48 protein-coding genes, 2 tRNA genes and 3 pseudogenes are annotated in these 57,671 nt (G+C 67.4%); 39 read left to right on the top strand and 14 right to left on the bottom strand.

Annotated elements, in window-relative coordinates; all coding sequences use genetic code 11:
* Positions 1–12 precede the first annotated feature (12 nt).
* From ACFFN1_RS02440 to pth, 5 genes are all read left to right on the top strand, one after another.
* Positions 13–84 (top strand) — tRNA-Gln (locus tag ACFFN1_RS02440).
* A gap of 34 nt (positions 85–118) precedes the next feature.
* A complete protein-coding gene (gene glmU / locus ACFFN1_RS02435; RefSeq protein ID WP_376838261.1) occupies positions 119–1,579 on the top strand; it encodes a bifunctional UDP-N-acetylglucosamine diphosphorylase/glucosamine-1-phosphate N-acetyltransferase GlmU in 1,461 nt (486 codons plus the stop codon).
* Positions 1,576–2,556 carry a ribose-phosphate diphosphokinase gene (locus tag ACFFN1_RS02430; protein WP_376838259.1) on the top strand — a complete coding sequence of 327 codons (981 nt, stop codon included), beginning with the start codon at positions 1,576–1,578 and terminating at the stop codon, positions 2,554–2,556. Before glmU ends, ACFFN1_RS02430 begins: the two co-directional genes overlap by 4 nt.
* Positions 2,557–2,862: 306 nt before the next feature.
* Positions 2,863–3,531, top strand: coding sequence for a 50S ribosomal protein L25/general stress protein Ctc (locus ACFFN1_RS02425; RefSeq protein WP_376838257.1), 669 nt, complete (start codon positions 2,863–2,865; stop codon positions 3,529–3,531).
* A gap of 234 nt (positions 3,532–3,765) precedes the next feature.
* Complete coding sequence (pth, locus tag ACFFN1_RS02420) at positions 3,766–4,359, top strand: aminoacyl-tRNA hydrolase (RefSeq protein ID WP_376838254.1); 594 nt, start codon at positions 3,766–3,768, stop codon at positions 4,357–4,359.
* Positions 4,360–4,428: 69 nt separating this feature from the next.
* On the opposite strand, the gene ACFFN1_RS02415 is transcribed toward pth, so the two are convergent.
* A complete protein-coding gene (locus ACFFN1_RS02415; protein ID WP_376838253.1) occupies positions 4,429–5,151 on the bottom strand; it encodes a rhomboid family intramembrane serine protease in 723 nt (240 codons plus the stop codon).
* Positions 5,152–5,228: 77 nt separating this feature from the next.
* On the opposite strand from ACFFN1_RS02415, the gene mfd reads away from it, so the two are divergent.
* The 11 genes from mfd (at position 5,229) to ACFFN1_RS02360 (ending at position 18,986) form a co-directional block, all read left to right on the top strand.
* Positions 5,229–8,840: a transcription-repair coupling factor gene (mfd, locus tag ACFFN1_RS02410; RefSeq protein ID WP_376838250.1), complete on the top strand. Its 3,612-nt coding sequence runs from the start codon at positions 5,229–5,231 to the stop codon at positions 8,838–8,840.
* Positions 8,837–9,745 carry a MazG nucleotide pyrophosphohydrolase domain-containing protein gene (locus ACFFN1_RS02405; protein WP_376838248.1) on the top strand — a complete coding sequence of 303 codons (909 nt, stop codon included), beginning with the start codon at positions 8,837–8,839 and terminating at the stop codon, positions 9,743–9,745. The genes mfd and ACFFN1_RS02405 overlap by 4 nt, the downstream gene beginning before the upstream one ends.
* On the top strand, positions 9,720–10,496 hold the full coding sequence (locus ACFFN1_RS02400) for a tyrosine-protein phosphatase (RefSeq protein WP_376838246.1): 777 nt from the start codon (positions 9,720–9,722) through the stop codon (positions 10,494–10,496). Before ACFFN1_RS02405 ends, ACFFN1_RS02400 begins: the two co-directional genes overlap by 26 nt.
* 71 nt (positions 10,497–10,567) lie before the next feature.
* Positions 10,568–11,848: a phosphopyruvate hydratase gene (eno, locus tag ACFFN1_RS02395; protein ID WP_376838244.1), complete on the top strand. Its 1,281-nt coding sequence runs from the start codon at positions 10,568–10,570 to the stop codon at positions 11,846–11,848.
* Positions 11,849–12,140: 292 nt separating this feature from the next.
* Positions 12,141–12,713: an FtsB family cell division protein gene (locus ACFFN1_RS02390; protein ID WP_376838242.1), complete on the top strand. Its 573-nt coding sequence runs from the start codon at positions 12,141–12,143 to the stop codon at positions 12,711–12,713.
* A complete protein-coding gene (locus ACFFN1_RS02385; RefSeq protein ID WP_376838240.1) occupies positions 12,710–13,213 on the top strand; it encodes a DUF501 domain-containing protein in 504 nt (167 codons plus the stop codon). Before ACFFN1_RS02390 ends, ACFFN1_RS02385 begins: the two co-directional genes overlap by 4 nt.
* 101 nt (positions 13,214–13,314) lie before the next feature.
* Positions 13,315–14,340 carry a Ppx/GppA phosphatase family protein gene (locus ACFFN1_RS02380; protein WP_376838238.1) on the top strand — a complete coding sequence of 342 codons (1,026 nt, stop codon included), beginning with the start codon at positions 13,315–13,317 and terminating at the stop codon, positions 14,338–14,340.
* A gap of 8 nt (positions 14,341–14,348) precedes the next feature.
* Positions 14,349–15,665: a S8 family serine peptidase gene (locus tag ACFFN1_RS02375; protein ID WP_376838235.1), complete on the top strand. Its 1,317-nt coding sequence runs from the start codon at positions 14,349–14,351 to the stop codon at positions 15,663–15,665.
* Positions 15,666–15,711: 46 nt separating this feature from the next.
* A complete protein-coding gene (locus tag ACFFN1_RS02370; RefSeq protein WP_376838233.1) occupies positions 15,712–17,085 on the top strand; it encodes an NAD(P)/FAD-dependent oxidoreductase in 1,374 nt (457 codons plus the stop codon).
* 168 nt (positions 17,086–17,253) lie between these two features.
* The gene (locus ACFFN1_RS02365) at positions 17,254–18,141 is read left to right on the top strand and encodes a hypothetical protein (protein ID WP_376838231.1); all 888 of its coding nucleotides are present in this window, start codon (positions 17,254–17,256) and stop codon (positions 18,139–18,141) included.
* A 14-nt stretch (positions 18,142–18,155) separates the two neighbouring features.
* Positions 18,156–18,986 carry a hypothetical protein gene (locus ACFFN1_RS02360; protein ID WP_376838230.1) on the top strand — a complete coding sequence of 277 codons (831 nt, stop codon included), beginning with the start codon at positions 18,156–18,158 and terminating at the stop codon, positions 18,984–18,986.
* 30 nt (positions 18,987–19,016) lie between these two features.
* On the opposite strand, the gene ACFFN1_RS02355 is transcribed toward ACFFN1_RS02360, so the two are convergent.
* Together ACFFN1_RS02355 and ACFFN1_RS02350 are read right to left on the bottom strand one after the other, a co-directional pair.
* A complete protein-coding gene (locus ACFFN1_RS02355; RefSeq protein WP_376838228.1) occupies positions 19,017–19,358 on the bottom strand; it encodes a hypothetical protein in 342 nt (113 codons plus the stop codon).
* Positions 19,328–20,209: a hypothetical protein gene (locus tag ACFFN1_RS02350; protein WP_376838226.1), complete on the bottom strand. Its 882-nt coding sequence runs from the start codon at positions 20,207–20,209 to the stop codon at positions 19,328–19,330. The genes ACFFN1_RS02355 and ACFFN1_RS02350 overlap by 31 nt, the downstream gene beginning before the upstream one ends.
* A gap of 114 nt (positions 20,210–20,323) precedes the next feature.
* Between ACFFN1_RS02350 and ACFFN1_RS02345 the strand changes: the two genes are divergently transcribed.
* From ACFFN1_RS02345 to ACFFN1_RS02320, 6 genes are all read left to right on the top strand, one after another.
* Positions 20,324–20,397, top strand: a tRNA-Leu gene (locus ACFFN1_RS02345).
* 55 nt (positions 20,398–20,452) lie between these two features.
* Complete coding sequence (locus tag ACFFN1_RS02340; RefSeq protein WP_217007642.1) at positions 20,453–21,001, top strand: AAA family ATPase; 549 nt, start codon at positions 20,453–20,455, stop codon at positions 20,999–21,001.
* Between the two features lie 44 nt (positions 21,002–21,045).
* Complete coding sequence (locus ACFFN1_RS02335) at positions 21,046–21,423, top strand: ArsR/SmtB family transcription factor (RefSeq protein WP_376838224.1); 378 nt, start codon at positions 21,046–21,048, stop codon at positions 21,421–21,423.
* A 35-nt stretch (positions 21,424–21,458) separates the two neighbouring features.
* The gene (locus ACFFN1_RS02330; protein ID WP_376838222.1) at positions 21,459–22,406 is read left to right on the top strand and encodes a cation diffusion facilitator family transporter; all 948 of its coding nucleotides are present in this window, start codon (positions 21,459–21,461) and stop codon (positions 22,404–22,406) included.
* Between the two features lie 224 nt (positions 22,407–22,630).
* Positions 22,631–23,002: a hypothetical protein gene (locus tag ACFFN1_RS02325; protein WP_376838220.1), complete on the top strand. Its 372-nt coding sequence runs from the start codon at positions 22,631–22,633 to the stop codon at positions 23,000–23,002.
* 69 nt (positions 23,003–23,071) lie between these two features.
* Positions 23,072–23,872 (top strand): potassium channel family protein, encoded by an 801-nt coding sequence (locus ACFFN1_RS02320; RefSeq protein WP_376838217.1) that lies wholly within the window; start codon positions 23,072–23,074, stop codon positions 23,870–23,872.
* A 67-nt stretch (positions 23,873–23,939) separates the two neighbouring features.
* On the opposite strand, the gene ACFFN1_RS02315 is transcribed toward ACFFN1_RS02320, so the two are convergent.
* From ACFFN1_RS02315 to ACFFN1_RS02300, 4 genes and pseudogenes are all read right to left on the bottom strand, one after another.
* Complete coding sequence (locus ACFFN1_RS02315) at positions 23,940–25,388, bottom strand: TIGR01906 family membrane protein (RefSeq protein ID WP_376838215.1); 1,449 nt, start codon at positions 25,386–25,388, stop codon at positions 23,940–23,942.
* Positions 25,389–25,481: 93 nt separating this feature from the next.
* On the bottom strand, positions 25,482–26,408 hold the full coding sequence (locus ACFFN1_RS02310; RefSeq protein ID WP_376838213.1) for an AEC family transporter: 927 nt from the start codon (positions 26,406–26,408) through the stop codon (positions 25,482–25,484).
* A gap of 251 nt (positions 26,409–26,659) precedes the next feature.
* Entirely contained in the window at positions 26,660–27,130 is a 471-nt protein-coding gene (locus tag ACFFN1_RS02305) for a hypothetical protein (RefSeq protein ID WP_376838211.1), read from the bottom strand.
* 86 nt (positions 27,131–27,216) lie between these two features.
* Positions 27,217–27,869: pseudogene (locus tag ACFFN1_RS02300) on the bottom strand (excinuclease ABC subunit A); the annotation flags it as partial.
* A 43-nt stretch (positions 27,870–27,912) separates the two neighbouring features.
* Between ACFFN1_RS02300 and hrpA the strand changes: the two are divergent.
* A complete protein-coding gene (gene hrpA / locus ACFFN1_RS02295) occupies positions 27,913–32,055 on the top strand; it encodes an ATP-dependent RNA helicase HrpA (RefSeq protein ID WP_376838209.1) in 4,143 nt (1,380 codons plus the stop codon).
* Between the two features lie 46 nt (positions 32,056–32,101).
* On the opposite strand, the gene ACFFN1_RS02290 is transcribed toward hrpA, so the two are convergent.
* Positions 32,102–32,488 carry a hypothetical protein gene (locus tag ACFFN1_RS02290; RefSeq protein ID WP_376838208.1) on the bottom strand — a complete coding sequence of 129 codons (387 nt, stop codon included), beginning with the start codon at positions 32,486–32,488 and terminating at the stop codon, positions 32,102–32,104.
* Positions 32,489–32,592: 104 nt separating this feature from the next.
* Here ACFFN1_RS02290 and ACFFN1_RS02285 point away from each other — a divergent pair, with 104 nt between their 5' ends.
* From ACFFN1_RS02285 to ACFFN1_RS02240, 10 genes and pseudogenes are all read left to right on the top strand, one after another.
* Entirely contained in the window at positions 32,593–34,188 is a 1,596-nt protein-coding gene (locus ACFFN1_RS02285; RefSeq protein ID WP_376838206.1) for a peptide chain release factor 3, read from the top strand.
* Positions 34,189–34,395: 207 nt separating this feature from the next.
* The gene (locus ACFFN1_RS02280; RefSeq protein WP_376838204.1) at positions 34,396–35,481 is read left to right on the top strand and encodes an inositol-3-phosphate synthase; all 1,086 of its coding nucleotides are present in this window, start codon (positions 34,396–34,398) and stop codon (positions 35,479–35,481) included.
* A gap of 195 nt (positions 35,482–35,676) precedes the next feature.
* Positions 35,677–37,314, top strand: coding sequence for an AbgT family transporter (locus ACFFN1_RS02275; protein ID WP_376838202.1), 1,638 nt, complete (start codon positions 35,677–35,679; stop codon positions 37,312–37,314).
* 146 nt (positions 37,315–37,460) lie between these two features.
* Positions 37,461–38,267 (top strand): Bax inhibitor-1/YccA family protein, encoded by an 807-nt coding sequence (locus tag ACFFN1_RS02270; RefSeq protein ID WP_376838200.1) that lies wholly within the window; start codon positions 37,461–37,463, stop codon positions 38,265–38,267.
* A gap of 20 nt (positions 38,268–38,287) precedes the next feature.
* Positions 38,288–38,635 (top strand): hypothetical protein, encoded by a 348-nt coding sequence (locus tag ACFFN1_RS02265; protein WP_376838198.1) that lies wholly within the window; start codon positions 38,288–38,290, stop codon positions 38,633–38,635.
* A 60-nt stretch (positions 38,636–38,695) separates the two neighbouring features.
* Positions 38,696–40,015 carry an AAA family ATPase gene (locus ACFFN1_RS02260; RefSeq protein ID WP_376838196.1) on the top strand — a complete coding sequence of 440 codons (1,320 nt, stop codon included), beginning with the start codon at positions 38,696–38,698 and terminating at the stop codon, positions 40,013–40,015.
* A gap of 1 nt (position 40,016) precedes the next feature.
* Complete coding sequence (locus ACFFN1_RS02255) at positions 40,017–40,613, top strand: RloB family protein (RefSeq protein ID WP_376838194.1); 597 nt, start codon at positions 40,017–40,019, stop codon at positions 40,611–40,613.
* Positions 40,614–40,688: 75 nt separating this feature from the next.
* Positions 40,689–41,879, top strand: a complete 1,191-nt coding sequence (locus ACFFN1_RS02250) for an NAD(P)/FAD-dependent oxidoreductase (protein WP_376838192.1) — start codon at positions 40,689–40,691, stop codon at positions 41,877–41,879.
* 35 nt (positions 41,880–41,914) lie between these two features.
* Positions 41,915–42,316: pseudogene (locus ACFFN1_RS02245) on the top strand (dihydroxy-acid dehydratase domain-containing protein); the annotation flags it as partial.
* A 128-nt stretch (positions 42,317–42,444) separates the two neighbouring features.
* Positions 42,445–43,554, top strand: a complete 1,110-nt coding sequence (locus tag ACFFN1_RS02240) for a dihydroxy-acid dehydratase domain-containing protein (protein ID WP_376838189.1) — start codon at positions 42,445–42,447, stop codon at positions 43,552–43,554.
* Positions 43,555–43,663: 109 nt separating this feature from the next.
* Here ACFFN1_RS02240 and ACFFN1_RS02235 read toward each other — a convergent pair whose 3' ends face one another.
* The 5 genes from ACFFN1_RS02235 to ACFFN1_RS02215 all read right to left on the bottom strand — a co-directional run bounded on the left by ACFFN1_RS02235 (position 43,664) and on the right by ACFFN1_RS02215 (position 49,928).
* Positions 43,664–45,139, bottom strand: coding sequence for a sodium:solute symporter family protein (locus ACFFN1_RS02235; protein WP_376838187.1), 1,476 nt, complete (start codon positions 45,137–45,139; stop codon positions 43,664–43,666).
* Entirely contained in the window at positions 45,136–45,423 is a 288-nt protein-coding gene (locus ACFFN1_RS02230) for a hypothetical protein (RefSeq protein ID WP_376838185.1), read from the bottom strand. Before ACFFN1_RS02230 ends, ACFFN1_RS02235 begins: the two co-directional genes overlap by 4 nt.
* Positions 45,424–45,436: 13 nt before the next feature.
* Positions 45,437–46,396 (bottom strand): CobW family GTP-binding protein, encoded by a 960-nt coding sequence (locus tag ACFFN1_RS02225; RefSeq protein ID WP_376838183.1) that lies wholly within the window; start codon positions 46,394–46,396, stop codon positions 45,437–45,439.
* Positions 46,393–48,072 (bottom strand): amidohydrolase, encoded by a 1,680-nt coding sequence (locus ACFFN1_RS02220; protein WP_376838181.1) that lies wholly within the window; start codon positions 48,070–48,072, stop codon positions 46,393–46,395. Before ACFFN1_RS02220 ends, ACFFN1_RS02225 begins: the two co-directional genes overlap by 4 nt.
* A gap of 182 nt (positions 48,073–48,254) precedes the next feature.
* On the bottom strand, positions 48,255–49,928 hold the full coding sequence (locus ACFFN1_RS02215; protein ID WP_376838179.1) for a DUF885 domain-containing protein: 1,674 nt from the start codon (positions 49,926–49,928) through the stop codon (positions 48,255–48,257).
* A 136-nt stretch (positions 49,929–50,064) separates the two neighbouring features.
* Between ACFFN1_RS02215 and dctP the strand changes: the two genes are divergently transcribed.
* The 6 genes from dctP (at position 50,065) to ACFFN1_RS02185 (ending at position 57,146) form a co-directional block, all read left to right on the top strand.
* Complete coding sequence (dctP, locus tag ACFFN1_RS02210) at positions 50,065–51,144, top strand: TRAP transporter substrate-binding protein DctP (protein WP_376838177.1); 1,080 nt, start codon at positions 50,065–50,067, stop codon at positions 51,142–51,144.
* Positions 51,141–51,818: a TRAP transporter small permease subunit gene (locus ACFFN1_RS02205; RefSeq protein WP_376838175.1), complete on the top strand. Its 678-nt coding sequence runs from the start codon at positions 51,141–51,143 to the stop codon at positions 51,816–51,818. The genes dctP and ACFFN1_RS02205 overlap by 4 nt, the downstream gene beginning before the upstream one ends.
* Positions 51,815–53,173 carry a TRAP transporter large permease gene (locus ACFFN1_RS02200; protein WP_376838174.1) on the top strand — a complete coding sequence of 453 codons (1,359 nt, stop codon included), beginning with the start codon at positions 51,815–51,817 and terminating at the stop codon, positions 53,171–53,173. Before ACFFN1_RS02205 ends, ACFFN1_RS02200 begins: the two co-directional genes overlap by 4 nt.
* A 60-nt stretch (positions 53,174–53,233) precedes the next feature.
* Entirely contained in the window at positions 53,234–54,427 is a 1,194-nt protein-coding gene (locus ACFFN1_RS02195) for an MFS transporter (RefSeq protein WP_376838172.1), read from the top strand.
* A complete protein-coding gene (locus tag ACFFN1_RS02190; RefSeq protein WP_376838170.1) occupies positions 54,424–55,599 on the top strand; it encodes an MFS transporter in 1,176 nt (391 codons plus the stop codon). The genes ACFFN1_RS02195 and ACFFN1_RS02190 overlap by 4 nt, the downstream gene beginning before the upstream one ends.
* A gap of 302 nt (positions 55,600–55,901) precedes the next feature.
* The gene (locus ACFFN1_RS02185) at positions 55,902–57,146 is read left to right on the top strand and encodes a M20 family metallo-hydrolase (RefSeq protein ID WP_376838168.1); all 1,245 of its coding nucleotides are present in this window, start codon (positions 55,902–55,904) and stop codon (positions 57,144–57,146) included.
* Positions 57,147–57,523: 377 nt separating this feature from the next.
* Here the strand turns inward: ACFFN1_RS02185 and ACFFN1_RS02180 are convergent.
* Positions 57,524–57,671: pseudogene (locus tag ACFFN1_RS02180) on the bottom strand (IS1380 family transposase); the annotation flags it as partial.

Genomic DNA, 57,671 nt, shown 5'->3' with positions numbered 1-57,671 from the left:
GGGATTGCATGATCCGCCCTGGTGTAATGGCAGCACGCCGGCCTTTGGAGCCGTGCAGTATAGGTTCGAATCCTATGGGCGGAGCGCGTCGGACCGGCCGACCGGATGAAGGAGAGACATGACCGCCAACCGCCCCGCAGCCGTCATCGTGCTGGCAGCTGGTGCAGGTACGAGAATGAAATCCGCCACGCCCAAGGTCATGCACCCGATCGGCGGACGCTCGCTCCTCCATCACGCGATCAACGCCGCCGCCGGCGCGCAGCCGCAGCACCTCGTCGTCGTGCTGCGCCATGCCCGCGAGCAGGTCGCTGAGCATGTTGCGACCATCGCCGAGGCGATCGACCGGCAGGTGCTCGTCGCCGACCAGGACGATGTGCCCGGCACCGGGCGCGCTGCCGAATGTGCGCTCACCCAGCTGCCGGAGGACCTCACCGGCACCGTCGTCGTCACCTATGGCGATGTGCCGCTGCTGACGGCTGAGACGCTCACGGATCTCGTGGCCTTCCACGAGGAGCGCTCCGGTGCGGTCACGGTGCTCTCCGCCGAGGTGGCGCGTCCGCAGGGCTACGGCCGCATCGTCCGTGATGCCGCCGGCGACCTCGCGCGGATCGTCGAGGAGAAGGACGCCACCGAGGACGAGAAGCGCATCTGCGAGATCAATTCCGGCATCTACGCCTTCGACGCCGCGGTGCTGCGCGAATCCCTCGCCCAGGTCGGCACCGACAACGCCCAGGCCGAGAAGTACCTCACCGATGTCATCGGCATCGCCCGCGCCGCCGGCGGCACTGTCACCGCGCGGGCGATCGACGACTTCTGGCAGGTCGAGGGCGCCAATGACCGCATCCAGCTCGCACAGCTGGGCAAGGAGCTCAACCGCCGCGTCATCGAACACTGGATGCGCTCCGGCGTCACCGTCGTCGACCCGGACACCACGTGGATCGACGCCGATGCCACCCTCGCCCCCGACGCCACGATCCTGCCGGGCGTGCAGCTCTACGGCGCCTGCGATATCGCCTCCGATGCCGTCATCGGCCCCGACACCACGCTCACCGACACCGAGGTGCGGGCCGGCGCGCAGGTGGTGCGCACCCACGGGCAGCTGGCCGTCATCGGCGAGAACGCCACCGTCGGCCCCTTCGCCTATCTGCGGCCGGGCACCGAACTGGGCACCGAAGGCAAGATCGGCACCTTCGTCGAGACGAAGAACGCCTCGATCGGCACCGGTTCGAAGGTCCCGCACCTCAGCTATGTCGGCGACGCCACGATCGGCGAGTACTCCAACATCGGTGCCTCCTCGGTGTTCGTCAACTACGACGGCGTCAACAAGCACCGCACCACCATCGGCTCCTACTGCCGCACCGGCTCGGACACGATGTTCGTCGCACCTGTGACCGTCGGCGACGGCGCCTATTCCGGGGCCGGCACCGTGATCCGCAAGGACGTACCGCCGGGGGCGCTGGCGATCACCGTGGCCCCACAGCGTAATGTTGAGGACTGGGTAGTGAAGAACCGTCCCGGCACTCCCGCTGCGGAGGCCGCCGACGCTGCTCAGCAGGCGCAGAAGGAGTCGGAACAGTGAAGAAGATCACGGCTGCTGGTGAGAAGGAGCTCGTCCTCGTCACCGGACGTTCGAACATGGAGCTGGCCGAGCAGGTCGCCGAGTGCCTCGGCACCGAGCTGCTGCCGGCCGATATCTACAACTTCGCCAATGGCGAGATCTACGTCCGCTACTCCGAGTCGGTGCGCGGCTCCGATGTCTTCGTCATGCAGTCCCACTGCGCGCCGATCAACGACTGGCTGATGGAGCAGCTGCTCATGGTCGATGCGCTCAAGCGCGCCTCGGCCAAGCGGATCACCGTCATCGCCCCGTTCTTCCCGTACGCCCGCCAGGACAAGAAGCACCGCGGCCGCGAGCCGATCTCCGCCCGCCTCGTCGCCGATATGTACCGTGCGGCAGGTGCCGACCGGATCATCGCCGTCGACCTGCACACCGCGCAGATCCAGGGCTTCTTCGACGGTCCGGTCGACCACCTCGTGGCCCTGCCGATCCTGGCCGACTACGTCAAGCAGAACCATCCCGGCGAACTCGCCGTCGTGTCCCCGGATGCCGGACGCATCAAGGTCGCAGAGAACTGGTCCTCGGCCCTCGGCGGTGTGCCGCTGGCCTTCATCCACAAGACCCGCGACATCAACCGGCCCAACCAGACGAAGGCCAACCGCGTCGTCGGCGATGTCGAAGGCCGCACCGCAGTGCTCGTCGACGACATGATCGACACCGGCGGCACCATCATCCAGGCCGCTGACGCCTGTATGGAGGCCGGCGCCAAGGGCGTCATCATCGTCTCGACCCATGCGGTGTTCTCCGGCCCGGCTGTCGAGCGGCTGAAGAACTCGTGTGCCTCGGAGGTCATCGTCACGAACACGCTGCCGTTGGCTGAGGAGCAGAAGTTCGACAAGCTCACCGTGCTCTCGATCGCCCCGCTGCTGGCCCGCGCTGTGCACGAGGTGTTCGAAGACGGTTCGGTCACCAGCCTCTTCGAACTCGAAGGCAACTGATCTGACTCCCGCCTGTTGCGCTGGCATCCGCTGCGGCGCCTCGGCCTGAGCCGGGGCGCCGCAGTCGTTCTGCTGGTTGCCGGGCTCGTTCTGCCGGGGCCGGCGGTCGTTTTGCCGCCGAGGCGCCGGCTGAGTACCATTGGTCTGTTACCTCGGCGAGGGAAACCCCATGTTTCCGTGATCGACGCGGTTCTCGTACAGCCCCTTCTCCGGCGCGGCAGCGCCGACGGCCCCGCAGCAGGGTGCCGGGCAGGGCGCACCACGAGGCTCGTCCGCCGTGGTGCTGACACCACGAAGGAGAAGAAAATGGCTGACTTCAAGCTCATCGCTGAACGCCGTGACGACTTCGGCAAGGGCGCTGCCCGCCGTCTGCGTCGCGAAGACAAGATCCCCGCAGTCCTCTACGGACACGGCGAAGACCCGGTGCACCTCACCCTCGACGGCCACGCCACCATGATGGCGATGAAGATGCCCAACGCCCTGCTCGAGATCGAGAGCCCGGACGGCGCCAAGAACCGCCTGGCCATCGCCCGTGACATCCAGCGTCACCCGGTGACCCACAACATCGAGCACCTCGACCTCATCATCGTCAAGCGCGGCGAGAAGATCGAGGTTGAGGTCCCGGTCGTCATCGAAGGCGAAGCCGCCCCCGGCACCGTCGTCTCCGTCGACAACCAGCTCATCCGTCTGCTGGCCGAGGCCACCAGCCTGCCGGAGTCCGTCGAGATCAGCATCGAGGGACGCGGCGTCGGCGAGCACATCTACGCCGGCGATGTCGCCGTTCCGGAGGGCTCGGAGCTCGTCGACGATCCGGAGCTGCTCATGGTCAACATCTCCGCCGAGCTGTCCGAAGAGCAGCTTGAGGCTGAGCTTGAGTCCGACGCCGTGGACGAAGAGGTCGCTGCTGCGACCGGCGCCCCGGCTGCTGACGAGGCTGAGGCCGGCGGCGAGGAGGCTGCAGGCGAAGAGGAGTGATCCTCTCCCTCAGCTGACCAGCTGCACGAAGGCGGCAGATCCTGCGCAGGATCTGCCGCCTTCGCACGTTTCGGCGCACGCCGCCTCGGGCGCGGCAGCAGCGCAGACAGGCGCGCCGGCAGGCGCACGCCGGGCCGGAAGTAAGCCTGATCTAAGCACCGTCGGCCCGACAGAATCGCTACGGTAGACAGCTGAAGGACGCCGCCGGTGCGGCTGGAGCGGAGGAAGGCAGCGATGGCCGATCAGACATGGCTTGTCATAGGGCTGGGCAATCCGGGTGCGCGCTATGCACCCACTCGGCACAACATCGGCCAGATGACGGTCGACGAGCTCGCCGACCGGATGAGCCTGACGCTGACGAAGACCAAGCACGGCGCGGTTGCGTCGATGGGCCGGCTGCTCGGCTCCGGTGGGTTGCCCGGGCCGCGGGTGGTGCTGGCGAAATCGCTCGGCTATATGAACGTCACCGGCGGTCCGACCCGCGGACTGCTCGACTTCTACTCGGTCCCGCCGGAGAACCTCATCGTCATCCACGACGATGTCGACCTCGACTTCGACGCCATCAAGCTCAAGCGCGGCGGGGGAGAGGGCGGCCACAACGGGCTGCGGTCGATCACCCAAGCGCTGGGCACCAAAGACTATCTGCGGGTGCGGGCCGGAGTCGGCCGGCCGCCGGGCCGGATGGACACTGCGGCATTCGTGCTGCGGCCCTTCACCACCGATGAGAAGAAGACCCTGCCGATGTTCATCAGCGATCTCGCCGATGCCGTCGAGATGCTCGTGACCGAGGGGCTGACGGAGACCCAGCAGAAGTACCACTCCCGGTAGCCGGCCTCGGCAGGAGCCGGGGGAGCGGTTGTGAAGCTGGCGTGTTCCGGCGGCGCGGCGCGAGCTGGTTCAGTACAGCCCGCCGGTGCGGCGCGGTGCGGTGGTTTCGCCGCTCAGCCGCTGCCAGCTGGGCTGACCGGCGATCCAGGCGGCCAGTCCGCCGCCGATCGCGCCGAAGAGGTGACCTTGCCAGGAGATGCCGGGGTACAGCGGCAGCACGCCGAGCAGCATCGAACCGCCGTAGAGGAAGATGACGAGCAGGCCGATGACGCCGAACATGAGCCGGCGCATGATCGAATCGGTGAACACCGCCCGCATGATGAGGTAGCCGAAGTAGCCGAACACGAGGCCGGAGGCCCCGACAGTGAGGGTGCCGGGCGTGTTGACGACCCAAGCGCCGAGCCCGCTCACGAGTGCTGCGGTGATGGTGACGAACCAGAAGCGGCGGATGCCCTCAGCGGAGACGAGCACACCGAGGACGAAGAACGGGATCGTGTTGGCGACCAGGTGCGGCCAGCCCGAATGCAGCAGCGGCGCGAACGCCACACCGAGCAGCCCGGTGAGGTTCCAGGAGCGCACGCCGAGGCCGTTGAAGGAGCCGGGCAGGATGAAGTCGGCGAAGGCGATGACCCACATGAGTGCGAGCAGCAGCGCCGGCTGCAGCACCCGGGAGCCGACGGTCGCGCTGAGGGCCGACAGCCCTGAACCCGCACCTGCTGGGCCGGTGCCGCGACGGCCTGTTGGGGAGGCAGAGGTGCGATCGCCGGGCAGACCGAAGTTGTCGTAGCTCATGACCCCATTCTCCCAGGCGAAGCTGACAGCCCGCCGCAGACACCCACGAACCGGCCATGCCGAGTAGACTTGGGCGCGTGTCTGTGACCGGAATCTCCCGCCTCCTGCAAAGCAACACCTCCTACAGCGCTGCCCAGACGGCACTGGCCGACACCGCTGCCGCCGGCGGCTCCATCAGCGCGATCGCCGGACTGTGGCCGTCGCTTATGGCCGATGCGTCCGCCTCCGGCCCGCTGCTGGCCGTCACCGCCACCGGCCGGGAAGCCGATCACCTCGAACGTGCGCTCGCCGACTACCTGCCGGCCGCCTCGGTCATGGTGTTCCCCAGCTGGGAGACCCTGCCGCATGAGAAGCTCTCCCCGCGTTCGGACACCGTCGGTCGCCGGCTGTCGGTGCTGCGCCGCCTCAGCCATCCCGGCGCTGATCCGCTGCGGGTCGTCATCGCCCCGGTCCGTGCGCTTCTGCAGCCGATTGTCACCGGGCTCGGCGAGCTCGAACCGGTGTCGCTCAGGGTCGGTGATGAGGTCGAGCTCGCGGACCTGGCCGAACAGCTCTCCGATCTCGCCTACTCGCGAGTCGATATGGTCTCCCGCCGCGGCGAGTATGCGGTGCGCGGCGGCATCCTCGACATCTTTCCGCCGACGGACGACCAGGCGCTGCGCATCGAGTTCTTCGGCGATGAGGTCGATGAGATCCGCCCCTTCTCTGTCGCCGACCAGCGCTCCCTGCCGACCGTCGAGGATGCCGTCTACACCCTGTGGGCCCCGCCCTGCCGCGAGGTGCTGCTGACCGCAGCCGTGCGCGAACGCGCCCAGAACCTCATCCCGCAGCTGCCGCAGGCTGCCGAGATGCTCGCCAAGATCGCCGACGGCATCGCCGTCGAAGGCATGGAGTCCCTCGCCCCGGTGCTCGCCGAGGGCATGGAGTCCTTCGTCGACACCCTCCCGGCCGGCAGCCGCATCCTCGTGACCGCCCCGGAGAAGGTCGCCGCCCGTGCCGAGGACCTCGTCGCCACGACCGAGGAGTTCCTCGCCGCCGCCTGGACCTCGGCTGCCGCCGGCGGCGAGGCGCCCATCGACCTGTCCCCGGCGAGCTTCCGCACCCTGGAGGAGACCCGCGAGGCGGCCGCCACCCGCAGTCTGCCGTGGTGGGAGATCGGCGGGTTCGCCCGCGACGCCGAACTGTCCGAAGCCACCGGTGACACCGTCCTCGAAGTCCCCGGCCGGCAGCCGCGCGGCTACGCCGGCGACGTCGAGGCGATCCTCACCGATGTGCGCGCCCTCATCCACGACAGCTGGGACGTGTGCGTGCTCACCGAAGGCCGCGGACCGGCTGAGCGGATGGTCGAGGTGTTCTCCGACGCCGATGTGCCGGCCCGGTTCGCCGAGGATCTCACCGAGCCCACCACCTCGGGTGCGGTGACCGTGACGACGGCCGCCGACTACGGCGGCTTCGTCATCGACGAGATGCGCTTCGCGGTGCTGACTGAGGCCGATGTGCTCGGCCGTGCCGCGGCCACCTCGACCCGGGATATGCGCCGGCTGCCCGCCCGCCGCAAGCGCCACCAGGTCGACCCGCTCGACCTCAAGCCCGGTGACTATGTCGTGCACGAACAGCACGGCGTGGGCCGCTTCGTCGAGATGGTCGCCCGCACGATGGGCCGCGGCCCGCAGTCCCACACCCGCGAATACCTCGTCATCGAATACGCGCCCAGCAAGCGCGGCCAGCCCGGCGACCGCCTCTATGTGCCCTCGGACTCCCTCGACCAGGTGACCCGCTACGTCGGCGGGGAGTCGCCGACGGTCAACAAGATGGGCGGCTCGGACTGGGCGAAGACGAAGTCGAAGGCCCGCAAGGCGGTCAAGGAGATCGCCCGCGAGCTCATCCACCTGTACTCGGCCCGCCGCGCGACCTCCGGGCACGCCTTCGCCCCCGACACCCCGTGGCAGCGTGAGCTCGAAGACGCCTTCCATTACATGGAGACCCCCGATCAGCTTACGACGATCGACGAGGTCAAGGCCGATATGGAGAAGCCGATCCCGATGGACCGGCTGATCTGCGGCGATGTGGGCTACGGCAAGACCGAGGTGGCGGTGCGTGCGGCCTTCAAAGCGATCCAGGACGGCAAGCAGGTCGCCGTGCTCGTGCCGACGACCCTGCTCGTCCAGCAGCACTTCGACACCTTTTCCGAACGCTACTCCGGCTTCCCGGTCACCGTCGGCAAGCTCTCCCGCTTCCAGACCGCAGCCGAGGCGGAGAAGACGAAGCAGGACCTCAAGGACGGCACCCTCGACCTCGTCATCGGCACCCACCGGCTGCTCTCGGGGGAAGTGCAGTTCAAGGACCTCGGGCTCGTCATCATCGATGAGGAGCAGCGCTTCGGGGTTGAGCACAAGGAGACCCTCACAGCGCTGCGCACGAACGTCGATGTGCTGGCGATGTCGGCGACCCCGATCCCGCGTACCCTGGAGATGGCGGTGACCGGGATCCGGGAGATGTCGACCCTGGCGACCCCGCCGGAGGACCGCCACCCGGTGCTCACCTATGTCGGCAAATACGAGGACCAGCAGGTGACCGCGGCGATCCGGCGTGAGCTGCTGCGCGAAGGTCAGGTCTTCTTCATCCACAACCGCACGCAGGACATCGAGAAGACCGCCGCCCACCTCGCCGAACTCGTCCCCGAAGCCAGGATCGCCGTCGCACACGGCAAGATGAGCGAGCAGCGCCTGGAGCAGGTCATCGTCGACTTCTGGGAGAAGCAGTACGACGTGCTCGTGTGCACGACGATCGTCGAGACCGGCATCGACATCGCCAATGCCAACACCCTCATCGTCGACCGCGCCGACCGGATGGGCCTGTCCCAGCTGCACCAGCTGCGCGGACGGGTGGGCCGCTCCCGGGAGCGTGCCTACGCCTACTTCCTCTACCCGGCCGATACGACGCTGACCGAGACTGCCCACGACCGCCTGCAGACCGTGGCCGCCCATACCGAGCTCGGCGCCGGCATGCAGGTGGCGATGAAGGACCTGGAGATCCGCGGGGCCGGGAACCTGCTCGGCGGTCAGCAGTCCGGGCACATCGAGGGCGTCGGTTTCGACCTCTACGTCCGGCTCGTCGGCGAGGCGGTCGCGAACTTCCGCGGCGAAGGCGAGGAGGAGGTCGCGGAGATGCGCATCGAACTGCCGATCGACGCGCACCTGCCCACCGACTATGTCGAACACGAGCGCCTGCGCCTGGAGGCCTACCGCAAGCTCGCTGCCGCCGCGGATGATGCGGAGATCGCCGAAGTGCTCGCGGAGCTCACCGACCGCTACGGCCCCTATCCCGAGGCGGTCGAGGTGCTGGCCGAGATCGCGCGTCTGCGCATCCGCGCACGCGCCTCGGGGGTGCAGGAGATCCTGTCGGTGGGCAATACGATCCGCTTCGCGCCGGTGGAGCTTGCCGATTCGCAGATCGTGCGCCTCAAGCGGCTGTACCCGAAGTCGCTCATCAAGCCGGCGCTGCGGGCCATCCAGGTGCCCAAACCGCAGGCCGGGGCCGGGTTCGACAAGAAGGACCTCGTCGACCGCGAGCTCATCGACTGGGTCCACCAGTTCCTCGATGCGATCCTGCCCGCTTCCGAGGCGCCGGTCGGGTCGGCAGACGCCGCCGGTGAGCAGGCCGGGCCCGAAGCGGGGGACGGGAAGTGACGGAACCCCGCTGGCAGCGCCCGGACACCTCGGCGATGAGCGCCGCCGAGGCGGTCGCCTATCTCATCGCGCGCTGCCCGTGGGGTGCCGCGCAGACCCATACGGGACTGCAGAAGCACCTCATCGAGGAGACCCATGAGCTCATCGGCGCCCTCGATGACTACGCTGCTGAGCCGAATGCGCAGACCGCCGCCGAGGTGGAGGGCGAGCTCGGCGATGTGCTCTACCAGGTGCTCTTCCACGCCGCGCTGCTCGACCGGCGGGCCGCCGGCGGGCAGCCGCTCGCCTCGATGGACGACCACGAGGAGCTGCCCGGCGAGCCGCTGGCGGCCGAGGCGATCAGCCGGATCGATGAGCGGCTGACCCAGAAGATCATCCGCCGGCACCCGCACGTCTTCGACTCGAGTGCACCGGTCGACATCGCCGAGGTCGAACGCCGCTACGAGGCGATCAAAGCCGCCGAACGCCGCGCCCGGCAGGAGGCTGCTGCTCAGGGCGGTGGCCCACAGGACCCTGCCGAGCAGGCGGCGGCTGCCGCTCGCGCGTCCTTCGACTCGCTGCCGGCCAGCGTGCCGGCGCTCACCCGCGCGCAGTCGGTGCTCGGCCGGATCGAACGCCTCGAACTCACGCCCCCGGCGGCAGAGCCGGCCGGCACCTCGGGAACGGCAACCACCACCTCGGGAACGGCAACCACCACCTCGGGAACGGCGGCTGGCGCTGCGGCGGGGGAGCAGGTGCTCGGCCGGGCGCTGTTCGCACTCGTCGCGCAGGCCCATGCGCAGGGCCTCGACGCAGAGGCCGCGCTGCGTCGGGTAACCTCCGAGGCGGAGGCCGCGGCTGTCGAACAGGCACGCAGCCGCGCACGGCAGGAGGGTGCAGATGGCACAGATGAGGCAGACAGCTGAGCGGATCCCGATCCCGGGCACCTTCAACTTCCGCGATGTCGGCGGCTGGCCGACTGCAGGCGGCACCGTGGCCCGCGGCGTGCTCTACCGCTCCGACGGCCTGCACAACCTCACCGATGAATCCCGCGCCCAGCTGCGCGAACTCCGGCTGCGCACCGTCATCGACCTGCGCGAGGAGCGCGAGGTCCACCGCGCCCCCGATGCCCTCGACGGCCTCGATGTCGAGCACATCGCGCTGCCGCTGTTCGGCAACCGCTACTATCCCCTTGACCGCGACCGGGCTGATCGCCTGCAGCTGCGCGACCACTCCCTGCCGACGATCTACCAGACGATGATCGACGAGTTCGGCCCCAGCCTGGCCGCCGGTGTCGAGACGATCGCCTCGCGGGTGCGCACCCCGGTGCTCATCCACTGCTCGGCCGGCAAAGACCGCACCGGCGTGCTCACCGCCTTCGTCCTCAGCCTCATCGACGTGCCGCGGCAGCACGTCATCGACGACTACACCGCCACCGAACGCTATCTGGGCGCAGAGTTCCTCGCCGCACTCGGCTCGAAGTTCGCCCAGGCCGGCATCGTCGCCAACCTCTCGGAGACCGCCACCCAGGCTCCGGCTGCGCTCATCACCGGAGTGCTGGAGCGCCTCGACACGGAGTACGGGGGAGTGGCCGGCTATCTGCGCACCCACGGCATGAACCCCGAGGCGGTCGAGGAGCTGCGCGCCGCCCTCGTGGCACCTGCCCGCGTCGGCTAAGCTGAATCGCGTAGACCGTGTACCCGCCGAACCCCCTGTAGCTGACGTCCCAAGGCTTGAAGGAGACCACTGTGGCCGAAATCATTGCTGCCAACGCCCGCGAGATCCTCGACTCCCGCGGCAATCCGACCGTCGAGGTCGAAGTGCTGCTCGAAGACGGAGCCGTCGGCCGCGCCGGCGTGCCCTCGGGTGCCTCGACCGGTGAGTTCGAAGCCGTCGAACTGCGCGACAGCGACCCCGACCGCTACCTGGGCAAGGGCGTCCAGCAGGCCGTTGACGCCGTGCTCGACGACCTCAACAACGCCATCGCCGGCTTCGAGGCCGAAGAGCAGCGGCTCGTCGACCAGGCGATGATCGACACCGACGGCACCGACAACAAGTCCCGCGTCGGCGCCAATGCGATCCTCGGCGTCTCCCTCGCCGTCGCCCGCGCCGCCGCACAGTCGGCGGACCTGCCGCTGTACCGCTACCTCGGCGGCCCCAACGCCCACCTCATGCCGGTGCCGATGATGAACATCCTCAACGGCGGTTCGCATGCCGACTCGAACGTCGACATCCAGGAATTCATGATCGCCCCGATCGGGGCTGCGAGCTTCCGCGAAGCCCTGCAGTGGGGCACCGAGGTCTACCACGCTCTCAAGGCCGTGCTCAAGGACCGCGGCCTGTCGACCGGCCTGGGCGATGAGGGCGGCTTCGCCCCGAACCTGGAGTCGAACTCCGAGGCCCTCGACCTCATCATCGAGGCCCTCGAGCAGGCCGGCCGCAAGCCCGGCAAGGACGTGGCGCTCGCTCTCGATGTGGCCTCCAGCGAGTTCTTCAAGGACGGCGCCTACCTCTTCGAGGGGCAGCAGAAGACCGCCTCGGAGATGACCGCCTACTACGCCGATCTCGTCGAGCGCTACCCGCTCGTCTCGATCGAGGATCCCCTCGATGAGAACGACTGGGACGGCTGGGTCGAGCTGACCTCCGAGCTCGGAGACAAGGTGCAGATCGTCGGCGACGACCTGTTCGTCACCAACCCGGAGCGGCTGCGCCGCGGCATCGAGTCCGGTGCTGCGAACTCCATGCTCGTCAAGGTCAACCAGATCGGTTCGCTCACCGAGACCTTCGACGCGGTCTCCCTGGCCCACACGAACCGCTACACCTGCATGATCTCGCACCGCTCCGGCGAGACCGAGGACACCACGATCGCCGACCTGGCGGTGGCCACCAACGCCGGCCAGATCAAGACCGGTGCCCCGGCCCGCTCGGAGCGCGTGGCGAAGTACAACCAGCTGCTGCGCATCGAAGAGCAGCTCGGCGACGCCGCCCGCTACGCCGGCCGTGCGGCCTTCCCGCGCTTCCGCGACTGAGGCTGGCTGCGACTGACTGAGCCTGGCTCGCTGAGCTGACCTGCTCGCTGAGCCCGGTCGCTGAGCTGACCTGCTCGCTGAGCCGTTCCCGAGGTGGGGTGCACGCGTGATCGTGCGCCCCACCTCGTGCGTGATGGCCGGCTGCAGGCGGTGCACAGGCCGCACACATGTTGCGTGCATGCCGCGGCGCTTATGCGAACACGCCGCGCCAAATGACGGTGGCCGGCAGCCGTTGAGGGCAGACTGAGAACCACACGCACCTTTCTTCCCCTGATCAGCTCATGAGGTGGCAATGGCTCCGACGTCCTCGGCAGCACAGCGGCGCGCCAAAGTCGCCAAGCGGAAAGCCGCTGCCTCGCGCAAACCCAAATCGGCCAAGAGCCAGACCTCCCCGGCAGCGCGTTCCAGGCGCGTTCAGCCGGTCGTCGACCTCTCCAGCACAGAGATCGACGCGACCGCAGCCGGCCGCAGGCTCCCCGCCCGCACCATCATCCTCGGTATCGTGGCCGTGATGCTGCTGTCGATGTTCCTGCCCTCGATCTCCACCGGCGTCTCCCAGTACCAGCAGATCGCCGCCCTGGAGCGCGATATCGAGGTCACCGAACAGGAGGTCGCCGACCTCAAGGAGCGCCAGGCGCAGTTCAAGGATCCCGACTACCTCGCCCAGCGGGCCCGCGAGGACTACCACTACGCCAAGGACGGTGAAGAGGTCTACATCGTCATCGACGACACCGCGGAGGAGACCGCCGCCGAAAGCGCAGCCGCCGGCGCTGCAGAGAAGCGCACCGTGCGCAACCAGCCGTGGTACATCGAGCTGGTAGATTCTCTCAAGGCCGTCGGTTTCGCAACAGAAGAGAGCCCATGATCACCGAATGCACCCCAGCAGACTTCGACACCATCCGCGCCCAGCTCGGCCGGATCCCGCGCGGAGTCGTCGGTGTCGCAGCCCGCTCGAAGGCCGGTGAGCCGCTCGTCGTCGCAACCGCACCCCGCCTGGAGGACGGCACGCCGTTCCCCACGACCTTCTATCTGACGCATCCGGCATATGTCACCGAATGCTCCCGCCTCGAAGCCGCTGGTGTCATGGCGCAGATGAGCGAACAGCTCGCCGCTGACGACGACCTCCAGACCGCCTACCGTCAGGCCCACCGCGCCTATCTTGAGGCCCGCAGGCAGATCGGCCTCGACGCCGGGCTCGGTGAGGTCGAGGAGATCGACGACTTCTCCGCCGGCGGCATGCCCACCCGCATCAAATGCCTCCATGCGCTCGTCGGCCATGCCCTGGCCGCCGGGCCGGGCGTCAACCCGATCGGCGATCTGGCGCTCACCATGATGGACGGGGTTCCGGCCGTCGCCGAGGCGTGAGTCACCTGCCGCGGGCCCGCGCCGCCTGACGTCGACGCGCTTCGCGCGTGGGCACCTTGAGCCATCCGCAGAAAAGGCAGCAGAGCCATTAGGCTGAGGCCATGACCCGTGCTGCTGCCATCGACTGCGGAACCAATTCGATCCGCCTCCTTATCGCCGACATCACCACTCCTGCCGACGGCGGGCCGGTGACGGTGACCGATGTGGTGCGCGAGATGCGCATTGTGCGCCTCGGCCAGGGCGTTGACGCCACCGGCCGCTTCGCCGAGGAGGCCCTCGAACGCACCTTCGCTGCCTGCGATGACTACGCCGCGCTCATTCGCGAGCACGCCCCGGATGCGGTGCGCTTCGTCGCCACCTCCGCCAGCCGGGATGCCGCCAACCGCGAGGAGTTCTTCGCCGGCATCCGCGCGCGCTTCGGCGTCGAGGCCGAGGTCATCAGCGGGCTGGAAGAAGCCGAGCTGTCCTTCCTCGGCGCGACCGTCGGCGTGCAGGCCGCAGCCGACCCCTCCCCGGCCGGTCCGTTCCTCGTCATGGACCTAGGCGGCGGTTCGACCGAGCTCGTCACCGGTGACGCGACAGCCGGTGCTGCGCTCAGCGGCGCGCACAGCATGAACATCGGGTGCGTGCGCCTGACCGAACGCCATCTGCACAGCGACCCGCCCACCGATGCCGAGGTGGCGGCCACCATCGCCGATATCGACGCCGCCTATGACGCTGCTCGCGCAGATGTCGACATCGCCGGTGTGCGCACCGTCATCGGTGTCGCCGGCACCATCACCACCGTGACCGCGGCGATGCTCGGACTGGATGACTATGTTCCCGCGGCGATCCACGCCGCCTGGCTGCCGGCCGAGGAGCTGGCCGCCACCTGCCGGGAGCTGCTGCACATGACCCGCGAGAAGCGCGCTGGTCTGCCGTTCATGCATCCGGGTCGCGTCGATGTCATCGGCTCCGGCGCGCTCATCTTCTCCCGCCTCATCGAACGTATCACCGCCGATGCCGGCACGAACCCGGAGATCTACGCCAGCGAGACCGACATCCTCGACGGCATCGCCATCGGCCTCGCCTCCCGCACGAACCGCAGTGCCGGCACTGCCGCCACCCGCACCGCCACCGACAGCTGAGAAGCCCGATGCCCACCTCCCGCCCTCCCCTCCAGCGCCGCCGTCTCAGGCGGCTGGCCGCCGGTGCCACGGCACTGCTGCTGGCCGCCGGCGGCAGCCTCGCCCAGGTGAGTCTCACCTCGGGCCCGGCCCACGCCGCACCGGAGGCCGGGCCGGGGCAGTGGTTCATCGAGGACTACGGCATCGACGAGATGTGGAAGACCACCACCGGCGCCGGGACCACCGTGGCCGTCATCGACTCCGGCATCGAGGCCGACCACGAGAACCTCACCGGCACCGTCACCGGTGCCAAGGACTTCTCCGAAACCGGCGCCGACGGCACCACCCCGCTCGGCGGTGAGGCGATCATCCACCACGGCACCGCCGTCGCCGGGGTCATCGCTGGCAACGGCACCGGGCCGGGGCCGATGGGCGTGGCCCCGGATGCGAAGCTGCTGTCCGCCTCGATGTGGCTCGGCAGCGACCGGCCCGAGGCGTCCCCACCGTCCCGGCAGCAGGCGGCGGCCGCACTCCGGTGGGCCGTCGACGAAGGCGCCGATGTCGTCAACATGTCACTGGGCTGGGACGACCCCACCTGGGAGCAGGACTGGGATGAGGCCTTCGCCTACGCCTTCGAACACGATGTCGTCGTCGTCGCCTGCGTGGGCAACCGCTCCCAGGGCGCGCGCAGAGCCTGGGCGCCGTCGACGGTGCCCGGGGTCGTCGGCATCGGCGGACTCGGCACCGACGGCACCGTGCGCGAGGAGTCGACCGCCCCGGGCATCGCCGTCGACCTCATGGGGCCGGCCGAGGACATCCCCGTCCCGCTGCCCGGCGGCGGCTACGGCACCGGCAACGGCTGCTCCTTCGCCGCGCCCGTCGTCGCCGGCGTCGCCGCCCTCATCCGCAGCGATGACGCGGAGCTGAGCGCCGATGAGGTCGTCGCCAAGCTCTACGCCAGCGCTGCCGCAGTCGACGGCCATGACGGCACGACGACACCCGAGCAGCCCGACCCGGTCGTCGGTCACGGCCGGATCGACCCGCCGGCAGCCCTGCGCGCCGATGTGCCGAAGACCGTGCCCTCAGCCAGAAACGAACTCGCCGACTGGATCACCATGCATCGCCGCGGCGCAGCACCGCAGCAGGAGGCCCAGCCGGGTGCTGAATCCGGCAAGGAGACTTCCGCTGAAGGCAAGGCGCAGATCAAACCGGCCACCGCCTCGGCGGCGGGACCGGCCGTGCTCATCATCGGCGCGCTGGCCGGCACCGCGCTCATCACCGCCGGGATCGCCCGAATGCGGCGTGTGCGGCCATCTGACGGGGGTTCCGCAGCACCCCCGGAGTGAAAGTGAAAGTTTTCACAAACCTCGGCGCGGTCGCTAGTATGGGGCTATGGCACTGATTCGAAACAGCAAACTGCGTCCTCGTATTCTCATCGTCGGAGGCGGCTACCTCGGCCTCGTCACCGCCCAGAATCTGCTGAAGAACCTGGGTCGCGGCGAAGCAACGGTCACTGTCGTCGACCCCAACCCCTACATGACCTATCAGCCGTTCCTGCCCGAGGTGGCAGCCGGCTCGATCGAGCCGCGTCACGCCGTCGTGCCGCTGCGCCGCAACCTCAAGGGCGCGGAGGTCGTCACCGGCTACGTCCGGTCGATCAACCACGCTGACAAGTTCGTCACCGTCGAACCAGAAGGCGATGAGCCCTTCGAGCTCGACTACGACCAGCTCATCCTCGCCGCCGGCTCCGTGGCCCGCACCCTGCCGATCCCGGGCCTGGCCGAAGAGGCCATCGGCCTCAAGCGGATCGAAGAGGCCGTCGCCCTGCGCGACCACGTCCTCAACAACATCTCCGAGGCCTCGCTGCTCGACGACGATGAGGAGCGCCGCCGGCTGCTCACCTTCGTCTTCGTCGGCGGTGGATTCGCCGGCATCGAGATCCTCACCGAGCTGGAGAACATGGCTCGCGCGGCTGTCGCCCAGTACGAGACCCTGACCGAAGCCGATCTGCGCTTCGTGCTCGTCGAGGCGATGGGCCGCGTCATGCCGGAGGTCGGCGAGGCACAGGCCCGCTGGGTCGTCGAGCACATGCGCGAGCGCGGCATCGACGTCTACCTCGAGACCTTCCTGCAGGACTGCACCGACAAGCACATCAAGCTGTCCAACGGTGAAGAGTTCGACTGCGACACCGTCGTCTGGAGCGCCGGCGTCAAGGCCAACCCGCTGCTCGTCGACTCCGACCTGCCGCTCGACGAGCGCGGCCGCGTCACCGTGCGCGCCGATCTGCGCGTCGAAGGCGAAGACGGTGTTGTCGAAGGTGCCTGGGCTGCCGGTGACAACGCTGCTGTTCCGGACCTCTCCGGCGGCGGCGTGGGCGGCTACTGCGTGCCCAACGCGCAGCACGCTGTGCGCCAGGCTCCGGTGCTGGCCGCCAATGTGCTCGCCGCGCTGCGCGGTGAGACCGAGTTCCGCCAGTACTTCCACAAGACCATCGGCTCGGTCGCTGGTCTGGGTCTGTACCAGGGTGTCTCGCAGATGGGTGACTTCGAAGCCCGCGGCCTGCTCGCCTGGCTCATGCACCGCGGCTACCACGGCTACGCGATCCCGACCGTCGACCGCAAGGTCCGCGTGTTCGGCAACTGGGCGCTCAACTTCGTCTTCGGTCGCGATGTCATGCCGCTCAAGGACCTCGATGTGCCGCGCAAGTCGTTCGTCGACGCCGCACACTCGAAGCCGGCCCCCAAGAAGGAACCGGCCAAGGCCTGACCGTGACGCTCACCTGAGCTGAAGGCAACACTCGTGGGGATCCCGTTGGGGTCCCCACGAGTGTTTTCGTCTGCAGCTGTCTGCACCTGCGCTCTTCCGCGCCCGAGGTGGTGGGGCTGCGGCTAGGATCGACCCGAGAGCACGGACTTGCGTGGGAAGGTGATGGCCGTGGGCAGGAGATGCACGCCGTGGGCGGCGACGGCGATCGCAGCGCTGACGCTGCTGGCCGGCTGCCAGGTCGGATCCGGTGACACGCAGCCCGGCGGTGAGGCCGCGCCGAGTGAGGCACAGCCGAGCGAGGAACGCCAGCCCGATGTCGTCTCGACCGAGAACGCCACCGCAGCAATGCCCGAACACGGAGACCCGGTCGGCTACTGCGGGGACATCGATTTCCACGAGCCCACCGCCGTCTACCTCGGGCACAGAGACATCACGTGCCCGCAGGCTCGAGAGCTCGCGGAGCAGGTCGCTGACGAAAAGGGCGTCGAGGATGAGAGCGGCGACGGCATGATCGTCGGCAAGTGGAGCTGCGGGTACGGCCCAGCCGATGACTCGCTGCCTGCCTACTCGATGATCTGCTGGCTCGACGAGGCCAAGCAGAAGTCCGTCCTCTTCCGGCCTGCGGGGCTCACGGTGCAGCCGGGTGTCCACCGCAATCCGCATGACTTCGAGCAGGGATACGGTAGGGCGTTCTTCACCACCCCTGCCAAGCGGTTCTACTGCTCGATCTCCGCAGAGTCGATGGGCTGCGATGCCCACCAGGAGTGGCCGCCGGGCGTGCCCGAGATCTACGACGAGATGATGGACGAGAAGGGCGTGCCGACCGCGATCGTGCTCGACGCACAGGGGCCGCCTGAGTTCGCGATCTTCGGCGATCCCGCGCACACAAACTTCAACGAGAACGGCGGCATCGATGACGTCAACCCGGTGCTCGGCTACGGCGAGGTGCTCTACTTCGCCGGCTTCTCCTGCACCGCCGACAAAGACCGCGGAGTCGTGTGTGCCAAGGGCAAGCACGGCTTCGAAATGTCCTCGAAGAAGTTCACGACCTACTGAGCAGGACACGGCACATGAGCCTCAAGCACCGAGCGATCCTGCCGCTGGCCCTAGCGGCCGTCCTGCTGGCCGGCTGCCAGAACCCAGACGCTGATGCAAACGGGGCGGCGACCGCAGACGGCACCACCGCCTCGGGAGCGGGGGAGCACGGTGACCCGCTTGGCTACTGCGGCCAGGCACAGTTCCAAGGCGAGGACATCGGCGTCTACCTCGCCAGCGACGCCGCCACCTGCTCTGATGCACTCGACCTGGCCGAACGGGCCAAGGACGGCCCGCAGGGCACCCACACCTCCGGGTACCCGCAGTTCGGCACCTGGCGGTGCCTCTTCACCACCGGTGATGAGTTCCGCACCGCTCTTGCCGCGGCGTGCTGGCAGGGCGAGACCGAGGAGGCCAGCGTGCTGCTGCGTCCGGCAGACATCGACACGATGCCCGGTTTCCAGCGCAGTCCCTTCGACTTCGGCACCGGCAGGAGCTGGGCGCGCTTCACGACTCCGAGCGGTGACTTCCAGTGCGCCATCCAGGACGGTCAGCTGGGCTGCGATGCGATGAACGGCATGCCGCCGGATGCCCCGCTGGTCGAAGACCGGTTGGCGAAGGAGGAGGTGGCCGCGACGACGATCGTGCTTCCGCGCTCTGAGCCTGCCGAGTTCGAACACCATGACAAGCACGTCTACGCGCACTGGGACGGCGAGAGCTACGGCGGTGACACCGCGGTGCTGAATCACGGCGAGGTGCTGCACTTCGACGGCTACTCCTGGACCGCCGATGAGGTCCGGGATGTCGTCTGCATCCGCGGTGAGCACGGGTTCGAGATCTCGACGAACGCCGTCAAGACCTCCTAGTCGGCTGAGTCGACGGGTGGTGCATGGCGGTCAGAGTTCGCTGAGCCGTTCGCGCAGCCGCGCGACAGTCTCCTCCTGCACGTCGAACTGCTCACTGGCGGTGAGTACGAGGAGATCGTCGATGAGTGTGCGCTCCACCTTGGGGTCTGCCCCGGAGGCGAGGAAGATCCCGTGGTCAGCTCCGGTTTCGAACACCCGCTTGCGCAGCTCTGGCGTGCCGAGACCTGTCCGCAGGTACGCGAGGGCGCCGCGAGGAGAGCGCAGCGGTTCGGGGCCCGGGTGGCTGGCGCAGAGGAGTGTTTGGACGGCTTCCTGGCGGGCGCCATCGGCGAAGCCGCTGTCTATGGCGACCTGCTCGGCTGCCTCCGCCACGGAGATGTTCTTTTCGGCTGCGAGCACTTCGATATACCCGCGCACCGCAGGCGGATTGGAAGCTCCGCCATGGCGCCTGTCCTGAGCCCTGGCGAGCTTGCGCAATCGTGCCAGAGCATCGGGAGGACGGCGCTCAGCCAGGACTGTGGCGGCGTCCCTGCGGAAGGACCAGGCACGCTGACGTTCAGCGGAGGCCAGGACTTCGGCAAAGCGGTCGTCACTTGACGTGAAGAGCGTGTCGAGAAGCTGGCGTACCGGGGCAGAATCGCCATAGGCCCGATAGGCGTCAGGCCAGGCGGCGATGACCGCTTCGAGAACAGCCGGAGTCGCTGCGAGGCCACGTCCAGCACGGCGGCTTGAGCTTTGGGTGATCCGCTGCCGAGGACCTCGACGATCCACTCGAGGGCATCGTCGTTCATCTCTCCGGCATCGCTCAGCTGTGTTGCCGCCGACCGGATCTCCCGGACAGGACTGTCGGGCTCCGGAAGTTCGATGACATCTTCGAAGCCGACTTCCGGGACCGTCACTTCGAAGGCGTGAGCCTCGCCGAAGTCGAGAGCCACCCACGGCTCCGGCAGATAGGCGAGACGGTCGAGGATAAGGTCGTAGCTGCCACCCCAGTGAAGCTGCACAGGCGCCCGCAGACTGCCGCCGGCATGAAAGGACCGTTCGATCGTCTGACGGTGGATGAAGATGTAGCTGAGCTCAGGCAGATCTGCTTCGGCGGCGAGCTCTGCAGCGATCTCGTGGCCATGCGCCTGATCGTCGATCTGCCCGGTGAGCACGACGAATTCGCTGTCCTCAAGGGTCTTGAGGTCGCGGAGCAGCTGCGCTCGGTCAATCGTTCCCACGCACTGATTCTATTGGTTGACGCCCCTCCCGAGGAGATTCATCGATGCGTGTGCGGTCGAAGGCGGAGCGGAGCGCGGGCAGCCGTGCACTGCTCCGTTAGACTGTCTTCCGTCGCCCCTATAGCCCAATTGGCAGAGGCAGTCGACTTAAAATCGATTCAGTGTGGGTTCGAGTCCCACTGGGGGCACCGTATTTTTCCAGGTGAAGCTGCCTGGCCGGGACTGCGGCGACACCGAGAAGAGATGAGAATGCAGAGAGTCGCCGTCGTCGGTTCCTCAGGATCCGGAAAGACCACCGTTGCCCGGCAGCTCGCGAAGATCCTCGGCGCGCCCTATGTGGAGCTCGACGCCGTGCACTGGAAGCCGAACTGGACGCCAGCAGATCCGGCCGAGATCAGACGCCGTGTCCAGCAGGAGGTCGCTCACGACACCTGGGTCATCGACGGCAACTACCAGAGCATCGTCGGTTCCCTCATCTGGGACCGCGCCGACACGGTCGTGTGGGTCAACCCATCCCGAGTGCGTTCGACATGGCGCGTCATCAGGCGCACGATCCGCCGGGCACGCAGCAGAGAAGAGCTGTGGAACGGCAATCGCGAAAGCTGGTCGGGCCTCTTCTTCTGGAGGGGAGAGGAATCGATCGTCTGGTGGGCCTGGCACGCTCACCCTGTCAGACAGAGCCGATACGAAGCGGCCATGAACAACCCGAAGAATGCGCACCTGACTTTCCACCGGCTGCGCACACCGGGACACGTCAGGCAGTTCCTCACCGCAGCCGAGCACCGCGCGTGAACGAGCGCAGCCGAGATATCGGCAGCTGGTGATATAATCGCCGTATGGCGATGAAAGCTGATGTGACACCCATCGACGAAGCGGCCACGACCGCGTACGCGCAACTGTTCCAGGCGCTGGCCGAGCCGACGCGCCTGGCGATCGTCCAGCATTTAGCGTCCGGCCCGCACCGGGTGCGCGACCTCGTGTCGCACATGGGCCTGGCGCAGTCGACGGTGAGCAAGCACATCGCGTTCCTGCACGAATGTCGGCTGCTGACCGCCCGGCCCGAAGGCCGGGCCACCTGGTACGCGCTGGCCGAACCAGAGCTGCTGCGCGGCCTCATCACCGCAGCCGAACAGGTGCTCACCGCCACCGGTGCCCATGCGGTGCTCTGTCAGCACCTGCACACAGCCGAACCGCACCAAGCAGCCGCCAGCTGAACCGACAGCCCGCAGCACCAGGGGAGGGGGAGACCATGGGAGCACACCACAACCACAGCCACGGACCCAGCGCCGCAGAAGCCGCCAGCTCACCGGGCATGCGCCGCCGCCTGCTCATCGCGTTCAGCCTCGTGGCCTCCATCGTCGTCGTCCAGCTCATCGGCGCCTGGCTGTCGGGCAGCCTCGCCCTGCTCGTCGACCTCGTCCACTCCTTCGTCGACTCCTCCGGCCTGCTTATCGCCGTCGTCGCCGTCACCCTCATCGCCCGCCCGCCGTCGAACGAACGCACCTGGGGCTACCGGCGCCTCGAAAGCCTCGCCGCACTCGCCCAGGGCCTGCTGCTGCTCGGTGTGAGCATCTATGCGATCATCGATGGCATCCGCCGCTGGGCCGCCCCGCCCGAGGTGGCCGCCGGCCCGTTGCTCATCGTCGCCGCCGTCAGCCTCGTCCTGAATCTCGCCGCAATGCTCGCCCTGGCAGCCGGGCGGAAGGCGAGCCTGAACATGCGGGCAGCCTTCCTCGAAGTCCTCGTCGACGCCCTCGGCACCCTGGCCGTCATGGTCTCGGCGATCCTCATCCTCACCACCGGCTACACCCGCGCCGACACCCTGGCCGCCTTCCTCATCGCCGCCCTCATCATCCCGCGGGCTGTCATCCTGCTGCGCGATGCGTTCCGGATCCTCATGGACTTCACCCCTGCAGGCCTCGACCTCGATGAGGTCCGGCGACACATGCTCGCCGTCGACCACGTCATCGACGTCCACGACCTGCACGCCTCGACCGTCGCCTCGGGACTGCCGACACTGAGCGCCCACGTCGTCCTCGACGACTCCTGCTTCACTGACGGGCACGCTGTCGAGATCCTCGACGGGCTGCGCCGCTGCATCGCCGAGGACTTCGCGATCTCGATCGAGCACACGACCTTCCAGCTTGAGACCGAGGACATCCGCCGACGTGAGAGCCACGACACAGTCCATCCGTAACATCCCAACCCAGCAGGATATCACAATTCGGTAACGCCGTGTCGTGAAAACAGTTGCGCACACCACACTCGATGCTCCTGCCAGCGGCGGAGCATCGGGACCATATCTCAATCCCGAAATATGCGGCACAGGACGATAACACCGGCTGATTCGCAGAGTTCACTCAGCTAGCCTTGTCACTAGGAGCGGCACCCGAACAGCCGCACCAGGCCGATAAGAATCCGATGCACAACCGAGAACCTGCCGAAGCCGAAAGAAGCACGATGCTCAAAGAGCTCATCATCCGGTTCCTCCTCGTGGCCGCCCCCGCCTGCGCCGTCATCTGGGTGTTCGCCTACATCTCCGGGGAGCTGCGCACGCCCACCGGACTCACTCACCACATGACGATGACCGCCACCCTCGTCGGCGTCATGGCAGCACTCTTCGGCAGCATCTTCCTCATCGCCACCCTCATGAGCCGCATCGCTCCGAACCCGGCACGCGTCGAAACCCAGCCCCTCGAGGCCCCGGCGACCCCCGCCTCGGCGCCGGCGCCGGCCGTCACTGAGACCCCGGCACTGGCCGAACCGCGGCTCATGTCCGGCGCCCAGCAGTAGCCGACACGACCGCCGGCAGACGGCACGCACCACCCCTCGCACCTGCGCATATGCGACACTGACATCAGCATGAGCGAGGCGAGACAGACCACACAGACACGAGACACCGCGGTACCGCAGAGTCGCTACCAGCGGTGGCAGCAGCTGACCGAATGGCCTATGGCCATCGCCGCCGTCATCTTCTTAGCCGCCTACGCCTACGTCGTCATCGGCAACCTGCGGCCCTCGGAGATCATGTGGCCCGAACGCGTCATGCTCGCCATGTGGGTCGTCTTCGCCATCGACTACATCGTCAGCTTCATCCTCGTCCGGCGCCGCTTCCTGTGGTTCTGGACGCACCTGCACGAACTCGCCCTCGTCATTTTCCCGTTCCTCAGGCCGCTGTACCTGCTGCGCCTCATCACCCTCATCGGGTTCATCCACCGCACCGCCGGCGCCCGCCTGCGCGGCAAAGTCACCCTCTTCATCTGCACCGCCTCAGTCGTGCTCGTCTTCGTCGCAGCACTGGCCGTCCTCGACGCCGAGCAGAACTCCCCGGGGGCGAACATCACAAGCTTCGTCGATGCGCTGTGGTGGGCGGTCGTGACGATCACGACGGTCGGCTACGGCGATCACTTCCCGATCACCGCACTCGGCCGGTTCATCGCCGTCGGGCTCATGATCTGCGGCATCGCCCTCATCGGCTCGGTGACCGCAACCCTGGCCTCGTGGATCGTCGACGTCGTCTCCGAAGACGAGGAGGCCGAGGCCCGGCACTTGAGCGAACAGACCGCCGAGCTGCACGAACGCCACCACGGCGCCCACGCAGGCGAGCTGGCCGATGAACCGGCCGGCGTGCTGCGCCCGCGTCGCGAACGCCTCGACTTATAAGAGTTCGACCCGAGTGGCAGGGGAAACAGCCACTCGGGTCGATGGGGGAAGGATCTGTGGGGACGCGTCAGCTGCGCGTCGTGCCGGCCGGGTCCTCCGGCTGCTGCGGGCGGACCGTGACCGGGCGGGTGGTCTCCTCCGGCGCCGAGGCGGTACCCGCCTCGCGTGGGCCGCTCGCCTGGGTGGCCGGGTCGGGCAGCTCGCCGCGGTCGCTGCGGCGCTCGGCCTTCTTCTCAGCCTTGTTCCTGCGGCGTTCGTGGGAGCGCTCCTTGCGCTCAGCACGCCGGCGGCCGATGAACGACAGTGCGAGGATGAGCGCGGAGATGAGCAGCACGATCGCTGCTGCGGCGATGCCGGCGTCAACCCAGAACTGGCCGGGGAAGAGGCGGATGAGGGCGTCGTCGACGTAGAACTCCCAGGTGCCGGCGTCGAAGAACATCGCGTGGAACTGGGTGAAGAACCGGTCCCAGCCCAGCATCGCCAGCGCCCCGAGGGCGAGGAAGGCGATGATCGTCAGCAGTGCGCCGAAGCGCAGCGCGTGGCGCAGGCCCGGCCCGTTGGCCCGTGACATGTACAGGCCGAAGAGCAGCATGCCGATCGCGCCGATGACGGCGATCAGGTAGAGCAGGGACACGAGGTCCTTGACGTCTTCCATGTGGGCGATCTCTTCGGGCTGGAAGAGCGGCACCCCGTTGGGCAGCACGACGTCGGAGAGGTACCGGCTGGAGTCGAAGTTGTTGAGGTAGTCGACGACGTAGGATCCGTAGTGCAGCCGGTCGTCGTTGGTGAAGCCGTAGGTGTCGGCCGGGAAGCCGGGCCGCCAGAAGTACTCGAACTTCAGAAACAGGCCCGAGGCGATGAGCCGCACCCCAAGGCCGGTGAGCACGAACGGGGTCGTCAGCGCAATCCAGATGGTGCCGATGACATCGAGGGCGGTGGTGCGCCGCTCAGTCGGCATATCGACGTCGCGGGAGCGTGAATCGTCCTTCTCGTGGGCGCTGATCTGCTGGGTGGGTGCCACGGCCGTTGCCGTCGTGGCCGCTCCCGAGGTGGTCGCTACCGTTCCCGAGGTGCCGGCGGCTTCCGGCGCAGCATCCGCTCCCGAGGCGGTGGCCGGCTCCGCGGAGCGGATCGGCGGGAGCGCGACGGTGGCGTCCGGGTCCTCCGGGGAGCTGTCGGCGAAGGCGCGATCGCGCAGCTCCTTGTTGCGGTGGCCGATCGGGTCGAACTCGACCGTCTCCTCACTCAGCGGCGCCTGCTCAGCCGTGCCCGCCTCGGGCGCGGCACCAGCGCTGCCGGTGTCAGAGTCGCCAGCCGGCCCCGTGCCGGAGGGGGAGTCGTCGATGGTGAAGGTCGCGTCCTCGGCGATGTGCTCGCCGGTGTAGTGGCCGTTGTGGGAGTGGCTGCCGGTGTCGGAGGTGCCGTCGTTCGGCTCGGCGGAGGTCTCAGCATCGGTGCCTGAGCTCATCCGCCGTGACAACAGGTCATCGGGGTTCTTCGGATCGTCGGTAGCCACAGTCCCATTGTTCGCTCTCCGGCTTCACTGCACAGGGAGCGACACGCATTATCCGGCAAGTCGGGGCCGCAGGCGCGTGCGGGCCGGGGCGGCTCAGACGCCGAAGAGGAGGGCGGCGACGATGACGGCCGGCACAGACAGAATCGTCGTGATGAACACCGCATCGCGGGCCAGCTGGGTGGCGGCCTTGTACTCCATCGCGTAGATGTAGACGTTCTGCGCGGTCGGCAGGGTCGAGGTCACGACGATGCCCATGAGCATGAGGCCCTCATAGCCGAGCAGCACCCCGCCGATGAGCCAGGCGATGAACGGCTGGACGACGAGCTTCGTGACCGTGATGATGAGCAGCTGGCGGCGCGAACCGGCCGGTGGGAGCTTCCAGCCGTCCTTGAGGGAGATGCTGAAGGCCAGCAGCATGCCCGGCACCGACATGCCGGCGAGCATGCTCACCGGTTCGTGGACCACCTCGGGCAGCTGCCAGCCGGTCAGCGACCCGGCCACGCCGAGGCCGGCGCCGATGACGATGGGGTTGCGCAGCACCATGATGAGCGGACTCCACCATTCGCTGCCGGTCTCTGTCCGCGTCGAGTCGAGCAGCATCATGATGATGGGGCTGAGCAGGATGAGCTGGAAGAGCAGGACGGGGGCGACGAAGCTTAGGTCCTTGAGCACATAGGTGGCGATGGGGATGCCGAGGTTGCCGATGTTGACATAGCCGGAGGCCATGGCGCTCACCGTCGCCTCGCCGAGGCTGCGGCGCCGTGCCCACAGGGTGAAGGCGAAGATGCCGGTGAACACGAGCGCTGCCGAGCCGCCGGTGGCCAGCAGGGCAGGGGAGAAGATCGCGCCGATGTCGGTCGAGGAGATCGTGATGTAGAGCAGCGACGGGGTGGCGGCGTAGAAGACGACGCGGGCGATCACCTGCTGACCGGTGGGCCCGAGCACTCCGGAGCGGCCGAGCAGCAGACCGGCGAGGACGACGACGGAGATGACGCCGAAGCCTTCGAGCACATCGAGCACGGTGCGGTCGGTTCCTTACTCTCAGGGGCGTTCATCCGCCCGGCGGACGGTCATCAGCCGGGCTGCGCTGCAGGTGGCGCTGGGTCGCGAGCCTGCGACAGTACCGGGGTCGCAGAGTCCAGTTCCGGTCTCGCCCGGCTCCGGTTTCGCTGTGGACACTATCGAATCCGCTTTCCATCTGCACGCGGCGTCCGCCCAGGAGAACGCATGAGCCCCAGCGGGGGCTGCCGGTGTTGCGGCTGCTCGGACTGTCAGCCCGACAGCGTGCTGCGCTCAATGTCCTCGGCGAAAGCCGAGGCGTCGCTGAGTGTGACGGTGATGAGCGAACCGTCCCGAGACCTGATCTCGAGCCCTGTGCCGCCGTGGGTGATGATCCCCTTATCGCGGGCTCCCCGAATGCGGTAGCCCCAGCCGAAGAACTCACCCAGGGGCTTCACATCCACGATCCGCACCGATTCGATATCCGCCACATCGACGGACAGCTGGGGCCAGCCGAGCAGTGACCCGGCGGTGAACCTCGAATCGTCGAGAGACACCTTGAATACGCTCGTGGCGAGTGCGAGCCACAGGGACGCGATGGTGACGATCGTCAACAGGATGAGGAGCCACGTATCAAGCGCATTCCAGAGCGCGATCAGAATGACGACGAGCGCGAGCATGGACAGCCAGAGCACCAATTGAATCGGCCAGGCGAGAGAAATGAACGACGTGCGGCGAGCCATTGATACTCCTCCAAAGTGCTGTGAGCTCTCCTCCGCTCTGCTTCATTCTTTCGGAGCGCTTCTCCTCATCACGCTACCGCTTCTGCTCATCGGCCGGTATTGTGCGAAAGTCGCAGCTGCTCTCCTCTGGCGGGCTGGTGGGCTGCGGCCAGATACGGTGCCGACGCACTCGAATCAGCCTCAGCAACCTCAGCGGGAGTGCCTGTCACAACCACCTGGCCGCCGTTGTCGCCGGCACCGGGCCCCATGTCGATGACGTAGTCGGCGTTGGCGACGATCTGCATATCGAGCTCAACCATCACCACGATGTTGCCCGCATCCACAAGCGTCTGCAGGTGGTTCATCAGTCGGTCGCTGTCCGAACAGTGCAGGCCAGAGGTCGGTTCATCCAGCACATACTAGGGTGTCGCCGCGCTGGGCACGCTGCAGTTCGCTGGCAAGCTTCACGCGCTGTGCCTCGCCGCCGGACAGTTCGGTGGCGGGCTGGCCCAGACGCAGGTAACCCAGGCCCACATCGATGAGCGCAGTAAGAGAGCATGATGTCGAACTCGCCCTCGAAGAATGCGTGGGCTTCCTCCGCACTCATCGCGAGGATGTCGGCGATAGTGCGTCCCCGCCACTCGATCTCCAGCGTGCTGGCCCGGTAGCGCGTGCCGTGGCAGTCGGGGCATTCTGTATACACCGACGGCAGGAACGGCAGCTCGACCATGACCGATCCCTCGCCCTCACAGGTGGCTCCTCCCGCGCCCTTAACGGGGAAAGCCGGTTAACCTGGTGGGGATATGTCTGACTCTCGGCCTGGCCGCCGGCGCCGCGGCGCGCGCTCGCGCAGCGACCGCCCTGATCGCCCTTCCACACGACAGCACGCCCAGCGCGTTGCTGCCCGCCGGGCTGCCCGCGCCGGCCTCGATATCGCCATCACGTATCCGGCCGAGCTGCCGGTCAGCGAGCACCGTGCGGAGATCGCACAGGCGATCCGTGCTCACCAGGTCGTCATCATCGCCGGTGAGACCGGTTCGGGAAAGACCACCCAGATACCCAAGATCTGCCTCGAACTCGGCTACGGCATCACCGGGCTCATCGGCCACACCCAGCCCCGCCGCATCGCCGCCCGCGCAGTCGCCGCCCGTCTGGCCGACGAACTCGGCCAGGAGCTCGGCGCCGGCATCGGCTACCAGGTCCGCTTCACCTCGCAGGTCGCTGATGCCACCCGGGTGAAGGTCATGACCGACGGCATTCTGCTCGCCGAACTCCAGCATGACCGGCAGCTGCGCGACTACGAGGTCATCATCATCGATGAGGCCCACGAACGCAGCCTGAACATCGACTTCCTGCTCGGCGCGCTCGCCCGCCTGCTGCCCCAGCGGCCCGATCTCAAGGTCATCATCACCTCGGCGACAATCGACCCGGAGTCCTTCGCCGAGCACTTCGCCACCGCCGCCGGCCCGGCACCGATCATCAGCGTGTCCGGGCGGACCTATCCCGTCGAGGTGCGCTATCGTCCGCTGGCCGATGACACCGCCAGCGACGACGACCCTGACGGCCCCGGCGCCGACGGCGACTACGAAGCAGGAGCCGCCGACCAGACCGAGGGGATCCTCACCGCCGTCGACGAACTCGCCCGCGAAGCCCCCGGCGACATCCTCGTCTTCCTCTCCGGCGAACGCGAGATCCGCGACACCGCCGATGCGCTCGCCGCCCACCTGCAGCAGAAGGGGCCCAGGTTCGCCGAGTGGGAGGTCATCCCGCTGTTCGCCCGGCTCTCGGCAGGGGAGCAGCAGCGCGTGTTCGCACCGCATGACCGGCCGCGCATCGTACTGGCCACCAATGTCGCTGAGACCTCGCTGACGGTGCCGGGCATCAAGTACGTCATCGACGCCGGGACCGCCCGCATCTCGCGGTACTCCAACCGCACGAAGGTCCAGCGGCTGCCGATCGAACGCGTCTCCCAGGCTTCGGCCAACCAGCGCATGGGCCGCTGCGGACGCACGAGCGAGGGCATCTGCATCCGCCTGTACTCGGAAGACGACTTCGACACCCGCCCTGAGTTCACCGACCCGGAGATCCTGCGTACCAACCTCGCCAGCGTCACCCTGCAGATGATCTCACTGGGCTTCGCGCAGACCGAAGCCGACATCACCTCGTTCCCGTTCCTCACCCCGCCGGAGACCCGGGCGGTGCGCGATGGCCGCGTGCTGCTCGGCGAACTCGGCGCCACCCGCACCGATGAGACCGGCCGGATCCGGCTGACGAAGATCGGCCGGATGCTCGCCAAACTGCCGATCGACCCGAGGCTGGCCCGCATGGTGCTCGCCGGCGCTGAGGCCGGCTGCGGCGGCGAAGTCGCCGTCATCGTCGCAGGTCTGTCCATCCAGGACCCGCGCGAACGCCCGGCTGAGGTGCGCGCGCACGCCGATGAGCTCCACGCCCGCTTCACCGATCCGCACAGCGACTTCCTCACCCTGCTGAACCTGTGGAACCACCTCGCCGACAACGCCGCCGCCCTGTCGTCGTCGAAGTTCCGCAGGCTGTGCAAGGCGGAGTTCATCAACTTCGTGCGCGTGCGCGAATGGCAGGACCTCGTCACCCAGCTGCGCCACCTGCTCGGCGGCATCGGCGTGACGATCGAACGCTCGCAGTGGCGGCCCGGCGCCGAGGAGGCCGAGGGCACCGCCCACCCGAGTGCCGGCCAGAGCGGTCGTCAGAGCCGTCGCCAGGGTGGCCGCGGGAAGGCCGCGCAACCGGATGCCGGCATGGACCCGCATGCCGCGGCCATCCACCGCGCGCTGCTGACCGGTCTGCTGTCGATGATCGGCGTGCGCGCCCCGGAGACCAAGCCGCGGCCGGGAGAGCGGCGGCCCAAGCGCCGCAGCTACGACTATCAGGGCGCACGCGGGGCGAGGTTCCAGATCTTCCCCGGCTCCGGGCTGTTCAAGTCCGCGCCCGAGGTCGTCGTCGCCGCCGAACTCGTCGAAACCTCCCGCCTGTGGGCCCGGATGGTCGCCGCGGTCGAACCCGAATGGATCGTCGAAGCCGCAGGCGACCTCGTCACCCGCCAGCACTCCGAACCGCACTGGTCGAAGAAGGGCGGTCAGGCGATGGCCTATGAGAGGATCTCCCTCTACGGCGTCACCCTCATCTCCGATCAGCGCATCGGCTACGGGCGCATCGACCCAGAGGCCGCCCGCGACATGTTCATCCGCGAAGCCCTCATCGCCGGGGAGTGGAACGACCGCCACCCCTTCCTCGCCCGCAACGCCCAGGCCGTCGACGAGGCCGAACGGATCGCCTCCCGGATGCGCGATCACCGGCTGCTGGCCGAAGACGATGTCCTCTTCGACTTCTACGATGAACGGCTGCCGGCCACGATCGTCTCCGGTGCGCACTTCAACTCGTGGTGGAAGAAGAAGCGGCGCAGCGAACCGGAGTTCCTCGACATCGCCCCCGATGCGCTGCTTGCCGATGACTCCGCTGATATGTCCGCCCGCGCCGCCAGCGACTTCCCGCTTACCTGGGAGCTGCCGGACGGCTCGGAAGCGAAGCTGCACTATGCCTATGCGCCCGGCCAGGACACCGACGGAGTGACCGTCGAACTGCCGGCGGAGTCCCTGGGCGATATCGACACCGATGTCTTCACCTGGCAGGTGCCCGGCCTGCGCCATGAGCTCGTCACCGCGCTCATCCGCTCCCTGCCGAAGGCCAAGCGCCGCTACTTCGTGCCCGCCCCGGATGTCGCCCGCGAGATCCTCGAGTCCGTCGAACCCTATTCCGGCCGCCTGCCCGAGGTGCTCGCCGCCGAGCTCACCGCCCGCGCCGGCGGGGGAGAGCTCATGGATCCCGTGCCCATCACCGTTGAGGCCAGCGACTTCGACACCGCGCGGCTGCCGGCCCACCTCGTCATCGAATACACCACCCGAAAGGGCGGCAGAACCTCCAAGCCGACCCGCGATCCCAGCCGACTCACCGCCTCGGCTCCGGCACCCAGACCGGCCGAGCGAGCGGCCGCGGCGATCCGCTTCACCGAACGCACCGGCATCCGCAGCTGGGACTTCACCTTCGACCCGAGGCCGGTGGCCACCGGCGGGGACACCGAGGTGCATCCGGGCCTGCGCGATGACCGCGACTCCGTGGCCCTCACCGCCTTCGCCACCGCCGAGGAGGCCGCCCGGCAGACGCGGGCCGGGCTCATCCGGCTGATCGTCCGCGCGCTCAGGACCCGCACCGACTATGTTGCCGAACACCTGTCGACGAATGAGAAGCTCGTGCTCGCCGGACATGCGAAGACCGGCTTCGGCGCGGCGAACCCGCAGCCGCGGCCGGAGCTGCTCGGCTCGTGTGCCCGGATCGCGGTCGACCGGCTGCTCGGCACGGACACGGTCGTGCGCACGCAGGAGGAGTTCGACAGCGTCTTCCGGCAGATCGACGCCGGGTTCATCGCAGAGGCGACCCGGGCGGTCGGGCTCGTCGTCGACATCCTCACCCGGGCCACCGCGGTCGACAAGGCCATCAGCCAGGCCTCATCGCTCGTGCTCGTCCAGCAGCTGGCCGATGTGCGCTCCTGGCTCATCGACCTGCTCACCGCCGAAGTCTTCGAGATCACCGAGGCCGCCGCGCTCGCCCGCTTCCCTGTCTACCTGCAGGCCGCGGAGCACCGGGTGGCGAAGATGCAGGACAGTCCGCCGCGCGATCGGCAGCTCATGGACCGGATCGCGGTTGTGGCTGGGAAGGTCGAGCAGGCGCTGGCGAAAGCCTTTCCCGAGGCGGCCGGCAAGCCCGTGCCGGTGCAGGCGGCTGCCGTGCCGGCTGAGTGGGCAGCCGTGCTGTGGTCGGTCGAGGAGCTGCGGGTGTCCTACTACGCCCAGCATCTGCCGACCGCGCATCCAGTCAGCGACACCCGCATCCACAAGGCCCTCGCCGCGCTGTGAGGGCGGCGCGCTGTGGCTGAGCGCTGCGTGCTCAGTGCGGCTGCCGCTACAGCGGCAGATCGGTGGCGTTGCCGAACAGCGCCCAGGTCAGCGGGGCGGCACTGAGCGCGGCGCAGCCGAGCATGCCGGCAGCCCAGCTCAGCCGCCACTTCCAGGTCCGCTGCTTGAAGCCGCGCCACAGGCACACGAGCACGCCGATGAGCCCGATGACGCCGAGCAGCGAGAGCACCCCGAGGCCGAGCATCCGCCCGGCCGAGGAGCCGAGCAGCACCGCATAGTAGATGACCTGGCCGAGCAGGAAGGAGAACCGCAGCGAGAGCCACAGCAGCGGCGCGCTGATGAGAGCTGCGATGATGAGCGGCAGCGCCATGAGGAAGCGGTCGCGGCGGTGCGGGTCGCGGGCGACGTGCGAGTACTCGTCGTGCTGGTTCATGGAGTCCTCGGCATCATCTGGAACGGGTGGTCGGCGCTGGGAAAGAAGGCAGCGGCGCAGGGGCAGGATGCCTGCGCCATCCCCAAAGTACTAGACTCACTCGGGTGACTTCCACCGGTGACTGCAGCTCGAAGACCATCCGCGAACAGGCCGCCCGCAGGCGCACCTTCGCGGTCATCTCCCACCCGGATGCCGGCAAGTCGACCCTGACGGAGGCGCTCGCCCTGCATGCCCGGGTCATCGGGCAGGCCGGCGCCACCCACGGCAAGGCCGGCCGCCGGGCGACGGTGTCGGACTGGCAGAAGATGGAGCAGGAGCGCGGCATCTCGATCTCCTCGGCCGCCCTGCAGTTCGAGTACCGCGACGCCGTCCTCAACCTCATCGACACCCCCGGCCACGCCGACTTCTCCGAAGACACCTACCGGGTGCTCTCCTCGGTCGACTGCACGATCATGCTCGTCGACGCCGCCAAAGGCCTGGAGACGCAGACGATGAAGCTCTTCGAAGTCTGCGCCCACCGCAACATCCCCATCATCACCGTCATCAACAAATGGGACCGCCCCGGCCTCGAACCGCTCGAGCTCATGGACGAGATCCGGGAGCGCACCGGCATGCTGCCGACCCCGCTCACCTGGCCGGTGGGTGTCTCCGGTGACTTCCGCGGAGTGCTCAACCGCGCGGACGGCACCTATACGAAGTACACCCGCACCGACGGCGGCGCTTCGATCGCCGGTGAGGAGACGATGGACGCCGAGGCGGCCGAAGCACTCGAAGGCGAAGCGTTCACCACCGCTGTCGATGAGTCGGAGCTGCTGGAGATGGAGGAGCAGAACCACGACCAGGAGGCCTTCCTCGCAGCGAAGTCGACGCCGGTGATGTTCGCTGCCGCGGTGCTCAACTTCGGGGTGCACAAGATCCTCGACACCCTCGTCGATCTCGCCCCCGCCGCCGAGGCGCGGGCGGACAAGGATGGGACGGACCGGCCGGTCGACGCGCCGTTCTCCGGCTTCGTGTTCAAGGTGCAGGCCGGGATGGACGCCAACCACCGCGACCGGCTGGCCTACATCCGCGTGTGCTCCGGCGTGTTCGAACGCGGCATGGTCGTCACCCATGCCGCGACCGGCAAACCGTTCGCCACGAAGTACGCCCAGCAGGTCTTCGGCCGCGACCGCGCCGTCATCGACGAAGCCTTCCCCGGTGACGTCGTCGGCCTCGTCAACGCCTCCGCCTTGCGGGTCGGAGACTCGCTGTACCTGGATCAGCCAGTCGAATTCCCCGGCATCCCGACCTTCTCACCGGAGCACTTCATGGTCATCCGGGCGAAGGACTCCTCGAAGTACAAGCAGTTCCGCCGCGGCATCGAACAGCTCGACCACGAAGGCGTCGTGCAGGTGCTGCGCTCGGATCTGCGCGGCGACCAGGCTCCGGTGCTCGGCGCGGTCGGCCCGATGCAGTTCGAGGTGGCCGAGGACCGGATGGTCCAGGAGTTCAACGCCCCCTGCAGACTCGAACCGCTGCCGTACACGATCGCCCGGCGCACCGTGGCCGAATCCGTGCCGACGCTCGCCCGCGAACGCTCCGTCGAGGTGCTCTCCCGCTCTGATGGGGAGCTGCTCGCCCTCTTCTCCGACCGCTGGCGGCTCCAAGGGGTCGAACGCCAGCACCCGGACCTCGTGCTCGAACCGCTCGTCGTCTCCTGAAGCCGGCCTGCGGCACGACGCCCAGCCACCGCCTCGGGCGTGGGTCTCGCCGGACAAGAATCACAGGTCGTTCGGTTTTGAACGGTTTCCGGACCGGACTAAGATGGACGTCTGTGCCTTCAGATGGAGCGAGAGTCTTCGAACCCGCCCCGCAGGCGCACCGCTTCATTCTCTCAGAAGGCTTTCTTACGAAAGGTCGACAACACAGTGGCAACTCAACCGATTCGCGTGGCCATCGCCGGACTGGGAAACTGCGCAACCTCCCTCGTCGAAGGCGTCACCTATTACGCTGACGCCTCGCCAGAGGACACCATCCCCGGTCTCATGCACGTGAACTTCGGCGACTACCACGTCAGCGACCTCGAGTTCGTCGCCGCCTTCGACGTCGACGCCGCCAAGGTCGGCCTCGACATCGCCGATGCGATGCGGGCGAGTGAGAACAACACCATCAAGATCTGCGATGTCGCCCCCATCGGCGTGACGGTGCAGCGCGGCCCGACGCTCGACGGACTCGGCCGCTACTACCGCGAGACGATCACCGAATCCGATGCCGAACCGGTCGACGTGGCCCAGGCGCTGCGCGATGCGCAGGCCGATGTGCTCGTCTGCTATCTGCCGGTCGGCTCCCAGCAGGCCACCGAATACTATGCGCAGGCCGCGATCGACGCCGGTGTCGCCTTCGTCAACGCCCTGCCGGTGTTCATCGCCGGCACCAAGGAATGGGACGAGAAGTTCCGCGCCGCCGGTGTGCCGATCGTCGGCGATGACATCAAGAGCCAGATCGGTGCGACCATCACCCACCGCGTCATGGCCCGCCTGTTCGAAGACCGCGGCGTCGTGCTCGACCGCACCTACCAGCTCAACGTCGGCGGCAATATGGACTTCAAGAACATGCTCGAGCGCGAGCGCCTGGAGTCGAAGAAGATCTCCAAGACCCAGGCCGTCACCTCGAACACCTCCGCTGAGCTGGCCGACAAGGATGTCCACATCGGCCCCTCTGACTATGTGCAGTGGCTCGATGACCGCAAATGGGCTTACGTCCGCCTCGAAGGCCGCAACTTCGGCGATGCTCCGGTCTCACTGGAGTACAAGCTCGAGGTGTGGGACTCGCCGAACTCCGCCGGCGTCATCATCGACGCGATCCGCGCGGCGAAGATCGGCCTGGACCGAGGTGTCGGCGGTGCGCTCATCTCCGCCTCGTCCTTCTTCATGAAGTCCCCGCCGGAGCAGCAGAACGATGAGCTCGCCCGCCAGGCGGTCGAGGATTTCATCGCCGGACGCATCGAACGCTGAGCCGGAAGCTGAGCTGAGGCACGTGCCCTGACGCATCTGCGTCAGGGCACTGTCATGTCCGCCGCAGACCCTGTCCTCTGCTGTCCAGATCACAACTTTTCCTGCCCGAAAACATCGATTCTGAGTGAATCCTGTGCTGTAGTAGTGACATGCTCCACACGGAGCCGCCGATGTCTCCGAGCAAAGGATCCCCCTGTGTCCACCGCAGCAGCCCACCCCGAGAAGCCGAAAGCCGACGAGAGCCTCAGCTGGCTCATGAAGCTTCTCGTCGTCATCGAGAAGGCCGGCAACAAGCTGCCGCACCCCTTCTGGCTGTTCCTCAGCCTCGCCGCCATCGTCATGCTGCTGTCCTGGTGGCTCGCCAGCGCCGGTGTCTCCGCCGTCAACCCCTCTGACGGAGAAGACGTCGCCGTCGTCAACCTCCTGTCGATGGACAGCCTGCGCGAGATCGTCGCCGGCATCACCAACAACTACGTCACCTTCCCAGCGCTCGGCCTCGTGCTCGTCGTGCTCTTCGGTGTCGCGGTCGCCGAGCAGTCCGGTCTCTTCCCCACGATCATGCGCTTCGCGCTGACGAACGTGTCCCCGCGGCTCGTCACCCCGGTCGTCGCACTCGTCGGTGCGGCCGCCTCGATCGCCTCGGACGCCTCGTACATGATCGTCATCCCGCTCGGCGGCCTCGCCTTCAAGGCCGTCGGCCGCAACCCGGTCATCGGCTGCGCGGTCGCCTACGCTGCAGTGTCCGGCGGCTACTCCGCCGCCCCGTTCGTCAACAGCCTCGATGCGATCCTCGGCGGCATCTCCACCTCTGCCGCCCACATCATCGACGACAGCTACACCGTCACCCCGGTGGCGAACCTCTACTTCAACTTCGTCTCGATGTTCGCCGTCGCCCTGGCGATCACGATCGTCACCGAGCTGCTGCTGAACAAGCGCGGCGAGCAGATGGAGCTGACCGAGGAGGAATCCGCCGCCTCCGATGCCGAGGCGGGTGCCGCCTCGGGCGCGGCAGGGGAGCAGACCGCCGGCCGCGACGTGCAGGACCAGGACCTCTCCGCCCCGGTCACCGCGATCGAGAAGCGCGGGCTCGTCATCACGCTCGTCGTCGCGATCCTCGGCGCCGCCGCCTGCTTCGCCATCGCGTGGCCTGAGAACTCCTTCCTGCGCGACGCCGACGGCGGCTTCACGATGGAGTCGGGCCTCATGGCCGGCATCGCCCCGATCATCGGCATGGGCTTCTTCGTCCTCGGCATCGTCTACGGTGTGGCCACCGGCTCGATCAAGCACCCCAACGACATCCCGGAGATGATGGTCAAGGGCGTCGCCCCGTTCGTGCAGGTGCTCGTGCTGTTCTTCGCCGCCTCCCAGTTCCTCGCGCTGTTCTCGATGTCGAAGCTCGGCGTCATCCTCGCCATCCGCGGCGCGGAGTTCTTCCAAAGCATCGGTGCCACGACCTTCCTCATCCTCATCGGCGGCTATCTGCTCACCGCGGTCGGCGCGATGTTCATCACCTCCGGCTCCGGCCTGTGGACGCTCATGGCGCCGGTGCTCATCCCGATGTTCATGCTGCTGGGCATCGCCCCGGAGATCACGCAGGCGGTCTACCGCATCGGCGATTCGACGACGAACATCATCTCGCCGATGAGCCCGTACTTCGTCATGATCCTCGGCTTCATCCAGCGCTATAAGAAGGACGCCGGCATCGGCACGCTGCTGTCGCTGACGATCCCGCTGTCGTTCGCGATGTTCATCGTGTGGGGCATCCTGTTCTTCGTCTGGTGGGCCACCGGCATCCCGATGGGCCCCGGCGCCCAGACGAGCTACGGAATGTGATCCGGCCGGACTGCCGGTAACGGGTGCATAACACCTCTCACCAGGCGCGGGCGCTTCAGCAGGCGCTCAGCTTCCTTCGCTAGACTGGTGCCAGTCGCCGCGCCACCACGCCGGCGACGCCCACATGCGATCACCGGAGGTAACGGATGGCCAACCCGCTCGTTCGTCGCGGCCTGGAACAGGGGATCAAGGCAGGCAATCAGCCCGCCACCCCGAGTGCCGAAGAGCTCAACTCGATGTACATGGCGCCCTCGGCGCAGCCGCAGCGTCCGGTCGACGAACGCGTCATGACCTATGACGATGTGCTCGTCAAGACCGGCATCTGCTTCGCGGTGCTGCTCGCCGGCGCCGTCATCGGCTGGTTCGTGCCGATGCTGGCCCTCCCGGCCGCGCTCGCCGGCCTCGTCCTCGGACTCGTCAACGCCTTCAAACGTGAGCCGAGCAAGGCCCTCATCCTCACCTACGCCGGTGTCGAGGGCATCTTCCTCGGCGGCATCTCCGGCATCTTCAACACCGTCTACGACGGCATCGTCGTCCAGGCCGTGCTCGCGACACTGTCGGTCTTCGCCCTGATGTTCGCGCTCTTCCGCTTCCGCGTCATCCGCATGAGCGGCGGCTTCATGAAGTTCCTCATGCTCGCCGTCGGCGGCTACGCGATCTTCTCGCTCGTGAACTTCGGCTTCGCAATGTTCTCCGGCGGAGCGATGAACGCCCGCAGCATCATGATCAACCTGCCGATCCTCGGTGAGATGCCGCTGGGCGTCGTCATCAGCGCGGTGGCCGTCATCCTCGCTTCGCTCACGCTCGTGGCCGACTTCCAGATGATCGAACAGGGCGTCAAGCACCGCATCCCGGAGAAGTACTCCTGGACGTGCGCGTTCTCGCTCATGGTGACCCTCATCTGGCTCTACATCGAGATCCTGCGCCTGCTGTCGTACTTCCGGCAGAACTGACCGGGACAGCGCACACAGACATGAGAGCTGAAGCAGCGGCGGGCCTCCACGAGGAGGTCCGCCGTCTTCGTCTGCGCGTCACCTCCCTGGCCGCTTCACCGCACCGCGAACACTCCCTTGATGCCGTGAGCGCCGACGGTCGCACCCGCCGCCAGCTCATCCGCGCCGCCCTTGCGCAGCTGGCCGACCTCAGCCTCCGCGGGCGCCGCACCGGTGCCGTACCCGCCGTGCCAGATCTGGGGGACCGGGTGCTCGCCGACCAGCTCGTCGTGCTGCTGCTCGACTGCGCACCCGAATACGGCGCCAGCGCCGCCGTCACAGAACAGGCCCACGACCTCGCCGTCGACCTGCGCCGCGCGCTGGCCTGAGAGGTCCATATTTCACGAAAAACGTGAAATTCGGCTATCTGGGTGTGCTACTGTCCAGATATGCTCTTTCTCAGCTTCACCGTACGCAATCACGGCAGCATCCGTGACGAGGTCACTCTCGACTTCACGAAGCCTGCGCTCAGAACCCTCTCGCCGAAGGGCGGCAGCTGGGAAGATGCCACCTACACGATGGCCGGCGTCTTCGGCGGAAACGCAACCGGAAAGTCCGCGCTCCTCGACGCCGTCATCTATTTCTTCAGTGCCATCGCCGAATCAGCGACGACCTGGCAGGCGTCGAAGCACATGCGGCGCAAGCCCTTCCGGCTCGATGCCCGTTCGCGCGCCGCGTCCAGCCTGTATGAGATGCACTTCGTCTATGACGGCCGTCGCCACGTCTACGGCTTCGAGGTCGATGCCGACGGCATTCGCGCCGAGTGGCTGCGGGATGTGCCGCGAACCCGCTGGCGCACACTCCTGGATCGCCAAGGCGAAGGACGTGCGCTGGCGGCTGGCGCCGGGTCGCGAGGCCAGGTGGCCGTCACCCCGCGCGAACTCGCCCTCAGCCGCGCACGGCTCCTTCCCGCATCGCCCCTGCATGGCATTGCCGAAGCCCTGGTGTCGAGCTTTGATGCGGTCTCGGTGAAGGACTCGCATCGTGAAGCCCGGCTCATCGACATCGCCGATGCACTTGCCAACGGCGCGATCAGCTTCGCAGACCTGCTCCTGCTGCTGCAGGCAGCCGACATCGGTGTCACCAACGTCGAGATCGAGGAGGCGGATCTTCCTGAGCATGTCCGCAAGGCCGTGATGCGCTTCATGTCAGACATCCGCGGCGATGAAGCTGAGGAGGCTGCCGATGACGGAGAGCTGGATCTTGACGAGGAGAATCTGGCGCAGGTCGTGCGGCGGCTCGTATTCAGTCACCGCGGAGCTGAGCCCGAGAGTCCGCGCTTCACCATCCACGATGAGAGCGACGGAACCATAGCCTGGCTGGCGATCGCGGTGCCTGCGCTGGAGGTCCTGCGCCGCGGTGGGCTGCTGGTGGTCGACGAGATCGACGCCAGCCTCCACCCGCATCTCCTCGAGGTGATGCTGGGTGTCTTCGCCGACCCTGAGGTCAATGTCCACCATGCCCAGCTCATCTTCACCAGCCACGAGTCGTACATTCTCTCCTCGCTCAGCGATCTGAGCCTCGAACCTGAGCAGGTGTGGCTGACGGATAAGACGGATGAGGGTGTGACTGAGCTGACGTGCCTGGCGGACTTCCCCAAGCACCCAGATGCGAATGTCGCGCGGCGCTACCTCACCGGCAGATACGGCGGCATCCCGCGTCTGTCTCCCAGTTCCTTCGCGGCCCTCGTGACAGCTGGAGAGTCCTGACGTGGCTCGCCACCACAAGCGTACGAAGTCGCGCCGACCCCGGCGGCAGGAAGCGCGAAGGATCCTCGTCGTCACGGAGGGCAGAGCGACAGAGCCGCAGTACGTGGAACGCCTCAACAGCCATCTGCGCAGCAGGAACGTGACGGCGTCAGTGCGAACCGTCGGCGTCGGCAAAGACCCGCTGCGGGTGGTGCAGAAATGCATCGAGATCCGCGAGAGGGAAGAGGCGAAGCAGAAGGGTTTCGACACCAGTGTCTGCCTTGTCGACGTCGATGAGCACGCGGGCCTTCCGAATGCAATCAAGCTGGCAGACGATGAAGGCAACATGATTCTGGTGTCGAATGTGAAGTTTGAGATCTGGCTCTACTGGCACGTCGAGAACAAGCGCCCCAAGCTCTCTGCCAAGCAGCTCGATGAGCTCATGGCTAAGCATGGATTGGTGCAGAAGAAGGCCCTGGCGACCAGCTTCCCTTTCGAAAACGTCGACAGTGCCTGCGAGACGGCACGTGCAGCAGACCCGGACTTGAGCTCCGGCAGAATCGGGCCGGTGTCCTCATCGGCGCTTCCGCTGCTCGTCCGTCTTCTCGCCCCCGAGTAGGCGCTCGCCGCGCGCTGGCCTGAGCCCCGTCTCTCAGCCCTGCCTCGGCCGCCGCACACATGACAGACTGGCCCCATGACACGGGTGCTGATCGTCGGAGCAGGAATCATCGGACTGGCCACGGCCTACCAGCTCGCCCAGCGCGGAGCCGAGGTCACCGTCCTCGAACGCAGCCACACTGCTGCCGGAGCCAGCTGGGGCAATGCCGGCTGGGTGTGTCCGGGGCTCGCGACACCGCTGGCCGTGCCCGGCGGCTGGAAGCACGGCATCGACGCGGTGACGAAGCCGCATGCCCCGCTCACCTTCTCCCGCATCACCCCAGCGCTGACGGTGTTCTTAGCGAAGTTCGCCTCCCAGATGACCGAAGGCCGCTACCAGGCAGCTCTGCGCGCCAACGCGCCGCTGGCCCGCGAGGCGCTGCCGGCCTTCGACCGCCTCGCCGAGGCCGGGGTCACGAGCCCCGTGAATCGTGCCGACTACACCATCGGCGCTGAGGACAATGACACGATCGTCAGCTTCGCCGGCGAGCTGGCGCAGATCTCCGACCTCGGCGTCGAGGTCGGCAGCTGCCGCCTCGACCCGCGCACCGTGCCGTACTTCACCGACCGCGTCACCGCGGCTCTCCGGGTCACCGGCCAGGCGTACATCGACCCGGGGGAGTACTGCCGGTCGCTGGCCGCGCTGGCCGAACGGGCCGGCGTGCAGATCATCACCGGCGCCGAGGTGGTGGCCGGGCATGCCGGTTCCGAATCCGTCAGCGTCGTTGACCAGTCCGGAGCCGCCCACACCGCCGATGAGCTCGTGGTCGCCGCTGGTGCCTGGTCCGATGATGTGCTGCGCGCTGTCGCCGGCCGCAGCGCCATGACCGGGCAGGCCGCCGGCCGCGGCTACTCCTTCACCGTCGATGCCGATCGCGGGCACTTGCCCGAGGGGCCGGTCTACCTGCCGGCACAGCGCGTCGTGCTCACCCCGTATCAGGGTGCCATCCGGGTCGCCGGCACCATGGAGTTCGCCCACCCGGACGCACCGCCGCGGCACGGGCGCATCGAGGCGATCGTCTCCCAGGTCGCGCCGCTGCTCGATGGGATCGAACTGTCAGACACCCGCGACCACTGGGTGGGCCCGCGACCGGTCAGCACCGACGGCCGGCCCGTCATGCGCCGCGTCGCCCAGCGCGTCACCGCCGCCACCGGCCACGGCATGTGGGGCATCGTCTTCGGCCCCATCACCGGTGAGCGCATCGCCGAACAGCTGCTCGGCCGCTGACGGCCGCGACACCAGAAGCTCAAGGAGGAGTCCCCATGTCTCAGCGCGGCATCTCACGCGACGGCGGTCGCCTGTTCGCAGATCCAGGCCAGGACGGACTGCTGCACCGTGCGTTCCTGCGCGGCGGCGGCTTCAGCGCCGAGGACGTGCGACGCTCACCGGTCATCGGCATCGCCAGCAGCGCCAGCGAGCTCAACCCGTGCAATGCAGGGCTCGGAGACCTGGCCGCCGAGGTGAAGGCAGGGGTGCGCGAGGCCGGTGGCCTGCCGCTGGAGTTCCCGACCATCTCGATCTCCGAACCCTACACTCGGCCCACGAGTCTGTACCTGCGCAACCTCATGTCCATGGACGTCGAGGAGATGATCCTCGCCTCACCGATCGACGGGGGCATCCTGCTCGGCGGCTGCGACAAGACGATCCCGGCCCAGCTCATGGGCGCCATCAGCGCAGACATCCCCGCGCTGGTGCTGGCCGCCGGCCCGCGCCCGGTGTCCTGCTTCCAGGACAATGACGCCTTCACCGTCGACGATGTCTGGCCGGTCTGCGAGAAGGCACCTGCAATGTCATGGGCACCGCTACGACGATGGCGGCCATCGCCGAGGTGTTGGGCTTCGCTCCGCCCGGCTCCACCCTGCCGGCTGCCGCCAGCAGCGCCCGGCGCGAGATCGCTCGGCTCACCGGCGCGGTCCTCACCGCAGCAGACAATCCCTGGCCGCGACCGAGCGAGCTCGTGACGATGGCCTCCCTGGAGAACGCCTTCCGCGTCATCACGGCGCTCGGCGGCTCGACGAATGCGCTCATCCACCTGGAGGCGATCGCCGGCCGGGCCGGGCTGCGCATCGGCATCGAACGCTTCGAACAGTGGTCGCGCACCACCCCGGTGCTGGCAGATGTGCGACCAGCAGGCAGCTTCCTGCTCGACGACCTGGACGCCGCCGGCGGCATTCCCGAGGTGATGCGCCGGCTCAGCGATCGCATCGACACCGACGCGCTCGCCGGGGACGGCCGACGCTGGTCAGAGGTGCTGGCCGAACGCGCCCCGGCCGCAGCACATCCGGCACTGCGGGACACTCAGAACCCGATCGCCGAGCGCGGCGCACTGCGGATGACGCGCGGCAGCCTCGCCCCGGGCGGCTGCGTCATGAAGCTGGCCGCCGGCGCGCCTGCTGTCAGGCGCGCCCCCGTGGTCGTCTTCGACGGCCTCGACGATCTCTACGCCCGCATCGACGATCCCGATCTCGACGTCACCCCGGAGACGATCCTCGTCCTGCGCGGCCTCGGCGTCATCGGCGCGCCGGGGATGCCGGAGGTCGGGCACCTGCCGATACCGCGGAAGCTCATGGAGCAGGGCGTGGAGGACATGACCCGAATCTCCGATGCCCGCATGAGCGGCACCTCCACCGGCTCCGTCATCCTGCATGTCACTCCCGAATCCGCGGTCGGCGGCCCGCTGGCCAAGCTGCGCACAGGGGACATCGTCGAGATCGACGCTGGTGCCGGGACGATCGATCACTGCGTGCCCGCCGCGGAGTTCGCCGCGCGCGAACCGGTCATGCAACCGATGACGGCTGAGCGCGGGTATGCCCGCCTGCACCGTGAGCATGTGCTCCAACCCGATGCCGGCTGCGACTTCGACTTCCTCACCGCCGCAGGTCTCAACACTGACTCGCGCTGACCCACCCGGCCGGTCCGCTCGCTCCTCCACGCCGACCTGCAAAATGACAGCCGGCCCTGTGCAGTCACCGGGCCGGGTGTCAGGCCGCCTCAGCAGCCGCTCACAAACCTCAGTCAGCGGCCGGAGCCGCCTTCTTCGACTTCGTGAAGTAGCGGGCGAGGGTCTCGTCCGAGGCCGGCTTCGTCAGCAGCGAGATGATGACGAAGCACGGGATGTTGACGGCGAAGCCCCAGATGCCGGCATGGATGCCGAGCGGGTGCACGAACACGAACGAGAACAGGATCGTTACGATCGACCCGGCGATGAGCCCGACGAGCGCACCGACCTTCGTCGCCCGCGGCCAGTAGAAGATGCCGATCATGATCGGGAACGCCTGTCCGGTGAATCCGTAGCCGATGAGCAGGATGTAGACGAGGCTCGCCGGCTCCATGATCGAGATCGGGGCGATGATGAGCGCCATGAGCGGGAAGATGAGCCACCGGGTCATCCGGCCGGTGCGCTCATTCGACAGCTTGAACAGCGGCTGCAGCACGTCCTTGCTGTAGGTCAGCGCGGTGGCGTGGATGTTCGGCTCACTCGACGACATCGAGGCTGCCAGCGTTCCCGCACCCAGCAGACCGGCGACGATGACTGGCATGTTGTCGACAGCTAGCTGGATCGCGACTTTGTCGGAGGCGGCGATGTCCGGGTACTCGAAGATGCCGATGAAGCCGACGATGATCATCGGGATGAGAACGAGGTAGTACAGCGGTAGGTATGTCGTGGCGACCTTGAGGCTGCGCGCGGACTTCGCACCCATCCACGAGATCCAGTGGCTCTGCCAGATCGAGAAGAAGGAGATGAGGATCGACGTCGTCCAGAACGCGTACGACATATCGCCGAGCGCACCGGGCAGCGTGAGGAACTCAGGCGCGTCCTGCTGTAGCCGCTCGAAGATCGGCGTCGCATCGAAGCCGCCGGTGAACCAGTTGACCGCCCACAGCCCCACCATGAACGACACGATGAACATGAGCGCACCCTGGAAGGCGTTTGTGAAGCCGATCGCGCGCAGACCGCTGCGGAACAGGTAGATCGAGATGACGGCAAGGGTGAGGATGACGCCCAGCCATGTCGGGATGAGCCCGAAGCTCATGACATTGAGGATGTAGGCCGAGCCGATCGTCTGCAGCACGGCATAGGCGATGCCGCCGATCGACACGACGACCGCCGTCAGACCGCCGAGCAGCGGCGACTCGTACCGGTCGGTGATCGTCGTCGACTGGGTGGCATGCCCGAAGCGGCGGCCGAAGTTCCACACCTTCGGGCCGATGTGCCAGGCGACGAACGACATGAACGCCAGGTACACGACGACGTAGAGCGCCGGCACGCCCTTGTCGTGTGCCCAGCCGGGTGAGCCCATGAAGGTGTAGGCGCTCACACCGCCGGCGGCGACGAGGAGGTAGATGACGAACGGGCCCATGCTGCGGCTGCCGACGCCCCACCCTTCGACAGTGCGCATATTGTGTCCGCGCCCGGCGCCTGCGCCGATGACGACGGCGATGACGAGATAGGCGGCGGTGATGATGAACGGGATGTGCTGCGTCATCGTCCCTCACCTCCGGGCTGCCCGGCATCAACGCTCGTGCCGTCCGGATCGAGCGGGTCGACATCGCCCAGATCGCCGGTGATCCGGTTGATGATGACCATCGCGATGGTGGTGATGAAGAGGATCGCGATCGACCAGACCATGAGCAGCGGCATGCCGAGCACGAGCACGTTCCTGTCGAAGAGCACGACGACCGGCCAGATGCCGAGGACGATGACGACGGCGACGATGCCGAGGCTCACCCACCCTCCTGCGCTCGACGGAGTTCGGAAGCGCATATCCATATGTGTTCCTTCCTTAGATGGCGGAGTTCGCCGCTGGCTCCGGCAGCGTCTGCAGCCGGTCAGCGGTGTGTGTCAGAGCCTCAGCGGCATCCGGGCCGGAGGCGATGAGAACGATCTGTGCCGGCGCAGCGTCACCGCGCACAGCAGGGGAGAGGCGCACCTGCCCGCCGGCCAGCTGCACCTCATGCCACTGCCCGGCGGCATCCCGGACGAATCCCTTGGCACGCACGAGCCTCGAGGCATCGAGCACCTGCGCAAGCCGGTCGAGTTCGGCGGCGCCTGCCAGCCTCACCGTCGTCGTCTCGTGCACCTGTGCGTGCCGGTCCCGAGGCGCCAGCCGGCTTCCAGCCGTGCGCTCACGAGCGGCCTCGGCACCGGCGGCGGTCAGGGACTCCGGTGCCTGCAGCAGTGCATCAACCAAGCCGCTCGCATCCTCATCAGTGAGAACCTGGGCGTGCGGGCTCACCGCCGCGGCAGCGCCGCGTGTCGCCTCGACCTGGGCCGGTGAGGCCAGGCCGGTCTTGGTGATGAGCAGAACATCGGCGGCCGCGATCTGCTGTGTGATGACATCGGCGATGAACTCATCGCGCAGCCGCTGGCCTGTCACGAGCGCATCGAGGCAGACGATGACCGGGCCGCCGCAGAATCCGGGATAGGTGCGCCACGCGCCCAGCTGGCCCGGATCCCCGACGCCGCTGAGCTCGCAGATGACATGCCGGATATCGGCACGCGCCGCCAGCGCTGTCATGGTCTGCTGCACATCGTCGGTGATCTGGCAGCAGATGCAGCCGTTGCTCAGCTCCAGGGTGTCTGCTCCGGCCGTCGCGATGAGATCGGCGTCGATGCTGATATCGCCGAAGTCATTGACGACCACGGCCACCGCGTCGGCATGCGGGGACCGCAGCAGCCGGTTGACGAGCGTCGTCTTCCCGCTGCCCAGATAACCGCCGATGAGGGTGAGCGGGATGCTCACGTGCCGGCCTTCACATTGCTGGCGAAGTGCCTGCCGCCCACCACCGTGCCGTGCACGCGGATCGCACCGATCTGCTCAGGCTCCACAGCCAGCGGATCCTCGGCGAGCACCGCCAGATCAGCGAACTTGCCCGGCTCGATCGAACCGATCTCGGCATCGCGCTTGAGCATATAGGCGCTGCCGATCGTCACCGCCGCCAGCGCAGCCGCGGCATCGATGCGCTCATGCTCGCCCATCACCCGCCCGGAGAGCGTCCGGCGGGTGACCGCATGCATGACGGTCTTGAGCGGTCCCAGCGGAGTGACCGGGGAGTCGGAGTGCAGGCTGAAGGGAACGCCGAGGCGCTGCGCCGTTGCTGCCGCATTGTTCCGGCGTGCCCGGTCCGGGCCCATCGTGAGGTCGAGGTGCTGATCGCCCCACTGGTGGATGTGGTTGGCGAAGATGTTCGCACACGCCCCGAGCGCCCGCATCCGCCGGTACTGCGCCGGCGTCGACATCTGCGAGTGCGTGCACGTGTGCCGGTGGTCCGGGCGCGGATGGTCGATGAGCACCCGCTCCAGGGTGTCGAGGAACAGCTCGGTGGCCTGATCGCCGTTGCAGTGGACGTGAATGAGCAGCCCGGCCGTGTGGAAGGCCTCGAACGCCCGGTGGAACTCCTCAGGGCTGACGTTCCAGATCCCATTGGGCTCATCACCGTAGTAGCCGGGCTGACGCACCCGGGCGGTGAAGCCTTGCAGGGTGCCGTCGAGCATGAGCTTGACGCTGCCGAATCCCAGCAGCGGCGTCGAGGAGGCCTTGAGCTCCTGCAGCCGTTCGGCATCGGCAGCCAGGGTCTGCGACACCGCACCGACACCGGCGCCGAAGTGGAAGACCTCCAGCCGGGCTGGGAAGTCGCCGGTCACCGTCTGCCGGTACAGCTGGGTGCCGGCATCGTCCATGAGCAGCCGGGAGCCCAGATCGGTGAGCGTGGTGGTGCCGGTGTTGACGCCGTCCTGGCCGAAGTTCCGCAGCGCGTCGGCATCGATGCTGAGCAGGTCATTGCCGCCGGCGACAGCGTTGACGAGCCCCATGGCCGCGAACTCGTGCAGCTCGCCGGTGAGCTCACCGCTGGCATCGCGGGACACACCTTCGGTGCGCACGTCCGCGTCGACACCGCAGCGCTTGAGGGCCGCGGAGTTGACGGTCAGCGCATGCCCGCTCGCATGGTTGACGGCGATCGGCCGGGTGCCTGAGACCCGGTCGAGGTGAGCGCGGACGAGCTTCTCATGCTGGAAGTAGATGGGGTCGAGACCCCAGGCGATGAGCGGTGCCTCAGCGTCCTCCATCGCGGCATCGGCCTCGGCGAGCCGGGAGATGACGTCCTCGATCGAGGTGCAGCCGGGCCAGTGGGTGCCGTGCGGGTCGACGCGGTCGACATAGCCGACGTACGTCCCCTTCCACACATTGCCGGTGCCGGCATGGCTGTGCGCCTCGACGAAGCCCGGCAGCAGCACAGCATCGGCATAGCGCTCATCGACGACGGCACGGGGATACTGCAGGAGTTCCGCGACGGTGCCGACGGCGCGGAACCGGTCCCCGCGGATCGCGACGGCCTCTGCCGTCGGCGCAGCAGGATCCATCGTCCGGACACGGCGTGCAGGATAGACGATCGTCGGTTCCATCGCGTCGGTGCTCACTTCGGCCCCTTTGCCCATTCATGCGAGAAGACACTCACGTACAGAAAGCGACCCGAGCATGTCATGGAAGCGCAACCGTCGCTACGGACGATCTGTAGCTGCCGCGCCCCTCGGCCTTGACACTGTGTCAATCGACCGGAAACTGCGCCGAGAACCCCAGGGCTCCCGGCGCAGCCACTGTCTCACACCAGCGCCCGCCGCAGCGTATCGAGCCCCACGGATCCAACTGCCAGCGCCCGGGCGTGGAAGTCCTTGAGGCTGAAGGACGCACCGGCAGCCTGCTTGGCCTCGTCGCGGATCTCCTCCCACAGCCGCTGACCGATCTTGTAGCTCGGCGCCTGGCCGGGCCAGCCCAGGTAGCGGTTGAGCTCGAAGGCGAGGAAGCTGCGATCCATCGCGACATTGTCGGTGAGGAACTGCCAGGCCTTCTTCGCATCCCAGGTGCCGCCGCCCACAGACTGCGGGGCCTCCAGCTTCAAGTGCACACCCAGGTCGACGCACACACGCGCGGCGCGCAGCCGCTGCGAGTCGAGCATGCCCATATAGTCGCCCGGATCCTCGAGGAAGCCCAGATCGGCCATGAGCCGTTCGGCGTAGAGCGCCCACCCCTCACCGTGACCGGACACCCAGCAGGCGTTCCGGCGCCAGTCGTTGAGCTGGTCCTTGAGATAGGTCGCCTGCGCCACCTGCAGGTGATGGCCGGGCACACCCTCGTGGTAAACAGTCGTCTTCTCCTGCCAGGTCGAGAAGGTCTCCGTGCCCGCCGGCACCGACCACCACATGCGGCCGGGCCGGGAGAAGTCATCGCTGGGACCGGTGTAGTAGATCCCGCCGGTGCCATCGGCGAGCACCATGCACTCGATCGTGTGCAGCGGCTCGGGGATGTCGAAGTGTTCCTTCGACAGCTCCCGGATCGCCTCATCAGCCGTCGTCTGCATCCACTCGCGCAGCGCATCAAGACCGTGCAGCTGCCGGGCCGGGTCCGCATCAAGGGCCTTCATCGCCGCGAACACATCATCACCGGGCGAGACCTGGGCGGCGACCTTCTCCTGCTCGGAGTGGATCTGCGCCAGCTGTTCGAGACCCCACGCATAGGTCTCCTCGAAGTCGATCTCCGCGCCGAGGAACTGCCGGCTGGCCAGCTCATACTCCTCACGGCCGCAGGCATCATCGCTGCCGGCGTGCGGGGCGATCTCGGTGCGCAGGAACTGCGCAAGCTCCCCATAGGCCGCCCGCGCCTTCTCCGCGCCGTCCTGCAGCGCGGCGGTGAGCGCCTCCGGTCCCGAGGCGCCGGCGACGAGACCATCGAAGTGCCCACCGGTCTTGGCGAGCTCCTCGGCCTGCTTGGCGGCCTCGGTCACCTGGCGGATCGCCGCCACCCGGCCCTTCTCACGGCCGACGGTGAGCGACTCCCGGTAGCCGTCAAGCGCCTGCGGGACGACCGCGAGCTTCGCAGCGATGTGCTCCCAGTCGCCTTCGGTGTCGGTGGGCATGAGGTCGAAGAGATCGCGCACCAGCTGCACCGGGGAAGTGATGACATTGATATCGCCGAGGTGGTAGCCGCGCTCAACAGCGTCGATCTCCAGTCCCAGGCGTTCGTTCATCGCATCGACGGTCACCCGGTCGGTGTCGTCCATGCTCTCGGCCGCATCGACGGCCTGCCGCAGCTTCGCGAGTGTGTCCTTGGCCAGCTCTGCGCGGCGTTCAGTGCCGGCGGGGGAGAAGTCATCGAGCTCATCCTGCCGGCCCTCAACACCGAGTTCGATCCGGAAGGAGGGGCTGAGATCCAGCAGCTGGGAAACGTATTCATCGGCAACGGCGTCGATGCCGCTGCGCGGGCGTGAGAATTCAGTCATGGCCACCACTCTAGCGCTCAGCGCGGATGTCGCCGGCCCCACCGAACCACCGGTCTTGTCCGGATAGCGGCCACCACGTGAAAGCCCGAGCGAACGCTGGTTAAGGTTACTCTCATCAGTTTCAAAGGAGATGCTCATGGTTCGCCGTACCACCGTTGCCGCTGTGCTGTCGAGCGCGGCGCTTGTCATCCTCGCCGGCTGCGCACCCGGCTATGGGCGCAGCACCGACAGCGGTGACGGCACCATCGCAGCAGCCAGCACCTGCACGAGCCACAGCCTGCGCCTGTCCCACCAGTGGCCGGCCGCCCGCGGCGACGGCAGCGACTTCCGCTCCCAGCTCGCCGAGGACTTCGCCGCGCAGGTGACAGAGGCGACCGACGGTGAGGTCAACATCAAGGTCTTCGCCAATGCGACGCTGTCGAAGCCCAATGACCAGTACGATGCGATGCTCGCCGGCTCGATCGACGGGGCGGTCATGCCGCTCGACTACGCCTCCGGCCACGTCGCCGAATGGTCGATCAGTCTCATGCCGGGATTGGTGCGCAGCCACGAGGAAGCACGCGCCTGGGACGAAGGCCCGATGGGTGAAGCCCTCGACCGCTCGATGCTCGACCATGAACTCGTCCGCCTCGTCCACGTCTGGAACGCCGGCGGCATCGGTTCGAAATCCGCCCCAATCCTCACCCCCGACGATGTGCCGCCCGGTGCGACGATGCGCGCCGCGGGCAACTACGTCGAGTACATGCTCCAGGACGCCGGCGCCGGCATCACGAGCCTGCCGAGCTCCGAGATCTACTCAGCCATGCAGACCGGAGTGCTCGACGCCGCAGTGACATCAGCCAGCTCCTTCGCCTCCTACCGGCTCGAAGAGCTCGTCACCTCATACGTCTCCCCGACAGAGAACACCTTCTGGTTCATGTATGAACCCCTTGCTCTCACCAAGGGCGCCTTCGAACAGCTCTGCGCCGAACAGCAGGACGCCGTGCGGCAGGTCGCCGCGGACCTGCAGGAGCGTGCCTACAGCGACTCCGCTGCCGATGATGCCCGCGTCGAGAAGATCTTCGCCGACGCCGGTGTCGAGGTCGTGCAGATGGACGACGCCGCCTTCGAACAATGGCTGCCGCTGGCTCGCAAACAGTGGGAGGCCTACCGCGAAGACGTCCCCGGCGGCGCCGAACTCATGGACCTCGCTCAGGAGAACGGACACGGACAATGAGCCACAGCCCGTCACACGACACCACCGCAGCAAAGCCGCTCATCTGCCGCATCGCCGACACCCTCTCAGAGATCGCCGGCCTCGTCGCCGGGGCTGCGCTCATCATCGCGACCCTGGTGACCGGCTGGGGCGTGTTCGTCCGCTACTTCCTCAAAGCACCGACCACCTGGCAGACCGAGGCCACCATCTACCTGCTCATCTGCGTCGCCTTCCTGGGCGCGGCCTACGGTGTGCGCCACAACGCGCACGTCGGCGTCGACCTGTTGCCCGAGGCGCTGCCGCTGCGCGGACGGCTCATCCTGCGCATCATCACGACCATCTGCGTCCTCGGTGTCGTCGCCGTCGTCGCCTGGACCGGCTGGAACATGTGGAGCAACGCCTACGCGCTCGACACCCGCTCGGCCAGCTCCTGGGGTCCGCCGCTGTGGATCCCGTACGCCTTCCTGCCACTCGGCATGGCGCTCGTGTTCCTCCAGTACCTCGCCGAACTCATCGAAGCTGCCCTCGCACTCACCGGCCGCCTCGACCCGGCACAGGTGACCCTGCTCGGCGCCACCGGCGAAGCCGCAGAGATCCAAGCCGAGCTCACCACCCATGACGACCCGGCCACCGCCCACGCCGACCCGGCCACATCCGACAACCATTCCACCGAGGGTAAGGAGGAGCGCCCATGAGCCCGCTGATCCAGGGTGCCTTCATCATCCTCATCTCGCTCATCCTCTTCGCCTCCGGCATGCCGATCGCCTTCGCGCTCGCCATCACGGCACTCGCCGGCATCCTCATCTTCCTCGGTCCCGAGCACACCGATCTGTTCGGCAAGCTCACCTTCGACTCGCTCAACGACTTCGGGCTGCTCGCCATCCCGCTCTTCGTCCTCATGGGCAACCTCTTCGGCGGTTCGAAGGCCTCCCAGCAGCTCTTCATCGCCGGCGAAGCCTGGCTCTCGCGCATCCGCGGCGGACTGGCGATGAGCTCGGTCGTCGCCTCCACCGTCTTCGCCGCCATGACCGGATCCTCGCCGGCGACCGCCGCAGCGATCGGCCGGGTCGCAGTTCCGGAGATGGTCGCCCGCGGCTACTCTGGGCGCATCGCCACCGGTGCTGTGGCCGCCGGCGGCACGCTGGGCATCCTCATCCCGCCCAGCGTCACCCTCATCCTCTACGGCATCGCCTCCGAGCAGTCGATCGGCCAGCTCTTCGCCGCCGGCATCATCCCCGGCATCGTCATCATGGTGATGTTCTGCATCTGGATCTACATGGCCGTCTCCCTGGAACAGAAGAAGCTCAACACGGCCGCCGAGGCGGGGGAGACCTCGCAGGTCATCGGCGCCTCCGCCGCCGGCCCGGGCTCGTGGACGTGGGGCGACCGGTTCTCCTCGCTGCTGAGGGTGCTGCCGTTCGTGGCGCTCGTCGCCGCGGTCCTCATCGTCCTCTACCGCGGCATCGCCACCCCGAGCGAAGCGGCAGCGATCGGCGTGCTGCTCGTCGCAGCGCTCGTCATCTTCGTCTACCGCGAGCACAACGGCGCCAAGCTGCTGGGCGTGCTGCGTTCCTCGGTCTCGCAGTCGTCGATGATCCTCATGATCACCGCATTCTCCGCTGTCATCGCCACGGTGCTCAGCTATCTGGAGGTGCCGCAGGAGCTCGCCTCGACGATCACCGAACTCGAGCTCAACCGCTGGATCGTGCTCGTGCTCATCAACCTCGTGCTGCTCGTCATGGGCCTGTTCCTGCCGCCGGTGTCGATCGTCGTCATGGTCACCCCGATCCTGCTGCCGCTCATCCTCTCACTCGACTTCAACCCGATCTGGTTCGGCATCATCATGACGATCAACATGGAGATGGGCCTCATCACCCCGCCTGTCGGGCTCAACCTGTTCGTCCTCAAGGGCATCGCCCCGGACATTAAGCTCACCGAGATCCTGCGCGGCTCCCTGCCCTATATCGTGGTGCTCGGCCTGGCGATCGTGCTGTTCTCGCTCTTCCCGGAGATCATCACGTGGCTGCCCGAGGTGCTCTACAGTGAGTAGGTCGCCCAGACGGGTGCGAGAGTAAGGACTGGATACACAACCGCAGAAGGAGGAACACGCGTGGCAGAGCCCAGGCTCTGGTCGAAGGACTTCACCGTCGCGATCATCGCCGCCGTGTTCCTGTCCTTCGTCTTCTACCTGCTCGTCACCACGATGGCCGGTTACGCAGTCCTCCGCTTCTCCGCCTCCGACTCCGCCGCCGGTCTCGCCTCGAGCTCCTTCGTCCTCGGTGCGCTCTCAGCCCGCATGTTCGTCGGCACCGTGCTCGACACGCTCGGCCGCTACCGCGTCCTCATCACAGCCTTCACGCTCTCGGCCATCGCCTGCGCGCTCTACCTGCCGGCTGACTCCCTGTGGCTGCTCATCGCCGTGCGCTTCGCCCACGGCGCAGTCTTCGGCGCCGGCCACACCGCCATCATGGCCGCCGTCCAGGACATCATCCCGCCATCCCGCCGTGCCGAAGGCACCGGCTACTTCGGCACCTCCACGACCCTGGCAGCAGCCCTCGGCCCGCTCATCGCCATCATCCTCGTGCGCGACTACGGCTACCACTGGCTGTTCATCGCCTCGCTCATCTTCACGATCCTCGGCCTCATCGCCATCCTGTTCCTCCGCGTGCCCGAACGCGCCGCCGCAGAACGCGAGATCCTCTCCTGGCGCAGCTTCCACCCCGTGCGCCTCTTCGACCCGTCTGGTCTGCGCATCGGCACCGCCATGCTCATCGCCGCAGTCGCCTACTCCTCGGTCATGACCTTCCTGGCCACCTACACCACCAGCATCGGCATCGCTGAAGCCGCCCCGGCCTTCTTCGGCGCCTTCGCCACCGCCTCGCTCATCGCCCGGCTCACCCTGGGCCGTGTGCAGGACCGGTTCGGTGACAACATCGTCGTCTACCCGCTCTTCGCCGCGTTCTTCACCGCGATGCTGCTCATCTCCGTCGCTCCGAGTCTGTGGACGATCATCACCGCCGGCATCCTCGGCGGCGTCGGCTTCGGCACGCTCATGTCCTCGACGCAGGCGATCACCATCCGCCGCGCCGGCCCCGCCCGCGTCGGCGTGGCCACCTCGACGTACTTCTTCATGCTCGACATCGGCTTCGGCCTCGGCCCCATCGTCCTCGGCGCGATCATCGCCGCCAGCTCGTACACCGCCATGTACGCCATCGCCGCCCTCCTCGTCGGGCTGAGTGCGGTGCTGTATTGGCTGTTCCACGGCCGGCTCACCGCGCCCGAGGCGGGGGAGGGCCTGGTATGACGACTCGCGAACCCCTGTGGACAGGTCAGTTCGTGCTGGCCTTCACCATCAACCTCGTCCTCTCGATCTCCTTCTATGTCCTCATCACCTCGATGGCCGGCTACGCCGTCACCGAATTCGCCGCCGGCTCCTCGATCGCCGGGCTGACCGCCAGCGCCTTCATCATCGGTGCGACGCTCGCCCGGATCGTCGCCGGCAAGTACCTCGACTTCATCGGCCGCAGGGTCTCGATTCTTGCGGTGCTTGCGGTGTTCGTGCTCTCCGCGCTCGCCTATCTCGTCGCCGAGCACATCTGGGTCGTCATCGCCATCCGCCTCATCCACGGCATGGCCTTCGGGTGGGGGTCGAACACCATCACCTCGGTTGCCCAGAGCCTCATCCCGCAGTCCCGCCGCGCGGAGGGCACCGGCTACTTCGGCACCTCGACGACGCTCTCGACCGGGCTCGGCCCCTTCATCGCGGTGTGGCTCTCGGGTGCCTATGGCTACGACGCGGTGTTCATCATGTGCGCGGTGGTCTCTGCTGTCGGCCTGGTGCTCGGGCTGCTGCTGCGCCCACCAGAGCGGAAGGTCACCGCCGAGGAGCAAGCCGCGAAATGGTCGCTCGCCTTGGGGACGATCATCGACTACCGCAGCGTGCGCATCGCCACCATCATGCTGCTCGCCGGCTTCTCCTACTCCGTGGTGCTCGCCTTCCTGCAGACCTACGCGAAAGAGGAAGGCTTCGGCAGCGCCGCGAGCAGTTTCTTCATGGTCTTCTCCGTCTCGATGCTCGTCGGCCGGCTCGTGCTCGGCCGCGTGCAGGACGTCTACGGCGACAACATCGTCACCTATCCGCTCATCCTCAGCTTCGCCGGCAGCCTCGTGCTCATCGCGCTCGCCCCGGCCGGCTGGGTCATCGTGCTCGCTGCGATCCCGGCAGGGCTCGGCTTCGGATCGCTGTTTCCCTGCATCCAGTCGATCGCCGTCACGCTGGCCGGTCCTGCCCGCTCGGCACTGGCGGTCTCGACGTTCTTCATCCTCCTCGACGTCGGCACCGGCCTCGGCCCGGTGCTGCTCGGCGCCCTGACACCTGCCATCGGCCTGCGCGGCGTCTACCTCGTCGCCGCCGGCCTCATGGTCGTGGCGCTCGGGCTGTACTGGCTGTTCCACGGGCGTTTGCAGAGGCGCTGACCTGTTCTGCCGCCGACTCGCCCAAGGCGGGGCCCGGAAAGCGCACGGCCGCTCACGGTCGAGTACGTCCGTAGAGCAAACGGCGACAGAATCATCACGGAGTGTTAGGTCCTTCCGGACGGGCTGAATGGGCTCAGCTGAGATCGATGCTGGCAGACAGACTCGAACGAAGACAGAAGGCGAAGACCTGTCCTCAGGCCGTCCGCTATGCAAACCCCGCTGGTGCTGAACCTGACGGTGGCGTATGTCTGGAGTAGCAGGCCTCAACAGCGGTGTTGAGGCCCATCCGGAAAGGGACGGTTATGAACACGATTGCCCCAGTGGGAGAACGCTTCGCTTCCGAACTCGCCGCGCTCTCGACGCTCGTCGATTCTGACCGACCCGGATGGACGCGCCGCGCGATGAGCGAATTCGACATCGCCGGCCGTGACTATGCTCGCTCCCTCATGCGGCAAGCTGGCCTGGAGACACGAATCGACGGTGCCGGCAATGTCATCGGGGTCCTGCCCGGGCGTGTGGGTGGTCGTCAGATCATGCTCGGTTCTCACACGGACACCGTTGATGCTGGCGGCCGTTATGACGGGATCACCGGGGTGCTCGGGGCGATCGAGGTTGTCCGGCTGCTGCGAGAGAACGACATCACTTTGGACCATGACCTCGTCGTCGTTGTGTTCTTCAATGAGGAGCCAAACGACTTCGGGCTCTTCTGCATGGGATCTCGGGCCATGACCGGGAATGCTGACTCAGCAATGCTGGCCATCACTGACCCGCAGGGCAGGAGCGTGGCGGACTCACTGCCGCGCTCAGGGATCGACCCGCATGAGTTTCTGCAGGCTCGCTATGACTTCTCGCCGGTGACAGCGTTCCTCGAACTGCACATCGAGCAGGGTCCCGAACTCGAACGCATGGACCGACAGATCGGTGTGGTGGAGACGATCACCGGCATTCACCACTTCCGGGCACTGTTCACCGGACGTCAGGACCATGCAGGCACAACTCCCATGGACGTCCGAGCTGATGCTGGATGTGCCGCCGCTGGAACTGTACTGGCGGTCGAAGCGATCGCCGCGTCAGGAGAGAACACCCGCGGAACCTCCGGTCAGATCACGTTTACGCCTGAGGCCACTAATGTCGTCTCGCGGCTGGCTGCGGTCGAGGGCGAGCTGCGGGGGCACAGTGGCACTTGGCTGCATGAAGCGCAGCAACGCTTGACCGAAGCCGCAGAAGCGGAAGGATCCAAGCGCGGCGTGCACGTGGAGATGGAATGGACGACCGCCGATGAGCCGGTGCCCATGCATGAGCCCATCACCAAGCTCATCGCCACTGCTGCCGATGGGCTCGGTTTCACCCGCGCGACGATGTTCTCCGGTGCAGGGCATGATGCGGGTGTCATCGCTTCGCAGACGAACGTCGGGATGATCTTCGTGCCTTCGCATGACGGCCGCAGCCACTGTCCGGAGGAATTCACTGAGCTCAGCGACATCCTCCCTGGCATTTCAGTGCTGCTGGAGACCGTGCTCCGGATCGACAAGGCCGGCTGTATTTGAGGGGAGCTGACGGCGGGCGTAGTGCCAGGCTCCCGGTTTGACGGTGGCGTGATGAAGAGAGATTCCGGGAATCGACCAACTCAAAGGCTCTGCGAATCAAGTGAAGTTACCGGCTTCGTGTGACACGGTCCGTGAGATTGTGGAAGTCAACGGAAGAGCCTTGAACTTTCTCGTCGTCCGTGACGCGGGAGGGCCTGTCTCGCTAAGCCTTGATCCACCGATCTGCTTGATGTCCGGGGGTTCACTCGGATTCGAGCGCGGACGCGATGAGTGGGCAGGAGGTAGTGTCCCGGCCTCTCACCGGTCTCTTCCACACTTCGCTTGCCAGGGTCTCCTCCATGACTCCGGTCTCGGGCCCCCTTCCAAGGGCTGGTTGATCAGGTCGGCATTGTCCGGGGTGGCCCCAACGTTGATTGCCACAGCCGTGAGAACTCCGTCGCCCACGGCCAGGTTCTCGGCAGATGCAGGAACAGCTTCCTGGCCCGGTGAGCGATCCGGGCCGGGATGCCGATGATCCGCGTGCGC

Origin of the sequence: Brevibacterium otitidis, from assembly GCF_042429315.1 — a bacterium.
GTDB lineage: Bacteria > Actinomycetota > Actinomycetes > Actinomycetales > Brevibacteriaceae > Brevibacterium > Brevibacterium otitidis.
Note: the sequence above shows the minus strand (reverse complement) of the source record. Positions and strands in the feature narration are given on the sequence as shown.

What these genes read in the sequence shown, in the direction of transcription:
- ACFFN1_RS02380 (WP_376838238.1), top strand. Translation starts at nt 13,315, where the DNA reads ATGACCCGTGCTGCTGCCATCGACTGCGGAACCAATTCGATCCGCCTC.
- dctP (WP_376838177.1), top strand. Translation starts at nt 50,065, where the DNA reads ATGGTTCGCCGTACCACCGTTGCCGCTGTGCTGTCGAGCGCGGCGCTT.
- ACFFN1_RS02360 (WP_376838230.1), top strand. Translation starts at nt 18,156, where the DNA reads ATGAGCCTCAAGCACCGAGCGATCCTGCCGCTGGCCCTAGCGGCCGTC.
- pth (WP_376838254.1), top strand. Translation starts at nt 3,766, where the DNA reads ATGGCCGATCAGACATGGCTTGTCATAGGGCTGGGCAATCCGGGTGCG.
- ACFFN1_RS02230 (WP_376838185.1), bottom strand. Translation starts at nt 45,423, where the DNA reads ATGGATATGCGCTTCCGAACTCCGTCGAGCGCAGGAGGGTGGGTGAGC.
- glmU (WP_376838261.1), top strand. Translation starts at nt 119, where the DNA reads ATGACCGCCAACCGCCCCGCAGCCGTCATCGTGCTGGCAGCTGGTGCA.
- ACFFN1_RS02415 (WP_376838253.1), bottom strand. Translation starts at nt 5,151, where the DNA reads ATGAGCTACGACAACTTCGGTCTGCCCGGCGATCGCACCTCTGCCTCC.
- ACFFN1_RS02400 (WP_376838246.1), top strand. Translation starts at nt 9,720, where the DNA reads ATGGCACAGATGAGGCAGACAGCTGAGCGGATCCCGATCCCGGGCACC.
- ACFFN1_RS02370 (WP_376838233.1), top strand. Translation starts at nt 15,712, where the DNA reads ATGGCACTGATTCGAAACAGCAAACTGCGTCCTCGTATTCTCATCGTC.
- ACFFN1_RS02265 (WP_376838198.1), top strand. Translation starts at nt 38,288, where the DNA reads ATGAGAGCTGAAGCAGCGGCGGGCCTCCACGAGGAGGTCCGCCGTCTT.
- ACFFN1_RS02425 (WP_376838257.1), top strand. Translation starts at nt 2,863, where the DNA reads ATGGCTGACTTCAAGCTCATCGCTGAACGCCGTGACGACTTCGGCAAG.
- ACFFN1_RS02375 (WP_376838235.1), top strand. Translation starts at nt 14,349, where the DNA reads ATGCCCACCTCCCGCCCTCCCCTCCAGCGCCGCCGTCTCAGGCGGCTG.
- ACFFN1_RS02320 (WP_376838217.1), top strand. Translation starts at nt 23,072, where the DNA reads ATGAGCGAGGCGAGACAGACCACACAGACACGAGACACCGCGGTACCG.
- hrpA (WP_376838209.1), top strand. Translation starts at nt 27,913, where the DNA reads ATGTCTGACTCTCGGCCTGGCCGCCGGCGCCGCGGCGCGCGCTCGCGC.
- ACFFN1_RS02330 (WP_376838222.1), top strand. Translation starts at nt 21,459, where the DNA reads ATGGGAGCACACCACAACCACAGCCACGGACCCAGCGCCGCAGAAGCC.
- ACFFN1_RS02215 (WP_376838179.1), bottom strand. Translation starts at nt 49,928, where the DNA reads ATGACTGAATTCTCACGCCCGCGCAGCGGCATCGACGCCGTTGCCGAT.
- ACFFN1_RS02390 (WP_376838242.1), top strand. Translation starts at nt 12,141, where the DNA reads ATGGCTCCGACGTCCTCGGCAGCACAGCGGCGCGCCAAAGTCGCCAAG.
- ACFFN1_RS02305 (WP_376838211.1), bottom strand. Translation starts at nt 27,130, where the DNA reads ATGGCTCGCCGCACGTCGTTCATTTCTCTCGCCTGGCCGATTCAATTG.
- ACFFN1_RS02270 (WP_376838200.1), top strand. Translation starts at nt 37,461, where the DNA reads ATGGCCAACCCGCTCGTTCGTCGCGGCCTGGAACAGGGGATCAAGGCA.
- ACFFN1_RS02290 (WP_376838208.1), bottom strand. Translation starts at nt 32,488, where the DNA reads ATGAACCAGCACGACGAGTACTCGCACGTCGCCCGCGACCCGCACCGC.
- ACFFN1_RS02340 (WP_217007642.1), top strand. Translation starts at nt 20,453, where the DNA reads ATGAGAATGCAGAGAGTCGCCGTCGTCGGTTCCTCAGGATCCGGAAAG.
- ACFFN1_RS02235 (WP_376838187.1), bottom strand. Translation starts at nt 45,139, where the DNA reads ATGACGCAGCACATCCCGTTCATCATCACCGCCGCCTATCTCGTCATC.
- ACFFN1_RS02200 (WP_376838174.1), top strand. Translation starts at nt 51,815, where the DNA reads ATGAGCCCGCTGATCCAGGGTGCCTTCATCATCCTCATCTCGCTCATC.
- ACFFN1_RS02185 (WP_376838168.1), top strand. Translation starts at nt 55,902, where the DNA reads ATGAACACGATTGCCCCAGTGGGAGAACGCTTCGCTTCCGAACTCGCC.
- ACFFN1_RS02335 (WP_376838224.1), top strand. Translation starts at nt 21,046, where the DNA reads ATGGCGATGAAAGCTGATGTGACACCCATCGACGAAGCGGCCACGACC.
- ACFFN1_RS02385 (WP_376838240.1), top strand. Translation starts at nt 12,710, where the DNA reads ATGATCACCGAATGCACCCCAGCAGACTTCGACACCATCCGCGCCCAG.
- ACFFN1_RS02205 (WP_376838175.1), top strand. Translation starts at nt 51,141, where the DNA reads ATGAGCCACAGCCCGTCACACGACACCACCGCAGCAAAGCCGCTCATC.
- ACFFN1_RS02260 (WP_376838196.1), top strand. Translation starts at nt 38,696, where the DNA reads ATGCTCTTTCTCAGCTTCACCGTACGCAATCACGGCAGCATCCGTGAC.
- ACFFN1_RS02250 (WP_376838192.1), top strand. Translation starts at nt 40,689, where the DNA reads ATGACACGGGTGCTGATCGTCGGAGCAGGAATCATCGGACTGGCCACG.
- ACFFN1_RS02240 (WP_376838189.1), top strand. Translation starts at nt 42,445, where the DNA reads ATGGGCACCGCTACGACGATGGCGGCCATCGCCGAGGTGTTGGGCTTC.
- ACFFN1_RS02325 (WP_376838220.1), top strand. Translation starts at nt 22,631, where the DNA reads ATGCACAACCGAGAACCTGCCGAAGCCGAAAGAAGCACGATGCTCAAA.
- ACFFN1_RS02190 (WP_376838170.1), top strand. Translation starts at nt 54,424, where the DNA reads ATGACGACTCGCGAACCCCTGTGGACAGGTCAGTTCGTGCTGGCCTTC.